Source organism: Dactylosporangium sp. NPDC000555 (assembly GCF_040300025.1).
Taxonomy (GTDB): domain Bacteria; phylum Actinomycetota; class Actinomycetes; order Mycobacteriales; family Micromonosporaceae; genus Dactylosporangium.
This window is the reverse complement of record NZ_JBEPDB010000023.1, coordinates 55163-100928: the sequence shown is the minus strand read 5'-3', so window position 1 is coordinate 100928 and position 45766 is coordinate 55163. Positions and strand designations below refer to the sequence as shown.

Annotated in this window: 33 protein-coding genes and 1 pseudogene; 18 read left to right on the top strand and 16 right to left on the bottom strand. The window is 72.0% G+C overall.

Going from position 1 to position 45766, the window contains the following annotated elements; genetic code table 11:
* The coding region (locus tag ABT297_RS17010) for a hypothetical protein (RefSeq protein ID WP_350549953.1) at nucleotides 1-272 on the bottom strand (272 nt) is incomplete at its 3' end.
* 487 nt (nucleotides 273-759) lie between these two features.
* Here ABT297_RS17010 and ABT297_RS17005 point away from each other — a divergent pair.
* Nucleotides 760-963 carry a cold-shock protein gene (locus ABT297_RS17005; RefSeq protein WP_350549950.1) on the top strand — a complete coding sequence of 68 codons (204 nt, stop codon included), beginning with the start codon at nucleotides 760-762 and terminating at the stop codon, nucleotides 961-963.
* A 254-nt stretch (nucleotides 964-1217) separates the two neighbouring features.
* Here the strand turns inward: ABT297_RS17005 and ABT297_RS17000 are convergent, their stop codons facing one another.
* The 4 genes from ABT297_RS17000 to ABT297_RS16985 form a co-directional block, all read right to left on the bottom strand.
* Nucleotides 1218-1496, bottom strand: coding sequence for a hypothetical protein (locus tag ABT297_RS17000; protein WP_350549948.1), 279 nt, complete (start codon nucleotides 1494-1496; stop codon nucleotides 1218-1220).
* 73 nt (nucleotides 1497-1569) lie between these two features.
* Nucleotides 1570-1905, bottom strand: coding sequence for an STAS domain-containing protein (locus tag ABT297_RS16995; protein ID WP_350549946.1), 336 nt, complete (start codon nucleotides 1903-1905; stop codon nucleotides 1570-1572).
* Nucleotides 1902-2270, bottom strand: a complete 369-nt coding sequence (locus tag ABT297_RS16990; protein ID WP_350549944.1) for an ATP-binding protein — start codon at nucleotides 2268-2270, stop codon at nucleotides 1902-1904. Before ABT297_RS16990 ends, ABT297_RS16995 begins: the two co-directional genes overlap by 4 nt.
* 41 nt (nucleotides 2271-2311) lie before the next feature.
* Complete coding sequence (locus ABT297_RS16985) at nucleotides 2312-2587, bottom strand: hypothetical protein (RefSeq protein ID WP_350549941.1); 276 nt, start codon at nucleotides 2585-2587, stop codon at nucleotides 2312-2314.
* Nucleotides 2588-2931: 344 nt separating this feature from the next.
* On the opposite strand from ABT297_RS16985, the pseudogene rho reads away from it, so the two are divergent.
* A pseudogene (rho, locus tag ABT297_RS16980) lies at nucleotides 2932-4125 on the top strand (transcription termination factor Rho); the annotation flags it as partial.
* A 56-nt stretch (nucleotides 4126-4181) separates the two neighbouring features.
* Here the strand turns inward: rho and ABT297_RS16975 are convergent.
* Nucleotides 4182-5042 carry a DUF2207 family protein gene (locus tag ABT297_RS16975; protein ID WP_350549938.1) on the bottom strand — a complete coding sequence of 287 codons (861 nt, stop codon included), beginning with the start codon at nucleotides 5040-5042 and terminating at the stop codon, nucleotides 4182-4184.
* A 120-nt stretch (nucleotides 5043-5162) separates the two neighbouring features.
* Between ABT297_RS16975 and ABT297_RS16970 the strand changes: the two genes are divergently transcribed.
* Nucleotides 5163-5780 (top strand): class I SAM-dependent methyltransferase, encoded by a 618-nt coding sequence (locus ABT297_RS16970; protein ID WP_350549935.1) that lies wholly within the window; start codon nucleotides 5163-5165, stop codon nucleotides 5778-5780.
* Here the strand turns inward: ABT297_RS16970 and ABT297_RS16965 are convergent.
* A complete protein-coding gene (locus ABT297_RS16965; protein WP_350549933.1) occupies nucleotides 5734-8169 on the bottom strand; it encodes a Tex family protein in 2436 nt (811 codons plus the stop codon). The genes ABT297_RS16970 and ABT297_RS16965 overlap by 47 nt on opposite strands.
* A gap of 100 nt (nucleotides 8170-8269) precedes the next feature.
* Between ABT297_RS16965 and ABT297_RS16960 the strand changes: the two genes are divergently transcribed.
* The 3 genes from ABT297_RS16960 (at nucleotide 8270) to ABT297_RS16950 (ending at nucleotide 12840) form a co-directional block, all read left to right on the top strand.
* Nucleotides 8270-9193 carry a hypothetical protein gene (locus tag ABT297_RS16960; protein ID WP_350549930.1) on the top strand — a complete coding sequence of 308 codons (924 nt, stop codon included), beginning with the start codon at nucleotides 8270-8272 and terminating at the stop codon, nucleotides 9191-9193.
* Complete coding sequence (locus ABT297_RS16955; protein ID WP_350549927.1) at nucleotides 9190-10896, top strand: M16 family metallopeptidase; 1707 nt, start codon at nucleotides 9190-9192, stop codon at nucleotides 10894-10896. Before ABT297_RS16960 ends, ABT297_RS16955 begins: the two co-directional genes overlap by 4 nt.
* Before the next feature lie 66 nt (nucleotides 10897-10962).
* Nucleotides 10963-12840 carry a sigma-70 family RNA polymerase sigma factor gene (locus ABT297_RS16950; protein ID WP_350549925.1) on the top strand — a complete coding sequence of 626 codons (1878 nt, stop codon included), beginning with the start codon at nucleotides 10963-10965 and terminating at the stop codon, nucleotides 12838-12840.
* A 247-nt stretch (nucleotides 12841-13087) separates the two neighbouring features.
* Here ABT297_RS16950 and ABT297_RS16945 read toward each other — a convergent pair whose 3' ends face one another.
* The gene (locus ABT297_RS16945) at nucleotides 13088-14458 is read right to left on the bottom strand and encodes an MFS transporter (protein ID WP_350549923.1); all 1371 of its coding nucleotides are present in this window, start codon (nucleotides 14456-14458) and stop codon (nucleotides 13088-13090) included.
* A gap of 74 nt (nucleotides 14459-14532) precedes the next feature.
* On the opposite strand from ABT297_RS16945, the gene ABT297_RS16940 reads away from it, so the two are divergent.
* Nucleotides 14533-15462 carry a TIGR03557 family F420-dependent LLM class oxidoreductase gene (locus ABT297_RS16940; protein ID WP_350549922.1) on the top strand — a complete coding sequence of 310 codons (930 nt, stop codon included), beginning with the start codon at nucleotides 14533-14535 and terminating at the stop codon, nucleotides 15460-15462.
* A 279-nt stretch (nucleotides 15463-15741) separates the two neighbouring features.
* Here ABT297_RS16940 and ABT297_RS16935 read toward each other — a convergent pair whose 3' ends face one another.
* The gene (locus ABT297_RS16935) at nucleotides 15742-19653 is read right to left on the bottom strand and encodes a wHTH domain-containing protein (RefSeq protein WP_350549919.1); all 3912 of its coding nucleotides are present in this window, start codon (nucleotides 19651-19653) and stop codon (nucleotides 15742-15744) included.
* A 159-nt stretch (nucleotides 19654-19812) separates the two neighbouring features.
* Between ABT297_RS16935 and ABT297_RS16930 the strand changes: the two genes are divergently transcribed.
* The 4 genes from ABT297_RS16930 (at nucleotide 19813) to ABT297_RS16915 (ending at nucleotide 28929) form a co-directional block, all read left to right on the top strand.
* Complete coding sequence (locus tag ABT297_RS16930; protein WP_350549917.1) at nucleotides 19813-21144, top strand: RICIN domain-containing protein; 1332 nt, start codon at nucleotides 19813-19815, stop codon at nucleotides 21142-21144.
* A gap of 263 nt (nucleotides 21145-21407) precedes the next feature.
* Nucleotides 21408-27179 (top strand): ThuA domain-containing protein, encoded by a 5772-nt coding sequence (locus tag ABT297_RS16925; RefSeq protein WP_350549914.1) that lies wholly within the window; start codon nucleotides 21408-21410, stop codon nucleotides 27177-27179.
* Nucleotides 27176-27646, top strand: a complete 471-nt coding sequence (locus ABT297_RS16920; RefSeq protein WP_350549911.1) for a hypothetical protein — start codon at nucleotides 27176-27178, stop codon at nucleotides 27644-27646. The genes ABT297_RS16925 and ABT297_RS16920 overlap by 4 nt, the downstream gene beginning before the upstream one ends.
* A 398-nt stretch (nucleotides 27647-28044) precedes the next feature.
* Entirely contained in the window at nucleotides 28045-28929 is an 885-nt protein-coding gene (locus ABT297_RS16915; RefSeq protein WP_350549908.1) for a hypothetical protein, read from the top strand.
* A 5-nt stretch (nucleotides 28930-28934) separates the two neighbouring features.
* On the opposite strand, the gene ABT297_RS16910 is transcribed toward ABT297_RS16915, so the two are convergent.
* Nucleotides 28935-29207: a hypothetical protein gene (locus ABT297_RS16910; RefSeq protein WP_350549905.1), complete on the bottom strand. Its 273-nt coding sequence runs from the start codon at nucleotides 29205-29207 to the stop codon at nucleotides 28935-28937.
* 74 nt (nucleotides 29208-29281) lie between these two features.
* Complete coding sequence (locus ABT297_RS16905; protein ID WP_350549903.1) at nucleotides 29282-30238, bottom strand: lactonase family protein; 957 nt, start codon at nucleotides 30236-30238, stop codon at nucleotides 29282-29284.
* 133 nt (nucleotides 30239-30371) lie between these two features.
* Here ABT297_RS16905 and ABT297_RS16900 point away from each other — a divergent pair, with 133 nt between their 5' ends.
* Nucleotides 30372-31367 carry a fatty acid desaturase family protein gene (locus ABT297_RS16900; RefSeq protein WP_350549900.1) on the top strand — a complete coding sequence of 332 codons (996 nt, stop codon included), beginning with the start codon at nucleotides 30372-30374 and terminating at the stop codon, nucleotides 31365-31367.
* Nucleotides 31368-31441: 74 nt separating this feature from the next.
* Here ABT297_RS16900 and ABT297_RS16895 read toward each other — a convergent pair whose 3' ends face one another.
* Nucleotides 31442-32302 (bottom strand): hypothetical protein, encoded by an 861-nt coding sequence (locus ABT297_RS16895; RefSeq protein ID WP_350549898.1) that lies wholly within the window; start codon nucleotides 32300-32302, stop codon nucleotides 31442-31444.
* 93 nt (nucleotides 32303-32395) lie between these two features.
* Between ABT297_RS16895 and ABT297_RS16890 the strand changes: the two genes are divergently transcribed.
* From ABT297_RS16890 to ABT297_RS16880, 3 genes are all read left to right on the top strand, one after another.
* Complete coding sequence (locus tag ABT297_RS16890) at nucleotides 32396-34237, top strand: NAD-binding protein (RefSeq protein WP_350549895.1); 1842 nt, start codon at nucleotides 32396-32398, stop codon at nucleotides 34235-34237.
* A 107-nt stretch (nucleotides 34238-34344) separates the two neighbouring features.
* The gene (locus ABT297_RS16885) at nucleotides 34345-35580 is read left to right on the top strand and encodes a trypsin-like serine peptidase (RefSeq protein WP_350549892.1); all 1236 of its coding nucleotides are present in this window, start codon (nucleotides 34345-34347) and stop codon (nucleotides 35578-35580) included.
* A 31-nt stretch (nucleotides 35581-35611) separates the two neighbouring features.
* Complete coding sequence (locus ABT297_RS16880; RefSeq protein ID WP_350549889.1) at nucleotides 35612-36316, top strand: phosphatase PAP2 family protein; 705 nt, start codon at nucleotides 35612-35614, stop codon at nucleotides 36314-36316.
* Here ABT297_RS16880 and nagA read toward each other — a convergent pair.
* Both nagA and ABT297_RS16870 read right to left on the bottom strand, forming a co-directional pair.
* Nucleotides 36301-37437, bottom strand: a complete 1137-nt coding sequence (nagA, locus tag ABT297_RS16875) for an N-acetylglucosamine-6-phosphate deacetylase (protein WP_350549887.1) — start codon at nucleotides 37435-37437, stop codon at nucleotides 36301-36303. The genes ABT297_RS16880 and nagA overlap by 16 nt on opposite strands.
* Nucleotides 37437-38375: an ROK family protein gene (locus ABT297_RS16870; RefSeq protein WP_350549884.1), complete on the bottom strand. Its 939-nt coding sequence runs from the start codon at nucleotides 38373-38375 to the stop codon at nucleotides 37437-37439. Before ABT297_RS16870 ends, nagA begins: the two co-directional genes overlap by 1 nt.
* A gap of 210 nt (nucleotides 38376-38585) precedes the next feature.
* Here ABT297_RS16870 and ABT297_RS16865 point away from each other — a divergent pair, with 210 nt between their 5' ends.
* Complete coding sequence (locus tag ABT297_RS16865) at nucleotides 38586-39371, top strand: DeoR/GlpR family DNA-binding transcription regulator (protein ID WP_350549973.1); 786 nt, start codon at nucleotides 38586-38588, stop codon at nucleotides 39369-39371.
* A gap of 110 nt (nucleotides 39372-39481) precedes the next feature.
* Here ABT297_RS16865 and ABT297_RS16860 read toward each other — a convergent pair whose 3' ends face one another.
* Nucleotides 39482-40135, bottom strand: coding sequence for a MarC family protein (locus tag ABT297_RS16860; RefSeq protein WP_350549881.1), 654 nt, complete (start codon nucleotides 40133-40135; stop codon nucleotides 39482-39484).
* 130 nt (nucleotides 40136-40265) lie between these two features.
* Between ABT297_RS16860 and ABT297_RS16855 the strand changes: the two genes are divergently transcribed.
* Entirely contained in the window at nucleotides 40266-40628 is a 363-nt protein-coding gene (locus ABT297_RS16855; RefSeq protein WP_350549878.1) for a DUF3263 domain-containing protein, read from the top strand.
* 38 nt (nucleotides 40629-40666) lie between these two features.
* Here the strand turns inward: ABT297_RS16855 and ABT297_RS16850 are convergent, their stop codons facing one another.
* Nucleotides 40667-42955 (bottom strand): AAA family ATPase, encoded by a 2289-nt coding sequence (locus tag ABT297_RS16850; RefSeq protein WP_350549875.1) that lies wholly within the window; start codon nucleotides 42953-42955, stop codon nucleotides 40667-40669.
* A gap of 77 nt (nucleotides 42956-43032) precedes the next feature.
* Between ABT297_RS16850 and ABT297_RS16845 the strand changes: the two genes are divergently transcribed.
* Nucleotides 43033-45720, top strand: a complete 2688-nt coding sequence (locus ABT297_RS16845) for an alpha/beta fold hydrolase (RefSeq protein WP_350549872.1) — start codon at nucleotides 43033-43035, stop codon at nucleotides 45718-45720.
* The last annotated feature ends 46 nt before the right edge of the window (nucleotides 45721-45766 follow it).

Here is a 45766-nt window from a genome sequence, read left to right as displayed (position 1 = left end):
AGATACTCGGCCAGCGGGATGTACAGCTCGATCAGCCGGGCGCGGACGCGCTCGCGGTCGGCGCCGGCCGGGAGGTCGGCCATCAGCGAGAGCAGCGCTCGGGCCTGGGCGTCGGTGGCGCGGGTGCTCGTGCCGGAGGTTTCGCCGCCACCTTGGGTGTTCGGGGCGTGCTCGGCAAGGGCGCGCTCGATGGCACGGTCGACGCAGACGGCGCGGTTGGTGTAGTCGACGGAGTCGGCACGGTTGATTGCACGGTCGGCGGAGACGGTCACGGGTTTGACCCTTCTGGTGCGGGGTGACCGGCGGCGGCCTGGGCGCAGACGGGTGCTGCGGCCCGAGAAGGTTTGGCATGCGCCGCCACGCCGGTCAAAGAATCGCTCTCGGCACCCGTTTCTTGAGCGCCGGTGCAAGACCTGCGGGGCTCACCGGGGTCGATCCGCCGCTGCTGGACGGAGCCCCGCGCCCAAACAAGCCGTTCGGACGATGTGAACTGAGCCGACTGTACTAGATTCCTACGCCCTGCGCGAGCCTTGTGGGGTTGAAGCCGATCGTTCTATCACTGACTGTTCATTGACGCAATACGCTGAGTGTTCAGAAGGTTTGTGTGTGCATTTCAGTTTGGTAGTCGATCGGGTCCGCATGGCGATACCGGGGCTGCGCTTTTGCAGCGCGCAAGCTACCGTCTCCTCCGTGGCGTGTGCCTGTTTCAACATTGATCCGTGAGGTGCGGATCGGGGCGCCGTCGCTAAGGAGTTACACGTGGCAACAGGCACGGTGAAGTGGTTCAACTCGGAGAAGGGCTACGGCTTCATCTCGCAGGACAACGGTGGGCCCGACGTGTTCGCGCACTACTCGGCGATCCAGGCCACCGGCTACCGCGAGCTGGCCGAGGGTCAGAAGGTCGAGTTCGAGATCACGCAGGGCCAGAAGGGGCCGCAGGCCGACAACATCCGCGCGGTCTGACACACCCCCAGTCGTAGGCCGAGACCCGCTTCACGGCCGAAGGAGTAGCAAGCCCCCGTCCGACAACCTCGGCGGGGGCTTTGCGGTTTCTGTGGACGGGCCTGGCGGGCGCATCGCCGGCCCGTTCTCCGTCCCGATCGGGGCCGCCCGGCGGGAGCCCCGCAACGGATGAGGCCCGACACGAAAGCGGGCGAGGCCGGAGACGAAAAGGGCCCGGCCGCCTGAGCGGGCCGGGCCGGGATGGCCGCGATGCTTCAGTTCAGCGACGCCCGTGGGCTGGCGAAGACCTCCGGGGTGCATGATTCGGCGTACGCGTGCCGGATCATGATCAACGCCCAGCTCATCCTGGTGGTGGCGGTCTCGGGGTGATCGCCGAACTCCGTCGCCACGCAGGCGACGCAGCCCTGCTCGCCGATGCGGCGCAGGGTGCTCGTCACGGCCGCGCGCACATCCGCGTCGACCGGGCGCTGGGACATCTGCAGCGCGGAGGCGAAGAGCGCTTCGGCGCGGACCGCTTGGAACGTGGACTCCATTGTGAGACCTCCTGCTGTGTCCAGCTAACTCCTATCCAGGTGCCGGTGCGGGGACTGTCCGGTTGCGAAATGGTTATGTCGCTATTCCACCAGAACGTGCCGAAGGCAACCCGAATTCCTCCAGGACGCCGGTGAGCTGCAGCAATCGGTGCACCGTCGGGCTCGTGCCGGTGATCCGCAGCTCGCCGCCGACGTCGGTGTTGGCGGCCACCAGGACCTGCAGGCCGGTGGAGTCCATGAAGGTCACCCCGGTCAGGTCGAGGTCGACCCGCGACGGGCCGTGTCTGTGGATCGCCTTGCGCAGCACGTTGATCAGTTCGGGGGCGGTGGTCATGTCGAGCTCGCCGGAGGCGGTCACGGTGATCGTGCCGTCCGCGGCGGGGGTGGCCTGGGCGGCGAATTCCGTCATAGCAGCTTCGTGACCTTCATGAGGAGGCCGTCGCTGTCCACATCGACGTCGTCGGCGAGGGAGCGTACGACCCGGAGGGAATGTCCGGAGGCGGTCAGGGCGTTGCCGATTTCGGTGGCGGGTTCATCCGGGTGCGTGACCTCAATCACACAGCGCGTCTCGTCGACGGTCGCCCGGACCTGAAAGGCGACGCCGATCCGAACGTGAGCAATCACGTTCGCCCACGTCTCGTTGACGATGAGGGCGATGTCTGTCCGGGCCTGTTCGGCCACGCCGAGCCCGGCCAGCGCCCCGTCCAGAACATGCCTGAGGGTGTTCACGCGATCCACGTCGCGGGGCAGGTCGACGGTCAGGCGAAGGTCCACAATCCGATTGATACCGCATTGGTCGTCGTCGGAAACGTAGCTCAGCCGGCGTACGCGAACTCGCGGGAGGCCAACTCCTGGTACGCCGAGCGGATCATCTCCAGCGCCCACCCCATGCGGGCCGCGGCGGTCTCGGGGTGCTCCCCGAACTCGCCGGCGACCCGGGCGGTGCAGCCGTTGATGCCGTAGCGGCGCAGCGCACCGGTTACGGCGTTGCGCACCTCCACCGGCGCCGGCTTCTGCGACGCTTGCAGGGAGGAGGCGAACAGGGCCTCGGCCCGCACTGTGTCGAACATCGTGTTCATGTCAACCCCCACGATCGGTGTGCTCCGTGACACCATTCAGAGAACCGCTGATCCGGTGCCGTCCGGGGATGCGTTCGGGTGCCGCGCGGTAGCGCGCCACGCCTCCGTGGGGCTTGCCCAAGGTTGCCGTTTCGCGTTACGGTCGATTCAGTCCCGCGGAAGTCGGCAATCTGCCGCCCGGGGACGCCCTTCGCCACCGCGTGTCACGCTCTCGCGCAGGAAGCCAGGCGGCCACCGCACACGCAGCGCAGTCAGGTTCATCGGGCACGCGGATCCGGAGATTCACCTTTCCCGGCCGCACAGTCCTTAGGAGGACGCATATGGCCCCAACCAAAATGTTGGAACGTACCACCCCCAAGCAGAACCCCTCGGGCCAGAACCACGGAAGGCGGCGCACCCGTTCCGCGCAACGCACCCGCGACCACAGCCGCCCGGCCAACCAGCCGCAGCCGCCCAGCTCGGGCGAGGCGCGCGACGTCGCCGGCATCGTCGACGTCTACCGCGACAAGATGGTGCTCCGGGTCGACAGTTACCTGCCTGGCCCCGACGACGTCACGGTCCCGGCCGCGATGGTCCGTCGCTACGGCCTGCGCCACGGCGACGCCGTCACCGGCGGCGCCAACGGTGGCACCCTCACCCGGCTCGACACCGTGCACGGCAACGACCCGGAGTGGGCCCGCAACCGGCCCGAGTTCGCCAAGCTGACCGCGCTGTTCCCGCAGGAGCGCCTGCGCCTGGAGACCGGCCCGCGGCAGCTCACCGCCCGCCTGGTCGACCTGGTCATGCCCATCGGCAAGGGTCAGCGGGCGCTCATCGTCTCGCCACCGAAGGCGGGCAAGACGATGGTCCTGCAGGCGATCGCCAACGCCATCGCGCGGAACAACCCCGAGTGCCACCTCATGGTGCTGCTCATCGACGAGCGGCCCGAAGAGGTCACGGAGATACAGCGCTCCGTGCAGGGTGAGGTCATCGCCTCGACCTTCGACCGGCCGGCGGGGGAGCACACCGGCGTCGCCGAGCTCGCCATCGAGCGGGCCAAGCGCCTCGTCGAGCTCGGTCACGACGTGGTCCTGCTGCTCGACTCGATCACCCGGCTCGGCCGGGCGTACAACAACGCGGCCCCGGCGTCCGGGCGCATCCTGACCGGTGGCATCGACGCCAACGCGCTGTATCCGCCGAAGCGTCTGCTCGGCGCGGCGCGCAACATCGAGAACGGCGGCTCGCTGACGATCATCGCGTCCGCCCTGGTGGAGACCGGCTCGACCGGCGACACCGTGATCTTCGAGGAGTTCAAGGGCACCGGCAACGCCGAGCTCAAGCTCGACCGCAAGCTCGCCGACCGCCGGGTCTTCCCCGCGATCGACATCGACGGGTCCAGCACCCGCCGCGACGACGTGATCCTGCACCCGGACGAGCTGCTCGCCGTCCAGCGGCTGCGCAAGGCGCTCGGCGCCAGCGGTCAGCCGGCCACAGAGCAGCTGCTGGAGCGCCTCGCCAAGACGCAGTCAAACGCCGAGTTCCTGACGTTGCTGCTGCGCGGTCAAGCCTGATCGGCCGCTCCCGGAAGCGCCTGCAGCACAGCGCGACCCGGAAGCGAAGCAACGCCTTACAGCGCGACCCGGGAGCGCATGAGCGCCTCCTCGGTCGGGAGCACCCCCAACGCCGAGGCGAATGCCACGTCCCGGCCCCACGAGGCGACGTCCGCCGGGGCCAGGTCGGTCACTCCCTCGACGGCGACCAGGTGGGCGCGGTAGGACAGCCAGTCGGCCGCGACCCGGGTGCCCTCCGGCGTGCTCCGGTCGCTCCAGCGCAGCTCCGCCACGAGGTACAAGGCCAGGAACACCGCGCTCGCGGCGATCAGCGAGCCGGTGATCTGGTCGGCCAGGCCCGCGTGCAGCTTCGCGGACATCCACATCCAGCTCGCGAACATGAAGGCGGACGGGGCGACCGCCGCGCCGAGCAGCGTGCGGCGGGTGCGTCTGGTCAGGCGAGGCTGGGACAGGCCGCGGTGCCGGGACTCCTCGGTCACCGAGCGGTAGAACGCGGCGCGCCATCGGCGCGCCTCCGACCAGCTGCGGAACGCCAGGCTGGTCAGCGGCGCCTCGCCGCCGACGGTCAGCTTTTGGACGCGGTCGAGGACCTGCTGCTCGTAGGGCGTCAGGCTCCGCCCGTCGCCCTTGCCCAGCCGCACCGCAGTCTCGGAGGGATCCTCGCCCGGCTGGCGCAGCTCGAGGAAGCCGCGCGCGGCCAGGTCGAGCAGGGTGCTGTCGATCGCGTCCTCGTCGGACCGCCAGCGGTTCACCATGAGGCTGACCACCGCCGGCGGTTCCTCGCCCGGCGGGGTGGTCAGCGGCGCGCCGGGCTCGGGCAGCCGCGAGCGCGAGCGGCGGAGCGCGGCGGCCGTCAGCGCGACCCACACCGCCAGCGTGACCGGCACGCTGAGCTGCAGGAACGGGGGCCAATCCACGGGAATACCTCCGGGCGGGCGGACACGGGTGGCGCTGCGGGTTGCCCAACCACCCTAGACCGTCCGGCTCGGTAACCCGTGACGACGACCGTCCGGAAAGATGGAGGTGAAGGACGAGACATGCGAGTCCCGCTGCTGCCTGAACTCGACCTCGAACTGGCCGATGAGCGGATCCGGCTGTTCGACGCCACCGGCGGCTACCGCAGCGACACCCCGCCGCCGTTCTGGTCGTTCGCCTGGCCAGGCGGGGTCGCGCTCGCCCGGCACCTGCTCGACCACCCCGAACTCGTCGCCGGGCGCACGGTGGCCGACCTCGGCGCGGGCTCAGGGCTTGTCGGGATCGCCGCCAAACGGGCCGGTGCGAGGCGGGTGACCGCCGTGGACACCGACCCCGACGCGCTCGCCGCCGCCGTGCGCAACGCCGCCCGCAACGGCGTCGAGATCGAGACGGCCGCGGCGTCCGTGCCGGCCGAGGTGATCGTGGCCGGGGACGTTTTCTATTCGGCGCCGGTCTCCGCGACGGTACTGAGGATCCTGCGCGCCGCCGCCGCGGACGCGCTCGTCGGCGACCCGGGCCGCGGGCACCTGCCGGAGCGGCTGTTCGAGGAACTCGCCGAGTATGACGTCCCCGTCCGCCGATCGCTCGAGGACGGAGACGTCATGACGACGCGGATCTGGCGCCTGCGCCGGCCTACTTCCGGCGCTGCTTCTGCTGGTCCTTGTTCCGCTGGTCCTTGAGCCCGTCCAGGCCCTTGTCCAGGCCGGCCCGGCGCAGCGCGTCGGCCAGCGCCCCGCCGCCGGAGAACGCGTCGCGCGACTCGCGGGACTGCCGGCCGCCGCGGGAGTCGCCGCCGCGCGGGCGGCCACTTCCACCACCCGCGCCTCCTCCGCCGCCGTTGCCGCGGTCGGGCCGCTCGCCGCGCGGGCGGCCGCCGTCGCGCTGGGCGGGCGTCGCCTCGTCCTCCAGGCGGAGGGTCAGCGAGATGCGCTTGCGCGGGATGTCCACGTCGAGCACCTTCACCCGGACGATGTCGCCGGGCTTGACCACCTCGCGCGGATCCTTCACGAACGTGCGCGACAGGGCCGAGACGTGGACCAGCCCGTCCTGGTGCACGCCAATGTCGACGAACGCGCCGAACGCGGCCACGTTGGTGACCACGCCCTCCAGCAGCATGCCAGGGGTCAGGTCGGAGATCTTCTCCACGCCGTCGGCGAAGGCCGCGGTCTTGAACGCCGGGCGCGGGTCGCGGCCGGGCTTCTCCAGCTCCTTGAGGATGTCGGTCACGGTCGGCAGGCCGAACGTGTCGTCGACGAACTCGGCCGGCTTGAGTTTGGCCAGGGCCGTGCCGTTGCCGATGAGCGACTTGACGTCGCCGCCGGTGGTGGCCAGGATTCGCCGGACCACCGGGTAGGCCTCCGGGTGCACCGAGGAGGAGTCGAGCGGGTCGTCGCCGCCGGGGATGCGCAGGAAGCCCGCGCACTGCTCGAACGCCTTCGGGCCCAGCCGGGCGACGTCCCTGAGCGCCCGGCGGTTGCGGAACGGGCCGTTGGCGTCGCGGTGCGCGACGATCGCGTCGGCCAGGCTGGCGCCGATGCCGGAGACCCGGGTCAGCAGCGGTGCCGACGCGGTGTTGACGTCGACGCCGACGCCGTTGACGCAGTCCTCGACGACCGCGTCAAGGGAGCGGCTGAGCTTCGACTCGGAGAGGTCGTGCTGATACTGCCCGACGCCGATCGACTTCGGGTCGATCTTGACCAGCTCGGCGAGCGGGTCCTGTAGCCGGCGGGCGATGGAGACCGCGCCGCGCAGCGACACGTCGAGGCCGGGCAGCTCCTGCGAGGCAAAGGCGGAGGCGGAGTACACCGAAGCGCCCGCCTCGGAGACCATCACCTTCACGATGCTGAGCTGCGGATACTGCTTGACCAGGTCGGCGGCGAGCTTGTCGGTCTCGCGGGAGGCGGTGCCGTTGCCGATCGCGACGAGCTCGACCTTGTGCTTCTGGCACAGCGCGGCCAGGATCGCGATCGACTCGTTCCACTTGTTCTGCGGCACGTGCGGGTAGATCGTGTGGGTGTCGACCACCTTGCCGGTGGCGTCGACGACGGCCACCTTGACGCCGGTGCGGAAGCCCGGGTCGAGGCCCATCGTGGCGCGGGTGCCGGCCGGGGCGGCGAGCAGCAGGTCGCGCAGGTTGGCGGCGAAGACCCGCACCGCCTCCTCCTCGGCCGCCTGCCACAGCCGCATCCGCAGGTCGATGCCGAGGTGCACCAGGATCCGGGTGCGCCAGGCCCAGCGGACGGTGTCGCTCAGCCACTTGTCGCCCGCGCGCCCCTGGTCGCGGATGCCGAACTTCGACGCGATCGCCGGCTCGAACAGCGACGGTGCCTCCGGGTCGGCCGTGGGCTCCATCACCAGGTCGAGCATCTCCTCCTTCTCCCCGCGGAACATCGCGAGGATCCGGTGCGAGGGCAGCTTGGTGAACGGCTCGCTGAAGTCGAAGTAGTCGGAGAACTTGGCGCCGTCGGTCTCCTTGCCCTCGCGCATCTTCGACACGAGCCGGCCCTGGCCCCACATCTTCTCGCGCAGGTCGCCGATCAGGTCCGCGTCCTCGGAGAAGCGCTCGACGAGGATGGCCCGGGCGCCCTCCAGCGCCGCCGCGGCGTCGGCCACGCCCTTCTCGGCGTCGATGAACACGGCGGCGGCCGCCTGCGGGTCCACGGTCGGGTCGGCGAGCAGCCCGTCGGCGAGCGGCTCCAGTCCGGCCTCGCGGGCGATCTGCGCCTTGGTCCGCCGCTTCGGCTTGTACGGCAGGTAGATGTCCTCCAGGCGGGCCTTGGAGTCGGCCGCCATGATCTGTGCCTCGAGCGCCTCGTCCAGCTTGCCCTGGCTGCGGATCGACTCGATGATCGCGGCCCGCCGCTCCTCCAACTCCCGGAGGTATCGCAGCCGCTCCTCCAGCGTCCGCAGCTGGGCGTCGTCGAGCATCTCGGTGGCCTCTTTGCGGTACCGAGCGATGAAGGGCACCGTGGCCCCGCCGTCGAGCAGATCGACAGCCGCGGCCACCTGCCGCTCCTTGACGCCGAGCTCTTCCGCGATGCGCTGGTGAATCGAGGTCGTCACGAGCATGCATTGTGCCCCACTCACCCCCCTGACACCCAAGCAGCCACAGCTCACGCGCCGAAAAGGGGGCAGTGTCGCGAAAAGGCTTCACCTATGCTCTCGCGTCGTGACCGACATCGACCTCGCCGAGCCGTTCCCGGAATTGCGGGAGCTGCGCCGCGCGGTGCTCCAGCAGGACTGGCCGGCGATCGCCGGGCAGTTCGAGGGCCTGACCGACCCCGACGACCACGAGTACGCCGCTCGGGTCGTTGCCGATGTCAAGGGCGCCGAGGAGTTCCTCGGCCGGGCGGCGCAGCGCGAGCCCGGCCCGTTGGCCCGGACCCTCTACAGCGCCCGGCTCGTCGCGGCCGGCTGGGAGGCCCGGACCGCGCTGCGGGCGCAGTACGTCAACCGCGCCCAGTTCGCCGCGTTCCACGACCACCTGCGGCGGGCCGAGCGAGTGCTCATCGAGGTCACCGCCGAGGATCCGGCGAACTCCACCGCGTGGGCCCAGCGGATCAAGACCAACCGCGGGCTGGAGCTGGGGCAGAACGAGGCGCGCCGACGCTACGACCGGCTCAGCCGGCACGTGCCGCACGTGTACAACGCGCAGGCCGGGATGGTGCAGCAGTTCTGCCCCAAATGGGGCGGCAGCGTGGAGAAGGTGCACGCGTTCGGCCTGGAATGCCTGCGCTCCGGCCCGGAAGGCTCGCTCGCCGCGCTGGCCATCGTCGAGGCGCACTTCGAGATCGCGTTCCACCTGGAGGAGGGCGCTCGCACGGTGTACTGGCGCCGGACCGACGTCCGCGAGGAGATCGAGGAGGCGGCGAACCGGTCGGTGCGCCACCCCGCGTTCCGCTCCGGCGGCTACCGGGCGGTGACCGCGCACAGCCACTTCGCGCTGGCGTACACCCTCTTGGGCGACCGCGCCGCGGCCCGGCCGCACTTCGACGCGGCCGGCGACCACGGTGCCGGCGTGTTCTGGGGCTACTTCTTCTTCGACGAGCGGTCTGGGTACCGGTCGGCGCGGGCGAAGGCGGCGAAGGCATGACGATCCAGCGGTCGGAGGTGGACGGCGTCCCGGCGCTGTTCGTCGAGCACGCCGGGCCGATGATCGCCGGCCTGACCTTCCGTGTCGGGCAGGCGGACGAGACCCTGGCCGGGCGTGGTATCACGCACCTGGCCGAACACCTGGTCCTGCACGGGCACGGGCTCACCGACTACCACTACAACGGCAGCACCGGTGCCATCGTCACCACCTTCCACATGCAGGGCGGCGAGGAGGACATCGTCGCGTTCCTCAACGGCGTCTGCGCCGCGCTGCAGGCGCTGCCGCTGGACCGGCTGGAGACCGAGCGGCAGGTGCTGCGGGCGGAGGAGAACGGCCGGCGCGGCGGGGCCGCCGAGGCGCTGGCGTTGTGGCGGTACGGCGCCCGCACCTACGGGCTGCCGGCCTACGACGAGCTGGGGCTGCCCCGTATCACCCGCGACGACCTCCAGCGGTGGGTCCAGACCTGGTTCACCCGGCAGAACGCGGCGCTCTGGGTCGCCGGCGAGCGGATCCCGGCGGCGCTGAAGCTCGTGCTGCCGGAGGGGGTGCGCCGGCCGGTTCCGGCGCCGAGCTCGGCCCTTCGGGGCACGCCGGCGTACTTCGTCGGCGAGGGCACGCACGTCGCCTACGACGGCATCGTGCGGCGCGGCCGGGCCGCCTCGGCGTTCGCCGGGGTCCTGGAGCGGGAGCTGTACCGCGGCCTGCGCCAGGAGGACGGCAACTCCTACAACGTCGCGGCCTCCTACGATCCGCGCGGCGACGGCCAGGCCACGATCGCCGCGTTCGCCGACTCCGTGCCGGACCGGCACGACGCCGTCCTCGGCGGCTTCATCGACGTGCTGGCCAAGATGCGCGCCGGCCGGATCGAGGCGGCCGACCTCGACGCCGTCAAGGCGCAGGCGGAGGACGCCATGCGTGGGCCCATGGTGGAGGTCGCCCGGCTGCCCGGCCAAGCGGCCGACCTGCTCGTCGGCGCTGCGCTGGAATCGCTCGACGAGATCCGAGCCGAGCTTCGCGCCCTGACCGTGGCCGACCTGCACCCCGTGGCACTGGAGATGCTCGGCACCGGCCTGCTGCAGACGCCGCGGGGACGCGACGCGGAGTGGGCCGGCTTCGAGCCCGCACCGCTGTGGTCGGAGCGCCCGATCGAGGGCCAGCGCTTCCGTTCCCGCCAGGACGGCAAGATCAGCGTCGTGGTGGGGCCGCACGGCGTAGGACTGGACCAGGAGGGCCGCCCGCCGGTGGCGATCCCGTTCGACCAGTGCGCGGTCGCGCTGGCCTTTCCGGACGGCGGCCGCCAGCTCATCGGCTTCGACAGCCTGACGATCCGCCTCGAGCCGACCGTGTTCCCCGTCCCACCGCAGGTGCTGGCCCAGGTTGACGCGGCCCTCGCGCCGGTGACCGTCCCGCAGCCGCCCCGCGACCCCGGGCAGATCCCGACCGGCAAGCCGCTACCCAAGGCGGCGCGACCGGCCGGCGACCGCACGGGGCTGCTCGTCGGCGGCGTGATCGCGCTGGTGCTCTCCGTGGTCGCGCTGTGCTGCAGCGGATTATGGTCCTGGGTTGTAGCCGATAACAGCGACCCCGCCAACGACGTGCCGCTCGACGCGACCACGCTCGGGATCAACATCGTCGGCTACGCGCTCGCCGTCGGCCTGGCCGTCGTCGGCGTCGTGCTGCTGCGGCGCCGTAACCGAAAGTAGTTTCTGGGAACCTGTTATTGACCCTGCGCAGCCACGTCTCCTCAATAGGTTCTACAGGAGGCGCTGATGAGCACGGCCACGGTGATCGCGGCGAGGGCCGGCGACCAACGGGCACTCGATGCCCTGGTCGGCGAGTATCTGCCGCTGATCTACAACATTGTCGGGCGTGCGCTGCAGGGGCACGCGGACGTCGACGATGTCGTCCAGGAGACGATGTTGCGCATCGTCGACGGGCTGCCGAGGCTGCGCGAGCCGGAGAGCTTCCGCTCCTGGGCGGTGGCCATCGCCATGTCCCAGGTCCGCGACCGGCACCGCCGCCAGGTGCAGGCGCCGCTGGTCGGCGACTGGGCCGACCCGACCGACTCCGCCGACCCCGGCGCCGACTTCGCCGACCTGGCGATCACCCGGCTGCGCCTGTCCGGCCAGCGCCAGGAGGTCGCCGAGGCCACCCGCTGGCTCGACCACGACGACCGCGAGCTGCTGTCGCTGTGGTGGCTGGAGGCGGCCGGCCAGCTCGACCGCGACGAGGTCGTCGAGGCGCTGCACCTGACCCGCCAGCACGCGGCCGTGCGCATCCAGCGGATGAAGGCCCAGCTGGATGCGGCCCGGGCGGTCGTGCGGGCGCTCGCGGCCCGGCCCCGCTGCCCCGAGTTCGGCGCCGTCCTGCACAGCTGGGACGGGCGCCCCACCGCGCTGTGGCGCAAGCGGCTGGCGCGGCACACCCGCGACTGCCGGCAGTGTGACCGGGCCTGGACCGACATGATCGCCGCGGAGCGCCTGCTGGCCGGCGTCGCGTTGGTCCCGGTGCCGTTCGTGTTCACCGCCGCCGCGGCGAACACGGGCGCGCTGCTCACCGGCGCGTCCGCAGGCACCGCCGCCACCGTCAAGGGCGGCGGGTTCAAGGCGATGCTCGCCAGCTGGGTCGCCGCCTCCAAGCCGGCGATGGTCGGCCTCGCGGCGACGGTCGTGCTCGCGGGCACCGCCGGCGCGGTGTATATCGCCACCCAGGGCGAGAGCCAGCCCGCGATCACCGCGGCGGCGCCGTCCGGCTCGCCCGACCAAGCGCCGCCGCAGGCGGAGAGCGTGCCGACGGAGAGCATGCCGGCGCAGAGCGTGCTGGCGCCGAATTCGACCCCGCCGAGCGCCTCGCCGAGCGCCGCGTCGAGTCCCACGCCCGCCAAGACCACGGTCGCGGCGCTGCCGCCGGCGACGAAGAGCGCCAAGAAGGGCGCCAGCACCAACGACAAGTTCGGCTCGAACAACGCCCCGGCGCTGCGCGACGTGCAGGCCGGCTGGTTCTACAACTGGTCGCCCAGCCCCGTCGCGAACGTCTCCGGCGTCGAGTTCGTGCCGATGGTGTGGGGCGGTGGCAACGTCGCCGCCGATCTGGCCAAGGCGAAGGCGAACGGCAAGACGCTGCTCGCCTTCAACGAGCCGGACCTCAAGGAACAGTCGAACATGACCCCGCAACAGGTGCTCGACCTGTGGCCGCAGCTGCAGGCGACCGGCATGCGGCTGGGCAGCCCCGCGCCCGCGTACGGCGCGGACACCCCGGGCGGCTGGTTCGACCAGTTCATGACCGGCATCCGGCAGCGCGGCTACCGGGTCGACTTCATCGCCCTGCACTGGTACGGCGGGGACTTCTCCGCCAACGCCACCAACCAGCTCAAGACCTACATTCAGAACGTCTACAACCGCTACCACCTGCCGATCTGGCTGACCGAGTACGCGCTGATGCGCTTCGACAACGGCACGGTCTATCCGTCGATGGACCAGCAGGTCGCGTTCATCAACAGCTCCACGGCGATGCTGCAGGGCCTGTCCTACGTCGAGCGCTACAGCTGGTTCCTGCTCTACTCCAGCAAGCCCGGCGACACCGGCCTCTACAGCAACGGCACCACCCCGACCCAGGTGGGAGCCGCCTATCGAGCCGCAGGAGGATGACCATGGACGCGAGATCGGGCGGGGCCGCCGCACTGCTCGGTGCGCTCAACGAGGCCTGTGAGGATTTCCAGCGGTACGCCCAGCAGATCGCCGTCACGGACGGATCGGTGCATTGGGAGCTCATCGGCCGCATCGGCCCAGGCGAGGCGCCGTTCGTGCTCGTCGGGGTGGTCCTGCGTTACGACCGCACCACCGTCGACCTGGGCGTGGACCTCTGGGTGCGGGAGGGCGCGTTCGAGGTCAGCGGCTACGGCTCCGTGGACGGCCGGCGGCTGCTGGTCGACCTGCCGGACGTGCTGACCGAGGACATCGACGTGGCCATCGCGGCGCTGCGGGAGTACACCCGGCGGCTCTGCGCCTGTCGCATTGTCCTGGCCGAACTGAACGACTTGGCCTGACCGGCCCCGACCGGGCCCACTCGGCGGGCGGCGCCGGGTGCGCCATCGGCGCGCGAGCGCAGCCGGACCACGAGCGCGACCGCGCCGAGCACCGTGGTCGCCGCGCCGCACGCCACGAGCGTGCTGCCCGGCCCGGCCGCCTGCACCATCGGCGCGCCGATCAGCGTGCCCAGCGGCGTGGAGAGCACCAGGACCGCGCCGCGGGCGGCGAGCACCGGCGGCAGCCGCTCGGCCGTCACCGCGCGCTGGAACAGCGACACGCTCGTGGCCGGGTACGGCGACCACGCGAGCCCGGCCAGCGCCAGCGTCAGCATGTCCGCCCAGCGCGGCAGGCCCAGCCCCAGCGGCGTGAGCAGCAGCCCGAACGCGATCACCGAGCCGATCGTGGCCGGCCACAGGGGTAGCCGGGGCAGGTTTCCGATGGCGATCGCGCCGATCACGGCGCCGACGCCGAAGGCGGTGTACAGCAGGCCGACCTCCTGCGCGGAGGACGCGAACAGCGGCACCGCCACCGGGATCGGACCGAAGAGCAGGAAGAACCAGAACGACAGCACGGTCAGGCCGAGCAGCGCCCGGTCGTGGCGGATCGTCGCGAGGCCGGCCGCGGGCCGTTCCCGGCGCGGCAGCGGCGCCCGCGTGCGGACCGCCGCGAAGCACGCCGCGAGCACCGCGAACGTCGCCGCGTCGACGGCGAGCACCGCCGGCGCCCCGAGCCAGGCGATGAGCAGCCCGGCGAGCACCGGTCCGGCCGCCGTCGAGGCCTCGGTGAGCAGCGTGAGCAGCGCGTTCGCGGGTAGGTGCAGCTCGGTCGGCAGCACCTGGGCCACCAGCGTGTACCGTCCGGCCGAGCCCCACGCGGCCAGCAGCGCGGAGCCGGCCAGCAGCGCCGCGTATCCGCCGATGTTGAGCGCCTCCAGGCCGGCCAGCAGCGGTACCGCGCCCAGGAATGCCGCGCGCAGCGCCGCGTCGAGCGCCACCAGGTGCGCACCGCCGCACCCGCGCAGCAGCGGCGCCAGCGCGATCGCGCCGACGGCCCCGGGCAGCGTGTACGCGGCGACGGCCAGCCCGACCCACAGTCCCCGCTGGTGCTGCGGCGCGTATTGCACCGCGAGCCACCCGATCGCGACCGCGCTCATCCCGTCGCCGAGCGCGGAGAGCGCGAGGCCCGGTAGCACCCGGCCGAAGACCCGGTCCCGCACCACAGACCAATAGGGGGACATCGATATATTCTGACCCATGTGCTGCAAGTGGTCGACAACTGCGTAACCCACGACACAGCGGGTACCGAATTCCCATGGTGAACTTCGGGTACACGATGATGTGTGAGCAGGCCGGCCCGACCGAGCTTGTCGACAACGCCGTGCGGGCCGAGGGGGCCGGGTTCGACTTCGCGGCGATCTCCGACCACTACAACCCCTGGCTGAGCGAGCAGGGGCACTCCCCGTTCGCCTGGTCGGTCCTCGGCGCGGCCGCCTACGCGACCCACGACATCGACCTGATGACGATGGTGACCTGCCCGACCCGGCGGTATCACCCGGCGGTGGTGGCCCAGCAGGCGGCGACGATCGGGGTCATGTCGCAGGGCCGCTTCACCCTGGGCCTGGGCGCAGGCGAGAACCTCAACGAGCACATCATCGGCGCCTGGCCGCACCGCAGCCAGCGCCACGAGATGCTCGCCGAGGCGCTGGAGATCATCGAACCGCTGCTGAACGGCGAGACCGTCCGCCACTCGGGCTCCTACTACGACGTGCCCGAGGCGCGCCTGTGGGACGTGCCGGAGGAGGGCGTGCCGGTCGTCGTCGCCGTCTCGGGCGACGATTCGCTGGGGATCGCCGACATGTCCGACGGCGTCGTGGCCGTGCAGCCCGACCCGTCACTCAAACGGCCCGACAAGCCCTTCTACGGGCAGGTGGCGCTCTGCTACGGCCGCGACGAGGCCGAGTGCCGCAAGCGGGCGCTGGCGGAGTTCCGCTGGTTCGGCCTGCAGTGGCCGGTGATGGCCGAGCTGCCCGACCCGCGAGCCTTCGACGCGGCCACGTCGTTCGTCACCGAGGACGACGTCGCGGCCGCGATCCCCTGCGGCCCGGACGTCGAAAAGCACGTGCAGGCCGTACGCCGCTTCGTCGACGCCGGCTGCACGCACGTGGCCCTGCTGCAGATCGGCGGCGAGCACCAGGCCGAGTTCCTGGAGTGGGCGCGGACGGAGCTTCTGGGCTGTTTCTAGCTTGGCTCTTGCTTCGCTCGAGCATCGGTGGGGGGTTCCCACCCCACACCCCCCATGCTCGCTTCGCTCGCACTTTTGGTTGCGCTTCGCGCCCCTGCGTCCTGGTTGCGGTTTCTTGGTTGCGCTTCGCGCCCCTGCGTCCTGGTTGCGGTTTCTTGGTTGCGCTTCGCGCCCCTGCGTCCTGGTTGCGGTTTTTTGGTGGCGCCTTCGGCGCAGGGGACGCCAGGTTGTCTTTCGCTTCGCTTCGCGCCCCTGCGTCCTGGTTGCGGCTTATTGCTTTTAGACGCCGCCGGGGCGGAGTCTTGGCAGGCGGGTGTCTACGTCTGGGACGGAGTAGCCCAGTGCGCGCAGGCGGGTGCTGACCTCCTCGATCGGCTTGCGGATCTTTTGCGCTGCGGCCAGCAGGTGGTTGAGCGGCACCGGCTGGGAGGCGTCGAGCCACGGGCGGGAGCCGTCCAGGTCGGTGCTGGCCAGGAGCAGGTCGTTGGGCTTCACCGCGTCGACCGCGATGGTGCTGAGGTCGACGTCGACGGTGTACCCCAGCGTCTCCAGCCGGGCCGCGATCTCGTGCACCGGCCGGCGCACCCGCCGGGCGGCCTGCAGCAGGTGCGGCAGCGGCACCTGCTCATCGAGGTCCAGCCAGGGCTGCGAGCCGTCCAGGTCACGGCTGGTGATGAGCAGGTCGTCGGGCTCCACCTGGTCTAGCGACGGGCCGGCGCCGTGCAGGCTGACCGCGTAGCCGAGGAAGGTCAGCCGCGCGGCGATGTCGTGCACGCTTCGCCGGGTCCGCTGGGCGGCCCGCAGGATGCGGATCGTCGGCACCGGCTTCATCGGGTCGAGCCACGGGTCCGACCCGTCCAGGTCCTCGCTGGTGATGGTGAGGTCGTCGGGCTCCAGATGGTCGATGAGGATGGCATCCGGGTCGATGTCGACCCGATAGCCGCACGCCGACAGCCGTGCCGCCACGTCTCGGACCTCGCGGCCGGTGGACTCGGCGGCCCGCAGCAGGTGGATCAGCGGCACCGGCCGCGCCGAGTCCAGCCAGGGCTGCGAACCGTCGAGGTCGCGGCTGGCCAGTTGCAGGTCCTCGGGTTCGAGCTTGACCACCTCGATCGCGTCGAGGTTTCCGCCGAGCCGGAAGCCGAACGAGCGCAGCCGGGCCACCACCTCGGCGACCGGCCGCGAGGTGCGCTCGGCCGCGCGCAGCACGTGCACCGGCGCCACCTCCTCGCTCAGGTCCAGCCACGGCGAGGTGCTGTCCAGGTCGCGCGAGATGATCGCCAGGTCGTCCGGCTCGGTGACCAGCGTCTCCCAGCCGCTGTCGAGCTGGTAGCCGAGCAGCGCCAGGCGGGCCGCGGTCTCGTCGGCGGGCAGCGCGACCTTGTGCGCGGCGCGCAGCAGGTGCAGCAGCGTCACCGGCTCGCGCGGGTCGAGCCACGGGTGGGAGCCGTCGAGGTCGCGGCTGGCGATGGTGAGGTCCTTCGGCCCGAACTGCTCCAGTGGCAGCACGTCGATGTCGACGTCCACATCGAAGCCGAGCTGCCGAAGCCGGGCCACCACCTGGTGCACGGTCCGCCCGGACTTGTGCGCCGCCCGGAGCAGGTGCACGAGGTGTATGGGCTGGTCGGGCTGCAGCCACGGCCGGGTGCCGTCCACGTCGCGGCTGGTGAAGACCAGGTCGTCGGGGTCCACGCCCACCGTCTCGGCGCCGACCGAGGGCGAGAAGCCCAGCGTCTCCAGCCGCGCCGCGACCTCGGGGGCCGAGCGGCCGGTCTTGCGGGCGGCGCGGACCAGGTGTACCAGCGGGACGATGTCGACCGTGTCGAGCCACGGCCCGGTGCCGTCGACGTCGACGCTGAGCAGCAGCGCGTCGGACGGGCGGGACCGTAGCGCCCGCTTCCAGTCGGGCCCCGGCTTGAGCACCTTGCGATACCGCCCGCCCGCGGCCAGCGCCGTGAGCCGCCACTCGACCAGCTCGTCCGGCCCGCCGACCGGCCCGTCGTTGGCCACGAAGCAGCCGGTGACCGCGGCGTCGACGGTCTCGCCGTCCATCTCCCACTTACCGTGCCCGTGCTCGATCGCCTGCTCGAAGATCAGGTCGGCGACCAGCGGGCGCACCGGGGCGAGCCGGCACAGCCAGTCGTAGCCGAGCAGGGTCGTGCCCGGCGCGGTGAGCGCGGGGACGGCTTCCCAGAGCAGGCGGTCGACGTCGTCCTCACGGTACGCCAGAATCTTGGTCCGATCGACGGACAGGCGCGGCGCCAGGTCGCGGTTGAGGTTGATCACCGCGCCGAAGATCTCCTTGCCGGCGTAGAGCCCGTCGGCCAGCAGCGCACCGTTGCCCGGGCACCACCACACCCGCGAGCCCTCGGCCGCCACGACGCCCGGGCCGACGCCCTCCTCGTCCTCGTCCTCGTCCTCGTCCTGGACGGCGCTCGCGGCGGCGGACAGCTCGCCGGGCGTCCAGTGCTGGCTCTGCACGCCGTCGGTCGCCTCTGTCGTGAACTCGGCGACCCACAGCAGCTTGCGCAGTTCCTCGACCGAGCTGACGGTGACGCCGTCGCGCAGGTGCAGCCGGACCGTCGTGCCCGTCTCGGTGCCCGGCCCGAGGTCCTGGATGCGGAACAGGCTGCCCGGGCCCGCTATCGACACCCGCAGCCGCTCGCCGGCCTGGCCGTCGCGGCCCATCCGGCAGGTCTCCACGGTGAGCTCGTCGGCGAGCATGAAGTAGCTGAGCACGCCGATGCCGAAGCGGCTGTTGGGGAACAACTGCACCGGCGGGTCCAGCCGGGCCCACTCGGCCTGCTCCTCAAGGAACTCCGGCAGGTCGGCCAGGCGCACGCCGGCCTGCGAGAACACCTCGCTCAGCTCGCGCACGCCCATGCCGACGCCGTTGTCGCCGCAGTCGAGGAACCCTCGGCCGTGCTCGTCGACGCCCTGCACGAACCGGATCTTCCCGTTCCACGTCGCCGGGGCCGGCAGCCGGCCGTCCTGCGCGCGGGTGAGGTACTCGGTGCGCGCCTCGCGGTAACGGCAGGCGTCCAGCGCGTTCTGGTACAGCTCGCGGATGGCGAGCGCGGGGTCGCCGTACAGCTGCTCGCCCATGAGCAGTTCGCGCACCCGGTCCTCGGCGAGCCGGAAGCGCACGCCGGCCGACTGGTACGCCGGGACGCCGTCGCGCATCAGCGGCCCGACGTCGTCGGTCGCGGCGCGGTTGGGCAGCTGCCGCAGCGGCAGCAGCGAGTCGTCCCGCGCGGCGGCGCGCTGCGCCTCGGCCAGCAGCTGGTTGAGCGTGTCGATGTGCGCACGCAGCGCGACCTCGATCGACGGATGCGCGCACGCGGCGCTGAGCACCAGCGTGGCCCCGCGCGGCTCCCAGTGCCCGTTGCGCACCGTGTCCAGCACCTGCCCGGCGGTGACCGGGTCGCCGATGCCCAGGTGCTCGCCGATGACCTCGGGCAGCACCGTGACCTCGATCGCCAGGCCCCGCGCGATGGCGAGCAGGAACGCGACCAGCCGCTCCCGCACCTCGCCGCGCTGCGACAGCAGCGACTCGGGCCGGTCGTGCCGGTTGAGGAACGCCGGGTCGGCCCGGATCGCGCGCAGCGTCTCGGCCGTGCGCACGTCCTCACGGCCGGTTGTATCCGCCCAGCCGGTCAGGGCCGCGATGGTGGCGGGCTGGTAGGCCTGCGGGCGCCGCCCGATCCAGCGGTGCAGCAGCCACCAGCCCAGCTCGGCGGCCGTCTCGCGGCGCCCGGCCCGGATCGCCGCCAGCGCACGCCGGTGCGGCTGGGCGTAGGTCTGGCTGAACCGCTCGAACGCGGCCCGGTCGCTCGTCGCGTCCTGCGAGGGCTCCAGGTCGCCCGGCTCGACCCCGCGCTCCTGCGCCGCCAGGCCCGCCCAGAGGGCGTCGTGCAGCAGCGGTACCACGACGAGCCGCAGCGCCTCCTCGCCGGTGAGCCTCTCATCCGGCGGGAGTAGGCCGACCAGGCGCGCCACCTGCCGCGACATGCGGGCGCCGAAGTCGTCGTCCTGCCACGGGTCGTCGCCCAGCGGGCCGGCCGAACGGCGGCGCGCCTCGGCGAGCGCTCCGGCCAGCGCGACGGCTCGAGCACGGTACGTCGTCGAGTCCTCGACGCGGCCCCACACCGTATGCTGCGCGGCGATCGTTTCCCAGCCTTCTGGCACCATGCGGGAGAACTTACCGGCCGACCGCAACGCGCTGCGCCCAATACCGCACCGCGGCGGTCCAGAATGTGACGCGCATCGGACTTATGGCCGGTCGCGCTCGTCGTCGGCGCGAGCTACGGTGCTCCGGGCGGTACTGGCCAGGTGGAGGGGGTTAGCCGCATGTCCGTCGCTGAAGACGGGAAAGACGCGGGCGAAGCGGGCGGTTTGCCGCACGACGCCTCCTCGCGCGTGCGCCATCGCGTGCCGCACACGGCGTCGGCGGCGGCACCGGTCCTCCCTGAGCCCTTCATCCCGGCGAAGCCGGCGATCCCCGCGATCCCGCACCAGCGCCGCCCCGACGGCCCGACGGCGGTCGCCACCGCGTCGATCCCGGAGGTGCGGGCCGACGACCTGGATGTGCCCGATTCGGCGACGGTCGCGAGCCTGCCCGGCGAGGTCCGCATGGACGCCTTCGCCGACGCGGCGGTGTCGCAGCCCCTCGAGTTCATCGTGTCGCTGCCCGGCGTGACGAACGACCCCGACCTCCTCCCGGCTTCCGCTGACATCGCTTCTCCCGCCGCCGTCTCCTCTGCTCCCGCCGCCATCGAAGCCGATCCTGAGACGCCCGAAGAGGTCGAGACGGTCGAGGGCGAGCTCATGCCCCTCCACACCGTGCCGGCGGACGACTCGCCGACGCTCGCCGACTACGCACCCCCGGCGTTCGCGATCGTCGCCGAGGAGGACCCCGAGGACGCCGACGACTACCTCGGCACCCGCCGGCGCGTCGCCCCGTGGCGCCGATACCCGGTCGGCGCGTTGGCGGTCGCCGTGCTGATCCTGCTCATCACCGGCGCCGTCGCCTTCCAGTGGATCAGCAGCGGCGACTCGGGCGGCTCGCACAACAACGGCCTGCCGCCGACGCTGCCAGGCGTGACCATGCCGGAGACCCCTGCGCCGGCCGCGGGCGGCGCCGACCCGTCGCCGAGCGCCTCCACCACGCCGACCCCGTCGCCGACGCCGTCGCGCTCCCGCACCGGTTCGCCGGCCGCCTCACGCAGCGCCTCCGCGCCCAGTTCGGTCCCGGCGTCGTCGAGCTCCGCCCCGCCGTCGGTCGTCCAGCCGATCCCGGGCCGGATGCTGGGCAAGCAGTCGCAGAAGTGCGTCGCGTACCGCTCTGGCCAGCGCAACGTGATCGTGCTGGAAAACTGCGACGCCCGCGCGGACAACCAGCGCTGGCGCGTCCAGGGCAACCCCGCCACGGGCGCATTCCTGGTCACGGACAACGGCCTGTGCATGGACGTGCAGAGCGCGGGCACCGGCAACGGCAACGCGGTGTGGGCCTACGGCTGCAACGGCACCCCGGCCCAGAAGTGGGTCCGCCACGCGAACAACACCTGGGAGAACCCGAACTCCCGCCGTTGCCTGGACGCCAACGCCGGCACGGGCGCGGGCACCCCGCTGGTCATCTGGGACTGTAGGGCCGCCGACAGCCAGATCTGGACCCTCGGCTGACCTCGCCCCGCGCGACACAAGGCGCTTAATTGGGCAAGCCGCCCAGCCGTCTTCCGTACGAAGCGCTTGCTCGCTAGTTTGTAAGGTATCGCAACGAACCACCCCGGCGGTCGGGTGGCGCCCTCGGCGGGGCGCTTCTGGCCGCGTTCCGCCGCACCATCGCACCCCCCGCTCCACCGAACCAGCTCAGCGGTATCGGCGACCGTTGCGCGAAGCCCCGCACAAGGAGCTCCGTGTTCAACGTACGAAGGCGCGCATCACGCGTGCCGATCATTGCTGCAATCCTGCCGCTCGTCGCCGGGGCCGCCGTCTCGCTGCCCTCCACGGCGAACGCGGCCCCCGTCCAGGCACCCCCGCCCGCACAGCAGGTCCCGCAGGCCAACGCCGCCGCGGGGCCGTTCGACGTCCTGGTGTTCTCCAAGACCGCCGGGTTCCGGCACGACTCGATCCCGGCCGGGATCGCCGCCATCAAGGCGCTCGGCGTCGCCAACAACTTCACCGTCGACACCACCGAGGACTCGGCGTTCTTCACCGACGCGAACCTCGCCAAGTACGAGGTCGTCGTCTGGCTGTCCACGACCGGGGACGTGCTCAACGCCGAACAGCAAGGGGCCTTCGAGCGCTACATCAAGCGCGGCGGCGGCTACGCGGGCGTGCACGCCGCGTCCGACACCGAGTACGACTGGCCCTGGTACGGCGAGCTCGTCGGCGCCTGGTTCAACAGCCACCCGTCGAACCAGCAGGCCACCATCAAGGTCGAGGACCCCGCGCACCCGTCCACGAAGGACCTTCCGGCGCGGTGGAGCCGGTACGACGAGTGGTACAACTACCGCACCAACCCGCGGGGCAAGGTGCACGTCCTGGCCAGCGTGGACGAGACCAGCTACACCCCGGGCACGGGCGCGATGGGCGCGGATCACCCGTTCGCGTGGTGCCGCGACTACGACGGCGGCCGCTCCTGGTACACCGGCGCCGGCCACACCCAGGAGTCGTACACCGACCCGCAGTTCCTGAGCCACCTGCTCGGCGGCATCCAGACCGCCGCCGGCGTGGTCAAGTCCGACTGCAGCGCCTCGCTGACCAGCAGCTTCGAGAAGGTCACGCTGGACAGCAACACCAACAACCCGATGGAGCTCGCCGTCGCCCCCGACGGGCGCGTGTTCTACATCGAGCGTGACGGGCGCGTGCAGATCGTCAAGCCGGACACACACAAGACGGTCACCGCCGTCACGATCCCGGTGTTCACCGGCAACGAGGACGGGATGCTGGGCATCACGCTCGACCCGAACTTCGCGCAGAACCACTGGGTGTACCTGTACTACAGCCCGGCGGCCGGCCCGCCGCGCAACATCCTGGGCCGCTTCACCGTCACCGGCGACACGATCGACCCCGCCAGCGAGAAGCAGGTGCTCGTGGTGACCACGCAGCGCAACACCTGCTGCCACGAGGGCGGCTCGATGACGTTCGACAGCCACGGCAATCTGTTCCTGGCCACCGGCGACAACAGCAACCCGTTCGAGTCGAGCGGCTACTCGCCGCTGGACGAGCGGGCGGGGCGCCAGGACTTCGACGCCCAGCGCACGTCGGCGAACACCAACGACCTGCGCGGCAAGCTCCTGCGGATCACGCCGCAGGCCGACGGGACGTACACGGTCCCGGCCGGCAACCTGTTCTCCGCGGGCACGGCCAAGACCCGGCCCGAGATCTACGCGATGGGCTTCCGCAACCCGTTCCGCATCGGTGTCGACCCGCTGACCGACATCGTGTACGTGGGTGACTACGGGCCCGACGCACCGCAGGCCGACCCCAACCGCGGGCCCGGCAACACCGTCGAGTGGAACATCGTCGCTCAGCCCGGCAACTACGGCTGGCCGTACTGCACCGGCGCGAACGTGCCGTACCGGGCCTACACGTTCCCGTCCGGCCCGGCGGGCCCCGCGTTCAACTGCGCCGCGCCCGTCAACAACTCGCCCAACAACACCGGCCTGACCAACCTGCCACCGGCCATCGCGGCGACCGTCGACTACAACTACGCCGGTAACGCGAAGTTCCCCGAGATCGGGGGCGGCGGCGCGCCGATGGGCGGCCCGGTGTACCGCTACGACGCGAACAACACCGCGGAAAACAAGTGGCCGGCGTACTACGACGGCAAGGCCATCTTCGGCGAGTGGAACCAGAACAAGCTGTACACGATGCAGGTCTCGGCCGACGGTAAGTCCCTTGTGGACATCAACCAGCTGCTGGCCGGCATGAAGGTCATCCGGCCCATGGACATGGAGTTCGGCCCGGACGGCGCGCTGTACATCATCGAGTGGGGCACCGGCTTCGGCGGCAACAACAGCGACTCCGGTGTGTACCGGATCGACTACGTGGCCGGCAACCGCGCCCCCATCGCGCAGGCGGCCGCCCAGCCGACGAGCGGCGTCGCGCCGCTGACCGTGCAGTTCTCCAGCCAGGGCTCGCGCGACCCGGACGGGCAGACGATCACGTATGCCTGGACGTTCGGCGACGGCGGCACCTCCACGGAGGCCAACCCGGCGCACACCTACACCAGCAACGGCAACTTCACCGCCCAGCTGACCGTCACCGACACCGGCGGGCGCACCGGGACCGCGAACGTGCCGATCACGGTGGGCAACACGGCGCCGACGGTGAAGATCACGCTGCCGCCGGACGGTGGCTTCTACGAGTGGGGCGACCAGGTCAAGTTCACCGTCGAGGTCAGCGACCCCGAGGACGGGCAGATCGACTGCTCGAAGGTCCAGGTGCAGTACCTGCTCGGGCACGACGAGCACGCCCACCCGCTCGAGCAGTACACCGGCTGCTCCGGCACCGTGCAGACCTCGCTGGCCAGCGGCCACGGCGCGGAGGCCAACGTCTTCGCCGTGATCGAGGCGTCCTATGTGGACCGTGGCGGGCCGGGCGGAGCGGCGCCGCTGACCGGGCGTTCGCTGATCAGGCTGCAGCCCAAGCGCATGCAGGCCGAGTACTTCACGGCGACCGGGCGGGTCCCCGGCGTCAACTCGGGCGGCACCCCCGGCGTGCAGCGGGAGACCACGGGCGACCCGCAGGGCGGCTTCCAGAACATCGGGTTCGTCGAGGAGGGCGACTGGTTCTCCTTCAAGCCGGTGAACCTCACCGGGATCGACAGCCTGCGGATCCGGGCCGCGAGCAACAACGCCAGCGGCGGCACGATCCAGATCCGGACCGGATCGCTCGACGGGCCGATCGTCGGCTCGGTCGCGGTGCCCGGCACCGGCGGGTGGCAGACGTACGTCAACCTGAACGTGCCCATCTCCGCGAGCACCACAACCGGTGAGCTGTTCTTCATCGCCACCGGCACGGGTGCGGGGTACAACATCAACTGGATCGACTTCCTCGGCCGCGGCGTGACCGACAACGCGCCGCCGGTCGTGACGGCGACCGCCAGCCCGGCGAGCGGCACGACGCCGTTCACGGTCTCCTTCACCGGCTCGGCGACCGACCCCGACGGCGACAACCCGCTCACCTACGCCTGGGACTTCGGCGACGGCGGCACCGCGGCGACGGCGAACGCCACGCACACGTACACCGCGCCGGGCAACTTCACGGCGACGCTCACGGTCACCGACGCGCGCGGCGCCAAGGGAACCGCGACGGTGGCGGTGCGGGCCGAAGCGCCCAACACCCAGTGCTTCGGCACCCGCTCGGACGACTTCCTCGGGTCCGAACTGGACCGTACGAGGTGGACGGTCGTGCGGGAGACGCAGGCGCTCTCGGTGAGCGGCGGCGCGCTGCGCCTGCCGACCGCCTCGGGTGACCTGTACGGCGGCACCAACGGCGCGACCAACCTCGTGCTGCAGCCCGCCCCGACCGGCGCCTGGCAGGCCACCGCGAAGGTGACCCTCCCGGCGGCGGTGAACTACCAGCAGGCCGGCCTGATCCTCTACGGCGACGACGACAACTACGCCAAGGTGGACCTGCTGTACTCCGGCTCGCGGAAGATCGAGTTCATCCGCGAGAGCGCCGGCACCCCGCGCAACGAGGCCGCCGACGCGATCAACGCGCAGCCGGGGGACACGTACTACGTCCGGCTCATCTCCGACGGCACGAACCTGACCGCGGCGTACTCCACCGACGGCACCACGTTCGTCCCGGTCGGGCGGGCCGCGGCGCTGGCCGGCATCACCAACCCGCGGGTCGGCCTGTTCGCGCTCAACGGCGGCACCACGGCGCCGGTCGTGGACGCGCTGTTCGACTGGTTCCAGATCTCGCCCGACACCCCACCGGCCAATGTGGACCCGAGCGACGAGTTCAATTCGTCCACACTGGACCACTGCCGGTGGAACGCGATCGTGCGGGAGGACCCGACCGGGTACCGCATGCTGAACGGCGCCCTGCAGATCGATGTCCCGAACGGCGACATCTATGGCACCGGTAACACCGGTCCGAAGAACTTCATCCTGCAAAAGGCTCCGAACGGCGACTTCACCATCGAGACCAAGGTGGACGGCTCGGCGTTCAACGAGCAGTACCAGCAGGGCGGCCTGATCGTGTACGTCGACGACGACAACTACGTCAAGATCGACTACGTCGCCGACAACCAGGCCGGCCAGGCGCTGGTGCGGCGGATCGAGTTGCGCAGCGAGATCGGCGCCGCGGTGCAGAATCCGCAGCCGAACGTGAACAACCTGACCTCGGGCGTGTGGTACTTCCGCATCGCCAAGGTGGGTAACGCCTACACCGGCAGCTACTCCGCGGACGGCACCACCTGGACGACGGTCGGCACGCTCACCAACGCGGCGGTCGGTACCAACGCCAAGGTGGGCGTCTACACCCTCGGCGCGGGCCAGACCGCGTCGAAGCCGGCCTCGTTCGACTACTTCCGCCTGACGACGGGGGCCGTGGACACGACACCGCCGGTGGCGACCGCGACCGTTCAGGGCACGCAGGCCGGTGGCTTCTACAACGGCCCGGTCACCGTCACGCTGGCGGCCACCGACGCCGGTTCGGGCGTCGACAAGGTGGAGTACCAGGTGGACTCGGCCACGACCTGGAGCACCTACACCGAGCCGATCCCGCTCAGCGGGGACGGCACGCACCAGGTCCGGTACCGCGCGTCGGACAAGGCGGGCAACACGTCCGAGGCGAAGGTCCAGGAGGTGAAGATCGACGCGACCGCGCCGGTCACCACCGCCACGTTCGCGCCGGCCACCGACGCGGGCTGGCACAAGGGCGCCACGCCGGTCGCGCTCGCCGCGACCGACTCGGGCTCCGGTGTCGCAGGAATCCAGTGGTCGCTCGACGGCGGCGCCTGGACGCCGTACACCGCGCCGGTCAACGTGACCGGCGATGGCCAGCACGAGCTGCTCTACAAGGCGACCGACGCGGCCGGCAACGTGGAGACGCTCAAGTCGGCCATCCTGAAGATCGACGGGACCGCGCCGACCGTCATCGTGGCCGGCCTCGCCGACGGGCAGCTGTACGGCGACAGCCAGGACGTCCGGGTCACGTGGCAGGCGATCGACGCCACGTCCGGGATGAAGTCGGTCGTCGGCTCGCTCGATGGCGGCGCCTACCAGACCGGCACCCTGCAGGCGATGTACCAGCTCAACCTCGGTATGCACCAGCTGAGCGTCACCGGCACCGACAACGCCGGGAACGCGACCACCACCACGGTCACGTTCTTCGTCACCACCTCGCTCCGGGACATGCAGAACCTGCTCGACCGGTTCAAGGCGACCAGCCGGCTGACGAACAAGGCGTACAACCAGCTCTCGGACTCTCTCGCCACGGTCCGCAAGTTCGAGGCGAAGGGCAACGACGCCAAGGCCCTCAAGGAGCTCGCGGCCTTCCGCGCGCTCATCACGCCGGCCCTGGTGCCCGAGGCCGAGATCCGCAGCGCACTGATCCGTGACGCCGACGCGATGACGATCCGGCTGGGCGGCACGCCGCCCGACCAGGCCGGCGTCAAGGCCAACAACGGCAAGTCGCTGCAGGGCACGGGACGGGTCGATGAGGACCCGAGCCGGTTGAAGAAGAACGGCAAACTGTGAGGGTTCTATCCCTCCTGATGGTGCTCGGCCTGCTCGCGCCGGTCTCCGGCGGCCTCCAACTGGAGGTCGCGGGGGACGGTGCGACAGGGGTGACCGTCCGCGCGTTCGGCGCGGACGGCCGCCCCACCGAGACGGTCGTCCGGCTCGTCCTCACCGCAACGGCTGAGGGCGGCCGGACGGTCGGGCCGATCCAGCTCAACCCGGCCGACGAGGGTCGCGGCTTCTACTCCTCCGGCCCGGTGCTCTCGCCGGGTCACTGGACGGTCGTGGTCACCGCGCCGGACTCCGTGCGGGCCGAGGCGGTGGTCGAGGCCCGGCCGGCGCAGAGCCCGCCGTCGCCGGCGGCGCGGGCCGCGCCGCCACCGCCGTCCGAGCCGTCGTCCCGCCTCTGGCTATGGGGGCTGGCGGCGCTCGCCGTCGCGGCCGGGTTCACCGCGGTCGCGGTGGTCCGGCTGCGCCGCTCCTGAAGGGCCGGCGTCACCACCGAGCTGAGGGCGACCACCGAGATGGTGGTCGCCCTCACCACGTTTTCGGGCCGCTACCGTCCAAGCACACGGCGCGGACGATGGCGATCCCCCGGCGGGCGTACACCGAAATTCCCGTCCGATCACGATGTGATGACAAGTCGTCGACATATTCCTCATGATCGCCACGGAGTGCGACCGCGACGCACCGCGCGACGCGCCGATGAGCGGGGCTTTCTTGCATGGTCGTGACTATTCGTGTACGCAGCTTCGGCTGATAGTCACCGTTCGATGGGATGACCGGCCTCGTTGACGACGACTACTCTGTAGCGACACGCACAGCCGGAGGTCGCGCCGTGGCCCTTCACACCCCCACCACGTTGGCACAATCACCCCGTGACATGCCGTGGACCCTCACCGGGGGCCGAGGCATCCTGGGTCTTGACCCGGTCACGGGCGCCATCGTCCTGTGGCTGGCGTTGATGGTGTTCATCGTCCTCTTCGTGCTCCTCGCGGGCTTCTTCACGCGCTGGAGTCTCTACCGGATCAACCGCAACGACCGCCGGGCCGCCATCGCGGCGGCCCAGGAGGGCCTGAGCCCGGCCGAGCGCGCCCGGCTGCGCACCGAGGCCGGCGAGCTCATCCGTCAGGCCGCCGCGACTGCCGCTGCGGCCAAGCGCGCGCAGGTCACCGTCGCGGAGGCGCAGGCTCGCAGCGCCGCCGCCCAGGCGGCCCGCGAGCACGCGTGGGCGAGGTTCGACGTGGCCCAGAAGGCCTACCAGGACGCGCTGCGCGCCGCGGGGCACGACTCCTCCGAGCTGCCCGCGAGCGCGCAGGACGAGGACGCCAAGCACGAGGTGTCCCGCGCCGCGCTCGACGCGTTCAAGCGCGGCGACATCACCGTCGACGCGCTGGAGCAGGTGTTCAAGGGCGTCGTCGGCGCCGACCCGCTGCAGGAGCTGGCCGCCCGCGAGGTCGAGCTGCGCCGCACCGTGGAGAGCCGGGCCCGCCGGCTTTACGAGGCGGCTGCCGACGCCGAGCGCGCCGCGGTCAAGGACGCGGACGTCGCGGTCGTGGCCGCCGCCGCCCTCGCCCAGGAGGCGGCCGAGGTCGCCGAGGAGGCCGCGGAGCTGCGCGACACCCTCGACGCGGCCCGCCGGGCCGGCATCACCGCGTCGATCACCACCGCGACCATCGCGCCGAAGCCGCGGGTGCCGCGCCAGCGCAGCCGCAACTCCCGCTCCGAGACCGCCGAGAAGCTGGCGCTCACAACCGAGATCGCCTGAGCGCGTCAGGCCGTCTCGGGCAGGGCCTCCGGGCCGGGCCGCGTGTTGTCGAAGGCTTCTTCCGGGGGCGCCTCGAAGTGCATCCCCGCCAGCGCCTCCTGCAGGCGCGGCAGGTCGGCCTCGGCGAGCTGGAACGACGCCCGGCAGATCTTGTCCACCCACAGCGACACCACGACCGTGCCGCGCTGCGGATGACACGTCACCCGCATGGTTCGGTCGCCGCCCCGCACGTCCTCGAACACGTCGCCCGTCTTGGGCAGCGCCAACAGCTCACCCATGGATCGATGGTGCGGCACTGAACGCCGGTTCAGCAAGGGCTCGGTGCCGCCTCATCCCACATCTCGCCCAGGGATTACCGATCGATCGAGATCACCATGCTCGGCGACGGGTGCTCCAGCACCACGCGGGCCGGGTGCGGCACGCCGGTCTCCGGATCGAGCTCGAGCAGCGCCACCGTCCCCGAGTGCTGGTTGGCCACGCACAGCCGCGCTCCGAGCATCGCGAAGTGACGGGGCCAGGTGCCTCCGGTGGAGACCTCGTCGATGGGCAGCAGCCCGTCGGCCTCGACCGAGAACGTGGTGATCGTGTCGTTGCCGCGGTTCGCGACGTACAGCCGCCGCCCGTCGGGGGAGAGCGCCAGCTCGCTCGGGAAGTTGTCGCCGACCGGCTGAACGAGGCACGAGGGCTTCACGTCGAGCAGCTCGAAGCCAGAGGTGTACGTCGAGACGGTCGACGCCAGCTCGTTGGCGACGAAGACCCGCCCGTCGGGGTGGAACACGAGATGCCGGGGCCCGCTGCCCAGCGGCTGCACCGTCGTGGTGCGCACGTGCTCGAGCCGGCCCTCGGGCGCCAGGCGGTAGTGCACGATCGCGTCCATGCCGAGGTCGACGACGTGCACCATGCTGCCGCGGACCGTGATCTGGTGGGCGTGTGGACCCTCCTGCCGGTCGGGCACCACGCTCGCGCCGGCGTGCTGGGCCAGGTCGGTGCGCCGGTCCAGGCCGCCGTCCGGGCGCAGCGCGAACGCCGCGACGCTGCCGGTGGCGTAGTTGGCCACGAGCAGGTGGTCGCCGGCGGCCACGACGTGGCACGGGGATCCGCCCCCGGTGGGTAGGGAGTTGATGAGCTCGCCGCCCGGGGTGAAGGCGGAGACCTCGCCGCCTTCGAGCTCGCCGACGGCGTACCGGATCCCGGTGGACCCCACGGCCAGGAAGCTGGGCGCGGGCGTCCGGACGGGCGGCGCGAGCGGCTTGAAGTCGTCGTCGTAGGTCGAGTATTGGTCCGCGTAGGAGCCGATGAGCACTGGCACCTGACAAAGCCTAGGCGCCGCGGTGTGGGTGTGTGGCGCCCACGCCGCCCGCTAGGGGTGGGGCCAGCCCCACCATGCAGCCCGGGGGCTGACAGGTTCGATCTTCGGCGGCCGGTTCGGGATGCTGAGTGGCATGACAGTTCTGGTCTCTGCGGAGAAGGCAACCGACTTCGCCGTCCTGTCCAAGCGGATCCGCGCGGCCGGGCTGCTCGACCGGCGCCCCGCGTACTACGCGATCCGGCTCACCCTCGTGACCGCCCTCTACATCGGCGGCTGGGTGGGCGTGGCCGCGACCCACAGCCTGTGGTTCGCTGTCGTCCTCGCCGTCGCGTACGCGCAGGTCGCCCTGGTCGCCCACGACCTCGCCCACAAACAGGTCTTCCAGGGCCGTCGCTGGTCGGAGGCGCTGGGCATCCTGGCGGGCAACGCCGGCATCGGCATGAGCTACGGCTGGTGGATGAACAAGCACACGCGCCACCACGCCAATCCCAACCACGAGGACCACGACCCCGACGTCGCGCCCGACATCCTGGTCTGGTCCACGCGGCAGGCCGAGCGGGCGCGGGGCCCGGCCCGGCTGATCGGCGGCCACCAGGCGCTGCTGTTCTTCCCGCTGCTACTGCTCGAGGGCTTCAACCTCCACGTGCAGAGCGCCCGCGCCCTCGGCACGGTGAAGCGTCGCCGGCTCGAGTCGGCGCTGTTGTACGGCCACTTCGCCGCCTACGTGGCCGCCGCGTTCCTGCTGTTCTCGCCGGGCCTGGCGATCGCCTTCATCGCGGTACACCAGGGGCTGTTCGGCTTGTATCTCGGCCTCACGTTCGCCCCCAACCACAAGGGCATGCCGGTGCTCACGGCCGCCGACGAGCTCGACTTCCTGCGCAAGCAGGTGCTCACGTCGCGCAACGTCCGCGGCGGCGTCTGGCTCGACGTCGTGCTCGGCGGCCTGAACTACCAGATCGAGCACCACCTGTTCCCGAACATGCCCACGCCCAACCTGCGCCGTGCCCAGCCGATCGTCGAGCGGTTCTGCGCCGAGGTCGGGGTGCTGTACCACTCGGCCACGTTCGTCGACTCCTACGCCCAGGCGCTGCGCCACCTCCACGAGGCCGGAGCGCCGTTGCGGCGGTAGCTTTCCGTGGGGCGGATCCGGAAATATCCGGCCGCTGACGGCTGGATATTTCCGGAGAACTCGGCGGGCCGCGGTCAGCCGACGATGCCGCTGAACAGCGGGAGCACACCGCCGGCCAGGCCGCCCACCGCGGGCAGGCCCGTCACCAGGGGCAGGGCCTCCTCCTGGGCGTGACGGGGGCTGTACGCCGTCGAGTGCTTCGGCGCGTACGCCTTCTCGGTGAGCAACGGCAGCTGGCTCGCGGCCTGTGGCAGGGCGCCCGTCGTGGGCACCAGGCGATTCGCCACGGCCGTGGTGCTCACGCCCGGGGTCGGGCCAATGCCGCCGATGACCGGGATGCCAGTCACCGAGTCGTTCTTGAGCACGTCGCTGCCGCCCAACGGCAGGTCGCCCACCAGCGGCAGGCCGTTGGCCTCCGTGGCGGGGGCGCCGAGCGGGATGGCGTAGTCGTCGACCGGGTTCAGCGTGCCGTGCACCGGCAGGCCGTTGCCGAGCAGGGGCAGGCCGCCGATGAGCGGGAGGGACTCCGCCGCCGCCCGGGCGGGACGCGGGGACGGCTTCGGCGCCGCCGGGAACGCGGTGGAGGTGTCGGCGATCGACATTCCGCTCAGGCTGTCGGTCGGCACCAGGCCCGACAGCGGCAGCCCGTCGAGCACGCCCGGCATCTGGCGGCCGATGAGCCGGTCGGTGCTCAGCGCCGTCGACGTCGCGTGCTGGCCGTTCTCCGCGGTCAAGGCGGCGCTCGTGTCGATGCGATCGCTGTGCGCCTGCAGTTGCAGCGACTGGTTGTTCGGGCCGCCGGCGGGCGAGAAGAGATCGTCCAGCTGGCCGGGTGCCAATGCGGTGTCATCGGCGTGTGCTGCGCCGGCGCCGAGCAGCAGCATGCCGCCGGCGATGCCGACGGTGCCTACCGTCCGGCGAAACCACGTGTTCATCCTCGAAAACCCATCTGGTCGACAATGCGATTCGCCGGGTCCAACGAGGCCGGGCGGGCATCGGCAACTGGTGATCTTCGTTAGGATCGCCCGGTGACGTCCGAGTCGTGGCTGATGAGGCGACTGCGCGGCAATCTTCCACGCGTTCAGGCGATCACCCGTCCGTGGTCGATCGAGCCCGGCGGCAGGGCGGAAGGCCAGGCGGAGCGGCACGTCGTGCACGCACCGGTCAAGCGGGTCGTGGTCTGCGGCGACGACCCGCTGGCGCTGCGGCTGATCGAGGAGCTGATCCAGCAGTACGGCGTGCACGTGACGGCGATCCTGCCCAGCGCCGGGCGGCGGCACGGGCCCGAGATCGAGCGGCTGCTCGCCGAGCACGGCGGCCGGTTGGTCGAGGCCGAGCGGCCCGACACCGAGGCGTTCGAGCGCGCCGACCTCGCCGGCGCCGACGCGCTCGCGCTGGTCAAGCAGGACGACATCGGCAACCTCGACGCGGCACTGCAGGCGCAGGAGGTCAACAGCAGGATCCGGCTGGTCATCCGGATGTTCAACCTGCGACTCGGACAAAGCGTGCGGCGCAACTTCGCCGACGTGCGTGTGCTCTCCGACGCCCAGATGGCCGCGCCCGCGTTCGCCTCCGAGGCGCTCGGCGAGGTCGCCCCGGTGCACGTGCGGGTCGCGAAGCGCACGCTGTTCGTCGCCCGCCGCACCGAGGTGCGCCCCGACGACGTGGTCTGCGGGCTGGCCCGCACGGACGGCACAGACGAGCCCGAGCTGCTGCCGGAAGGGCAAGCCGACCTGGTGCTCGCCGTCGCCAACGGCGAACGCGGCACCACGGTCCTCGCCCGGGACGAGCGGCTCGAACCGCGAGGCCGGGCGCGTCGTGACGGGCTGCGGCGCTGGTGGCGCCGCCAGCTGCACAGCCCCGTGCGCACCCTGCGCGGCCTGGTCAGCCGCCGGTTGTGGGTCACCGCGGCGGTGCTGCTGGCCGTGCTCGCCATCGGCACCGCCGTCATCGCCCACTACAAGCAGGTCACCTGGTGGGACGCCGCCTACGTGACGCTGCTGTCGGAGCTGACCGGCGCCAGCCCCGATCTGGAGTCGCACTGGCCGGAGAAGCTGGTCACCACCCTGCTGGGCCTGGTCAACGTGGCGCTGATCCCGGTCATCACGGCCGCGGTCGTCGAGGCCGTCGTCAACGCGCGGCTCGCCATCGCGCTCGGCCGGCTGCGTGAGCCGGTGTCGAATCATGTGGTCGTGGTCGGGCTGGGCAACGTGGGCACCCGGGTCATGCACGCGTTCGTCGACCTCGGCGTGCCGGTCGTGATGATCGACCGCAACGAGAACGCCCGCGGTGCGCAGGCGGCGCGGGAGCGCGGCGTGCCGATCATCGTGGGCGACGCGAGCAGCCCCGAGACCCTGCGGGCCGCGTCCGTGGACACCTGCCGGGCCCTGGTCGTGGTCTCCACCGACGACCAGGCCAACCTGGCGGCGGCGCTGGAGGGCCGGGCGCTGAAGCCCGACCTGCGGGTCGTCCTGCGGCTGTTCGACGGCCGGTTCGCCGACCGTGTCCAGCGCGCCTTCGGCATCACCGCTTCGCGGAGCGTGTCGTACCTCGCCGCGCCCGCCTTCGCCGCCGCCCTCCTCGAGCGCGAGGTCATCGGCACGATCCCGGTGGACCGCCGGGTGCTGCTGCTGGCGGAGGTGCCGGTGTGCGCCGGCTCGCAGCTAGACGGCCGCCCGGTCGCCGCGGCCCAGGAGGCCGGCGGGGTCCGGGTGCTCGCCGTGGCGACCGACGAGGACCGCCAGACGGTCTGGGCGCCGCCGGCCGCCTATGTCCTGCGCGCCGACGATCTGCTGACCGTGGCAACGACGCGGCTGGGACTCGCCAACCTGTTGGCTCGGACCGGCGGGACGGTCGACGGATCCCGGTGAATTCCCGAGCCCTACCGGCGAGATCGCTCGTTGAATGGGCGGATCGCCCGATTTAGCACAAACAGTGCGGGCGTTTCTTCTTGCGAACCCATCGGGAGGACGCGCTCATGCGGCGTAGGTCGTTGCTCGTGGCGGGGGTATGCGCCCTGCTCGGACTCACCGGGGCGGGGGTCGCCATGGGGGCGTCCCGGCCGGTGCAGCAGGCGCCGGCCAGCGCGCCGCAGCTACGGTTGCACCGCGACGTCTCCGGGCTGCGGGAGCCGGGCGCGGAGCCGGCCGGCGTGCTGGAGTCGGTGTCCGCCGGCGCGATCGAGCGCACCGCCAGCCGCACCTTCACGTACCCGGGCGCGGACTACGTGAAGGTGCACTTCTCGCGGATCGCGCTCGAGGCCGGCGATCGAGTGGTCGTGAGCGACGCCGGCGGGAGCGAGCAGTACGAGTACACCTCGAAGGATCTCGGCGACGCGGACAACTGGTCGATGTCGGTCTCCGGCGACCGCGCTGTCGTGCGGGTGCGCAAGGCCGACGACGACGTGTTCGGCATCCGGTCCCGGCTGGCGAGCCTGGGCGTGACCGTCGACAAGGTGGCCCGCGGCCAGACCCCCGCCGAGCGCGCGAGATCCGACGCGGACCGGCGCACCGCCCGCGCCGCCGCGCCGCGCGAGGAGAGCATCTGCGGGCGGACCGACGAGACGGCGAACGCGGCCTGCTACAAGTCGTCGGACCCGGTCGCGTACGCCAACTCCAAGCCGGTGGCGCGGATCCTCATCAACGGCGTCGAGCTGTGCACCGCCTGGCGCGTCGGCACGCGCAACCGCATGCTGACCAACCACCACTGCTTCACGACGACCCGCGAGGCGCGCAACACCGAGGTGTGGTTCAACTACGAGTGCGCACGCTGCGACGGCGGCACCACGCTGCACCCGACGAAGGTCATGGGCGACCAGGTGCTCGCCACCGACGAGATCCTCGACTACACGCTGTTCAGCGTCCGCGACTTCAACCAGATCCAGCAGTTCGGATACCTGGAGATAGACGACCGCGCGCCGGTGCGCGGCGAGGAGCTCTACATCCCGCAGCACCCGCGCGGTGCGCCGAGGGTCATCACGATGCAGGACAGCACCGAGCACAGCGGCAACTGCGCGGTCAGCAACCCGTCCTACCACGGCTACGCGGCGAACACCGACCTGTCGTACTACTGCGACACCGACGGCGGCTCGTCCGGCTCTCCGGTGATCTCCCGGCGCACCAACAAGGTCATCGGCCTGCACCACTTCGGCGGCTGCCCGAACTCGGGCGTGCGCATCGACCGCATCGCCGCCCACCTGCGCGGCCTGGCATAGCGGTCGGCGGCGCTCGGGTACCGTTCCCCTCGTGCGCGTTGAGTTACGACCGGTCCGTCCCGCAGGTTGGTGGCTCGACGCGCTGTTGGTGGCGGGCTTCGCGGCGATCACGATCCTGCTCGCCGCGAAGACCCCGCTGCTGGGCCTCGACCTGGCCGTCCGCGACTTCGTCGACGTGCACCGCCCCGGCTGGGCCGACGCCACGCTGCGGATCTTCAACAAGCTCGGGCAGGGCGGCATACTCCTCACCCCGCTGGCCCTGATCACGGCGTTCGTCCTGGCCCGGGCCCGGCACACGATACGCCCGTTCCTGCTGGTCGCCGGCGCCTTCGTGATCACCTACGTGACCATCGGCCCGCTGAAGATCTGGACCGACCGCACGGCGGCGAGCGACCACGACGTCGCCCATCCCGAATACCTGTTCCACATCGACACGGGGATGTCGTACCCGTCGGGCCACGTGGTCAACGCCATCGTCTGGTACGGCGTGCTGGGCACCCTGCTGGCCGGCGTGCTGAGCCGGCGCCTGGTGGCCGCGATCCGCTACGCGGTCCCGCTGGTGCTGCTGTTCACCACGACGTACCTGAGCTTCCACTGGATCACCGACGGGCTCGCCGCCCTGATGCTGGGCCTGTTCCTGGACCGCATCCTGCGGCGCGCACCGTGGGACGCGATCCCGCTGGGCTCACGCCTGACCAGCTCAGGCTGGGCCGGCCCCTTCTACGACACCCACTGACCGCCGCGCATGACGCGCCGGACGCTCAGCGCGTCGTCGAGCAGGACCAGGTCGGCGCGGGCGCCCATGCGCAGCGCGCCGCGCTCCTCGGCCAGGCCGATCGCGCCGGCCGGGGTGGCCGAGGCCATGCGCGAGGCGGCGGCCAGCGACAGCCCGGCGCCCACCGCGCGGCGGAAGGCGCTGTCCATCGTGAGCGTGCTGCCGGCGATCGCGCCGTCGCGGGTCAGCCGGGCCACGCCGCCGGCGACGTCGACGCTCTGCCCGCCGAGTTCGTAGGTGCCGTCGGGCATGCCGGCGGCGGCCATGGCGTCGGTGATCAGGGCGGCGCGGGCCGGGCCGGTGACGGAGGCGGCGAAGGCCAGGGTGCCGTCGTGCAGGTGGATGCCGTCGGCGACGAACTCGCAGACCACCCCGGCCGCGCCGAGCAGCGCGAAGACCGGGCCGGGCTGGCGGTGGTGGGGCGGGCGCATGCCGTTGAACACGTGGGTGCCGACGGTGGCCCCGGCCTCGATGCCGGCGAGGGTCTCCTCGTACGTGGCGTCGGTGTGCCCGATCGCGGCGACGACCCCGCGGGCGACCAGCAGCCGGATCGCGTCGAGGGCGCCGGGGAGCTCGGGGGCGATCGTGACCAGGCGTACCGCGCCCTCGCCAGCCTCGATGAGCGCGCCGATCTCGTCGAGGGACGGGTGGCGCAGGTGGGCCGGGTTCTGCGCGCCGCAGCGGGCCTGCGACAGATACGGGCCCTCGAAGTGGATGCCGGCGAGCACGCCCTCGGCCACGAGCGGTGCGAACGCCTTGGTGGCGCTCAGCATCAGCTCCGGCGGCGAGGTCACCAGGCTGGCCAGCATCGTCGTGGTGCCGTGGCCCAGGTGGTACGCGGCGGCCTTGCGGGCCTCGTCCGGGTCACCGGTGGTGAAGGTCGCGCCGCCGCCGCCGTGGACGTGGATGTCGACGAAGCCGGGCACCACGACGCCGGCCGACGCGTCGGGCTCCGGCGCACTGCCCGGCGTCGTGGTGCCCAGCGAACCGATCTCGGCGATGCGGTCGCCCTCGATGCGGACGAAGCCGTCGTCGATGACGCGGTCGCCCGCGACCACCCGGACCCCGGACACCACGGTCATCAGTTGTTCCCCTTCGTGATCAGGTTGTCCAGCGCGATCAGGGCGGCGCCCAGGCAGCCCGCCTCGTCGCCCAGCGCGGCGCGGGTGATGGCCGGCTCGCGGTGGAAGGTCACGCGGGCGTGCACGCCCTCGCGAAGCGGGGCCAGTAGCGCCTCGCCGGCCTCGGCCAGGCCGCCGCCGAGCACGATCACCGCCGGGTCGAACAGCGCGATGCCGGTCATCAGCCCGTCGGCGAGCGCGTCGATCGTCTCGCGCCAGACGGCGACCGCGGTCGGCTCGCCCTCGGCGGCCAGGCGGGCGACCTCCTCGGCGGTGGCCGGGCGGCCGGCCTGCTCGGAGTATCGGCGGCCGACCGCGGACGCCGAGGCGATCGCCTCCAGGCAGCCGCGCTGGCCGCAGCCGCACCGCGGGCCGCCCGGGCGCACGACGATGTGGCCGATCTCGCCGCCGGCGCCGTGCGCGCCGGTGTACACCTGGCCGCGTACCACGTTGGCCGCCGCGATGCCGGTGCCGATCGGGATGACCAGGACGTAGTCGTGTCCGCGCCCGGCGCCCAGCCGCGCCTCGGCCAGGCCGCCGGCGCGCACGTCGTGACCGAGGGCCGCGGGCAGCCCGAGGCGTTGCTCCAGAAGAGCCTGCAGCGGTACGTCACGGAAGCCCACGTTCGCCGCCCAGACCGCGACGCCGTTGGCCTCGTCGATGACCCCCGGCACGACCAGCCCGGCGCCGACCGGCTCCAGGCCCTTCGCGCGTGCCGTCGCGGCGAGCCCCTCGGCGATGCCGAGGATGGTCTCGATCACAGCCTCCGCGCCGCGGTCCGCCCCGGTCGGGTGCCGCTCCGCGTGCTGGACCGTGTGCAGTGTGTCGCCGTCGGCGCCGACCAGGGCACACTTGATCCCGGTGCCCCCCACATCGAGGGCAATCACGGTCTGCGTCATGTGCGGTTCATCCTCGATGATCTCGGGGTGATCGGCTGGCTGATCGTTATGGCATCAAACCTGGCACGTTCGCGCAACATTGCGCATCGTTGGGATTGGCTGGCAATCCTGCTCTCCGGCCAATTTGAGCAGTTGCCTTTGCGTTTACCCGCCGTTTCGAGCATTATTGTGCACACATCTCGCACCGTACGCGCAGGGGAGGGGGGTCGCGTGGATCGGTATGCGCGCTGGAACGCGCTCCTTGAGATCCTCACCGACAGTGGGCGGATCAGCGTGGAGGACGCCGCCGAGCGGCTCGACGTGTCGCAGGCGACGATCCGCCGCGACTTCGACCAGCTCGCGCAGCAGCAGATGATCACGCGTACCCGGGGCGGCGCCGTGGCCAACGGGGTGTCCTACGACTTGCCGTTGCGGTACAAGACGGCCAAGCACGCCCCCGAGAAGCAGCGCATCGGCGCGGCCGCCGCCGCCCTCGTCGCCCCGGGCATGGTGGTCGCGCTCAACGGCGGCACCACCACGACCGAGGTCGCCCGCGCCCTCGCGGTGCGCCCCGAGCTCACCGGCGGCGTCGACGACGCGCAGCTCACCGTCGTCACCAATGCCCTGAACATCGCCAACGAGCTGCTGGTCCGCTCCCGGATGAAGATCGTCGTCACCGGTGGCGTGGTCCGGCCGCAGTCCTTCGAGCTCGTCGGCCCGCTCGGCGGCAACATCCTGCGCGACGTGACCCTCGACATCGCCCTGCTGGGCGTCGACGCGCTCGACGTGACGCTCGGCGCCGCGGCCCATCACGAGGGCGAGGCCGCCATGAACAGCCTGATGGTCGCCCGCGCCCGGCGGGTCGTGATCATCGCGGACAGCTCGAAGCTCGGCGGTCACGCGTTCGCCCGGATCTGCCCGATCGACCGCATCGACACGCTGGTCACCGACTCCAACGCGACCAACGCGACGCTGGACGCCTTCCGCGGGGCGGGCGTGAAGATCGTCACCGCCTGACGCGCGCCAGCTCGTCGAGGACGGCGAGCGCGTCCCAGTCGCCCGAGTCGGACATCTTCTCAGCGGCCGTGTTGTCCCAGGCCGTGCAGGACTGACGCGACCAGCCGGTCTCAGTGGCCGTGTTGTCCCAGGCCGTGCAGGACTGACGCGACCAGCCGGGTGAAGCCGCTGGCCAGGAGGGTCGCGGCGATCGCGGTGAGCAGCATTCCGGCGACGCGGTCCTGCACTGCGCGGGCGCGGTCGGCCGGCCCGCGACCGGCCCGCCCGGCGACGAGCACGCAGACGCCGGTCACCGCCGCGTAGAGCAGCGCGGCGGCGATCAGCGCGAGCACGCCGACGGGCCCGTGGGACTCGGCCCGGAAGCCGATGAGCACGGCGATCGCGGCGCCGCCGATCGTGAGCGGGAACGTCAGCGGCATGACGACCACCTGCCGCCAGCTCTTGCCGGACGGCGCCGACACCTGCCGGTCGGGTTCGGCGGCGCGGCCGAGCATCAGCGGCAGCGCGGCGATCATGAGCGTGATGCCACCGGTGGCCGACAGGGCGGCGGCGGGCAGGCCGAGCAGCTCCAGGAGCGGCTCGACGACGAGCAGCGTGACCACCGCGACGCCGGCCACGCCGAGGAACAACCCGACCGCGAGCCGGCGCCGCTGCCCGTCGTCGAAGGGCTGCAGCAGTGCGGCGTACGACGATCCGGCGCCGACCGGGCGGTAGAGGCCGACGAGCGCGAGCAGCAACAGGATCGCCAGGTCCGTGTGCGACACCCGGCCCCCTACCCGGCGTCGCCCGTCTCACACCCGGCGTGCCGCGCGCCTTGTGGGGTGGGTGATCGTGGGTGCGAGCAACTAGGGTTGGGGCGTATCACCCGTACCGGATGAGCTGCCAGGAGGGACGATGAAGCGCGACGACCTCGCCGCTGCGCGCGTCCCGGCCCAGCCGTCCACAGAGATCGTCGACGACTTCGTCGACGGTGACGAGCCCGCGGACGACGAGGCCGGGGCGCCCCGGGACATCGCCGTCGCCGAGGAGCCCGCCGAGCTGGACGAGCGCGGCAAGCGGATCCTGGCGTTCGAGAAGCAGTGGTGGCGCCAGGCGGGCGCGAAGGAACAGGCGATCCGCGACACGTTCGGGCTGAGCGCGACGCGCTACTACCAGCTGCTCAACGCGCTGCTCGACGACCCGCTGGCGCTGGCACACGACGCGACGCTGATCCAGCGCCTGCGCCGCCTGCGCGCCTCCCGCACCCGCCGCCGCTAACCCCGCTGGTCTCACGGCCCATTCGAATCGCGGCGCTGTCAGCGGGCCTTTTGTTGCTCCGCGTAGTTCGCCAGCCAGGCCACCTGCGTCGGGTCCAGGGACGGGCGGACGCGCTCCTGGGCCAGCTCGACGTGTGTCGCCGTCACCTCCGTGGCGTCCAGCGACTCGCGCATGGCGGCCAGGGCCGACTCGCGGATCAGGGCCGCGCAGTCCGCGGCCGAGAAGCGGTCCAGCGAGATCGCCAGGGACTTCAGGTCGACGTCGGGGGCGAGCGGCACCGACTTCGCGGCGGCGCGCAGGATCTCGGCCCGCGCGTCGGCGTCCGGGGGCGGCACGAAGACCAGGCGCTCCAGGCGACCGGGGCGCAGCAGCGCCGGGTCGACCAGGTCGGGCCGGTTCGTGGCGCCGATGACCACCACGTTGCGCAGCGACTCCACGCCGTCGAGCTCGGTGAGCAGGGCGGCCACGACCCGGTCGGTCGTGCCGCCGTCGGTGGCCTGGCCGCGGATCGGCGCCAGGGCGTCGACCTCGTCCAGGAAGACGAGCGTGGGGGCGGCCTCCCGGGCACGGCGGAAGAGCTCCCGCACGGCCCGCTCGGACTCGCCGACCCATTTCGACAGCAGCTCCGCGCCCTTGACGGAGAGGACGTTGGCCTTGCCGGTGCCGGCGATCGCCTTGACCAGGAACGTCTTGCCGCAGCCGGGCGGGCCGTAGAGGAGCACGCCGCGCGGCGGCTCCACACCGAGGCGGGAGAAGGCGTCGGGGTACGACAGCGGCCACAGCACCGACTCGGTGAGCGTCTGCTTGACCTCGACCATGTCGCCGACGTCGTCCAGGGTGACCTTCGCCAGCTCCAGGGAGCTCTCCGCCATCGAGGTCGGGCGGACCACCTCCAGCGCGGCGTCGAAGTCGGCCATGAGCACGCGCGGGGTCTCGCTCTCGCGGCGGTGGCGCAGCGCCGCCCGTACCCCCGCCTCGCGGGCCAGCGCCGCGAGGTCCGCGGCGACGAAGCCGGGGGTGCGGGAGGCGACCTCATCGAGGCGTACGTCGTCGTCGAGCGGCATGCCGCGGGTGAGCACGGCGAGCTGCTCGCGGCGCAGCGCGGCGTCGGGCAGCGGCAGCGAGATCTCGTGGGCCAGCAGCTCGGGGGAGTGCAGGGCGGGGTCGACCGTCTCGGGGCGGCTGGTGGTGCACACCACCGCCTCGCCCTCCCGGATCAGCTCGGCGAGGAGCTGGCGGAAGACGGTGGCCAGCGGCCCCGGCTGGTCGCGCGGGACGAGCGCGTCGACGTCGGAGATGAGCAGGATCGCCGGGCCCGGGGCGCGCATCTCGTCGGCGGCCCGGCGCAGCCGGCCGGCCGCGTCGTTGTTGGTCAGCGCGGCGATCTCCGGCGCCCACAGCGGGATGACCTGCGCGCCGACCTCGCCGCCGACGGCGTGCACGAGCGCCGACTTCCCCGATCCGGCCGGGCCGGTGACGAGGACGCCGAGGGAGACCGTGGTGCCGAGCTTGGCCAGCACCTCGCCGTGGTGGAAGCCGAGGTCCAGCAGTTCGATCAGCTGCTCGGCCTGGGCGCGCAGGCCCGGCAGGTCGTCGAGGGTGGGCGCCGCCGCAGCGGGCGCGCCGTCCGCCGGCACGCCCGCCGGCGTGGTCACCGCTACCGCGGCCGGCCCCGACGCGGGCGTGGCCATGACGCTGCCGGGGGCATGCGTGGCCTGGCCGTGCTCCCAGCCGACCGCGGTGTCCATGGTGACCAGCGCGCCCTGGCCCGGGTCGGCGCCGACGACGGTCAGCAGGGCGCTGGTCCAGGCGTAGCCGACGGTGTTGGACAGGCTGCGCCGGGCCGCCTCGACCAGGCCGCGGTCCACCATGTGTACCGCCGGCCGCACCGCCGACGAGGACGCTGGCAGGGTGCCCAGCGACACGTCCTGGGGCAGCAGCGACACGTTGTCGCCGATCGTGACGACCTTGCCGAGCAGGGCCAGGCGCAGCATCTCGGGCGAGACGACCGCCATGATCTCGGCGGGGCCGGACAGGGTGACGGTCTGCGCGGCGCGCAGCGGGGCGGCGGCGACGGCCACCTGCCCGCCGTCGCGCAGCCCGATGTTGCCCAGCACCAGGTCGTCGGCGTAGAGCAGGGCCCGGCTGGCGCCCGGCTCGGCCACCGCGACGATCCCGGCCGACGTGCGCCGGCCGGCGAGCGAGATCGGGTCGCCCGGGCGCAGGCCGAGCGCGGTCATCACCTCCGGATGCAGGCGCACGACCCCTCGGCGGGCGTCGAGTGCCGCAGGGCGCAGGCTGGCAGTGAGCGTCAAGGTCGCCGACACGAAGACGAGCGTAGCCGTTGCTGTGAAGGGACTGAGTGTTTGCGTCGCGGGCAACATCGGGTGCGTAGGTTTGGCCAATGCGACTTCGCCTGCCGAGCCCCAGCCGGCGCCAGCTCATCGCCGGCGCCGTGGTGGTCGTGCTCGTGACGGGGCTGGTCGGCTGGGCCGTCACGCCCAAGCCGAAGAGCTTCCGCACCATCGACCAGTTGATCACGGTGCGCACGGGGCCGGACGACTCGGCCGAGGTCACCCTCGACACCACGCTGTACCTGCCCAAGTCCGCGAGCGCCGCCGACCCGGTGCCGGCCGTCCTGCTGGCTCATGGCTTCGGTGGCACCAAGCAGAGCGTGCGCGGCGACGCCGAGCAGTACGCCGACCTCGGCTATGCCGTGCTCGCCTGGACCGCGCAGGGCTTCGGCCGCTCCACCGGCGAGATCCACGTCAACAGCCCGGACTGGGAGGTCAAGGACGCCCAGCGGCTCATCGACTGGCTCGCGGCCCGGCCCGACATCCGCAAGGACGGCACCGATCCGCGGGTCGCGGCGGTCGGCGGATCGTACGGCGGGGCGCTGTCGCTGCTGCTCGCCGCGCAGGACACCCGGGTGGACGCGATTGTGCCGATGATCACGTGGAACGACCTGGTGAACGTCTTCCTGCCCGGCGGGGTCTTCAAAAAACAGTGGGCCGGGCGGTTCTTCGGGGCCTCCGAGAACCCCGACGACCCGCAGTGCGGCCGCTTCGCCAAGGACATCTGCCACGCGTACCTCGACATCGCCACCACCGGCCGGGCCACCCCCGCCGCCGAGGCGCTGCTGCGCAAGTCGTCGCCGTCGCAGGTGCTCGACAAGATCAAGGCGCCGACGCTGCTCGTGCAGGGCCAGATCGACACGCTGTTCCCGCTGAGCGAGGGCGACGCCAACGCGCGCGGCATCGCCGCCAACGGCACGCCCGTGCGGGTGGCGTGGTTCACCGGCGGACACGACGGCGGCACCGGGCCCCAGTCCGAGGTGGATCGGCTGCGGCAGCTCACGGGCCAGTGGCTCGACCACTACCTCAAGGGCAACGGCAAGGCGCCCGCCAGCAGCTTCACCTACTCGCGCGTGGCGGGCCTCAGCGCGCAGGGCCGCGGGCTGGTCACCGCCGCCTCCTCGGTCGACGCCTACCCCGGCCTCGACGGCTCCGGCACCTCCGTCGACCTGCTGGGCCCGGCCCAGCCGATCGCCAACCCGCCGGACGGAAACCCGGCGCCGATCTCGTCGCTGCCGATCGCGGGCCTGTCGAGCCTGCTCGGCGCCGGCGGCCTGTCCCAGGAGATCCCCGGCCAGCACGCCGACTTCGTGTCCGCGCCGCTCGACGCCGCGCTCGACACCGCCGGCGCGCCGAGGGTGCGCATCCGGGCGGCGTCGCCGACCGGCGAGGCGACGCTGTTCGTGAAGCTCTACGACGTGCCGGCCAAGGGCACGCCGTCGATCCCGGACGGGCTGATCGCCCCGGTCCACCTGACCGGTCTGCCGAAGGACATCGCCGACGCGGCACCCGTGACCATCACCCTGCCCGCGGTCGTGCACCGCTTCGAGGCCGGCAGCCGGGTGCGGGTCACGGTCGCGACGGCCGACTCGGGATACTGGTCGCCGCCGGACCCGGTCGTGTACTCGGTCGCGGTCGACGGCGCGATCACGCTGCCCGCCATCGCCGGGACGCCGATCGCCAGCGCCGACGTGATCTGGCGGTACGTGCTGGCCGGCCTCGTGGCCGCCATCGCGCTCGGGCTCGCCGTGGTGCTGGTGATCGCCCGCCGCCGGGCCCGGCGCATCGACCGCAGCGTGACCGCCGAGCACGTGGACACGCCGCTGGTGGTGCGGGGGCTGCGCAAGGAGTACAAGAATTTCGTCGCGGTGTCCAAGGTGGACTTCACCGTGCGGCGTGGGCAGGTCGTCGGCCTGCTCGGCCCGAACGGCGCCGGCAAGACCACGTCGCTGCGCGTGCTCATGGGCCTCACCCGCCCGTCCGCCGGCGAGATCTTCGTCTTCGGGCACCGGCTGCTGCCCGGCTCGCCGGTGCTGTCGCGGGTCGGGGCGCTGGTGGAGGGGCCGGGCTTCCTGCCGCACCTCACCGGCGCGCAGAACCTCGAGCTGTACTGGCGGGCCACCGGCCGGCCCGCCGCCGACGCGCACTTCGACGAGGCGTACGACATCGCCGGGCTAGGCACCGCGGTGCACCGGCGGGTGCGCACGTACAGCCACGGCATGAGGCAGCGGCTCGCCATCGCGCAGGCCATGCTGGGCCTTCCGGAGCTGCTGGTGCTCGACGAGCCGACGGACGGGCTCGACCCGCCGCAGATCGCCGAGATGCGCAAGGTGCTGCGACGCTACGCCACCGGTGGCCGCGCCGTGCTGGTCTCCAGCCACCTGCTCGCGGAGGTGGAGCAGACCTGTACCGACGTGGTCGTCATGCACAAGGGCGAGGTCGTCGCGGCCGGGCCGGTCGAGGACATCGTCGGCGACTCGCCGAGCGTGCAGCTCGACGTGTCCGACGTGGACGCCGCCGAGAAGGTGTTGCAGGAGCTGACCGGCGTGCGCGCGGTGGCCTGGTCCGGCGGGCGCGGCCTGGTCGTCGACATCGACGGCACGCCGCGCGCCGAGGTGGTGGCGGCGCTGGTGCGCGCCGGCGTCGGTATCGACCGGGTCGCGCCGCGCCGGCGGCTGGAGGACGCGTTCCTCTCCCTTGTGGGCGGGGACACCAAGGCGAGTGGGGAGCGATCATGAGCGGTACGGAGCGAAGCGGAGTGGCCGCTCATTGGGGGCGCAGGTT

Bases quoted from the DNA above. Each gene is read 5' to 3' on its own strand.
- ABT297_RS16910 (WP_350549905.1), bottom strand. From the start codon at position 29,207: ATGGGTGAGCTGTTGGCGCTGCCCAAGACGGGCGACGTGTTCGAGGAC.
- ABT297_RS16885 (WP_350549892.1), top strand. From the start codon at position 34,345: ATGCGGCGTAGGTCGTTGCTCGTGGCGGGGGTATGCGCCCTGCTCGGA.
- ABT297_RS16895 (WP_350549898.1), bottom strand. From the start codon at position 32,302: ATGAACACGTGGTTTCGCCGGACGGTAGGCACCGTCGGCATCGCCGGC.
- ABT297_RS16945 (WP_350549923.1), bottom strand. From the start codon at position 14,458: ATGTCCCCCTATTGGTCTGTGGTGCGGGACCGGGTCTTCGGCCGGGTG.
- ABT297_RS17000 (WP_350549948.1), bottom strand. From the start codon at position 1,496: ATGGAGTCCACGTTCCAAGCGGTCCGCGCCGAAGCGCTCTTCGCCTCC.
- ABT297_RS16870 (WP_350549884.1), bottom strand. From the start codon at position 38,375: ATGACGCAGACCGTGATTGCCCTCGATGTGGGGGGCACCGGGATCAAG.
- ABT297_RS16855 (WP_350549878.1), top strand. From the start codon at position 40,266: ATGAAGCGCGACGACCTCGCCGCTGCGCGCGTCCCGGCCCAGCCGTCC.
- ABT297_RS16935 (WP_350549919.1), bottom strand. From the start codon at position 19,653: ATGGTGCCAGAAGGCTGGGAAACGATCGCCGCGCAGCATACGGTGTGG.
- ABT297_RS16950 (WP_350549925.1), top strand. From the start codon at position 10,963: ATGAGCACGGCCACGGTGATCGCGGCGAGGGCCGGCGACCAACGGGCA.
- nagA (WP_350549887.1), bottom strand. From the start codon at position 37,437: ATGACCGTGGTGTCCGGGGTCCGGGTGGTCGCGGGCGACCGCGTCATC.
- ABT297_RS16965 (WP_350549933.1), bottom strand. From the start codon at position 8,169: ATGCTCGTGACGACCTCGATTCACCAGCGCATCGCGGAAGAGCTCGGC.
- ABT297_RS16915 (WP_350549908.1), top strand. From the start codon at position 28,045: ATGCCGTGGACCCTCACCGGGGGCCGAGGCATCCTGGGTCTTGACCCG.
- ABT297_RS16845 (WP_350549872.1), top strand. From the start codon at position 43,033: ATGCGACTTCGCCTGCCGAGCCCCAGCCGGCGCCAGCTCATCGCCGGC.
- ABT297_RS16970 (WP_350549935.1), top strand. From the start codon at position 5,163: ATGCGAGTCCCGCTGCTGCCTGAACTCGACCTCGAACTGGCCGATGAG.
- ABT297_RS16930 (WP_350549917.1), top strand. From the start codon at position 19,813: ATGTCCGTCGCTGAAGACGGGAAAGACGCGGGCGAAGCGGGCGGTTTG.
- ABT297_RS16995 (WP_350549946.1), bottom strand. From the start codon at position 1,905: ATGACGGAATTCGCCGCCCAGGCCACCCCCGCCGCGGACGGCACGATC.
- ABT297_RS16955 (WP_350549927.1), top strand. From the start codon at position 9,190: ATGACGATCCAGCGGTCGGAGGTGGACGGCGTCCCGGCGCTGTTCGTC.
- ABT297_RS16900 (WP_350549900.1), top strand. From the start codon at position 30,372: ATGACAGTTCTGGTCTCTGCGGAGAAGGCAACCGACTTCGCCGTCCTG.
- ABT297_RS16940 (WP_350549922.1), top strand. From the start codon at position 14,533: ATGGTGAACTTCGGGTACACGATGATGTGTGAGCAGGCCGGCCCGACC.